Origin of the sequence: Nocardia neocaledoniensis (assembly GCF_029868625.1) — a bacterium.
Taxonomy (GTDB): Bacteria; Actinomycetota; Actinomycetes; order Mycobacteriales; family Mycobacteriaceae; genus Nocardia; species Nocardia neocaledoniensis_A.
This window is the reverse complement of sequence record NZ_JARWOJ010000055.1, coordinates 1-44,398: the sequence shown is the minus strand read 5'-3', so window position 1 is coordinate 44,398 and position 44,398 is coordinate 1. Positions and strand designations below refer to the sequence as shown.

At 68.6% G+C, this 44,398-nt stretch carries 44 protein-coding genes; 23 read left to right on the top strand and 21 right to left on the bottom strand.

The features are described from left to right. Positions 1–257: 257 nt before the first annotated feature. The 3 genes from QH270_RS03250 to QH270_RS03240 are packed head-to-tail and all read right to left on the bottom strand — an operon-like array spanning position 258 to position 1,450. A complete protein-coding gene (locus QH270_RS03250; protein WP_432420285.1) occupies positions 258–629 on the bottom strand; it encodes a type II toxin-antitoxin system death-on-curing family toxin in 372 nt (123 codons plus the stop codon). Beyond that, the gene (locus QH270_RS03245; RefSeq protein ID WP_280338823.1) at positions 626–823 is read right to left on the bottom strand and encodes a plasmid mobilization protein; all 198 of its coding nucleotides are present in this window, start codon (positions 821–823) and stop codon (positions 626–628) included. Before QH270_RS03245 ends, QH270_RS03250 begins: the two co-directional genes overlap by 4 nt. Positions 824–865: 42 nt before the next feature. Further along, positions 866–1,450: a TetR/AcrR family transcriptional regulator gene (locus QH270_RS03240; RefSeq protein ID WP_280338822.1), complete on the bottom strand. Its 585-nt coding sequence runs from the start codon at positions 1,448–1,450 to the stop codon at positions 866–868. A 100-nt stretch (positions 1,451–1,550) separates the two neighbouring features. On the opposite strand from QH270_RS03240, the gene QH270_RS03235 reads away from it, so the two are divergent. Beyond that, complete coding sequence (locus tag QH270_RS03235; RefSeq protein WP_280338821.1) at positions 1,551–2,729, top strand: FAD-dependent oxidoreductase; 1,179 nt, start codon at positions 1,551–1,553, stop codon at positions 2,727–2,729. Between the two features lie 51 nt (positions 2,730–2,780). Here QH270_RS03235 and QH270_RS03230 read toward each other — a convergent pair whose 3' ends face one another. Then, positions 2,781–3,596, bottom strand: coding sequence for an acyl-CoA thioesterase domain-containing protein (locus QH270_RS03230; protein ID WP_280338820.1), 816 nt, complete (start codon positions 3,594–3,596; stop codon positions 2,781–2,783). A gap of 190 nt (positions 3,597–3,786) precedes the next feature. On the opposite strand from QH270_RS03230, the gene QH270_RS03225 reads away from it, so the two are divergent. Then, positions 3,787–4,611: a class II aldolase/adducin family protein gene (locus QH270_RS03225; RefSeq protein WP_280338819.1), complete on the top strand. Its 825-nt coding sequence runs from the start codon at positions 3,787–3,789 to the stop codon at positions 4,609–4,611. A 46-nt stretch (positions 4,612–4,657) separates the two neighbouring features. Here QH270_RS03225 and QH270_RS03220 read toward each other — a convergent pair whose 3' ends face one another. Then, complete coding sequence (locus QH270_RS03220) at positions 4,658–5,611, bottom strand: aldo/keto reductase (RefSeq protein WP_280338826.1); 954 nt, start codon at positions 5,609–5,611, stop codon at positions 4,658–4,660. A 214-nt stretch (positions 5,612–5,825) separates the two neighbouring features. Between QH270_RS03220 and QH270_RS03215 the strand changes: the two genes are divergently transcribed. Further along, positions 5,826–6,218: a nuclear transport factor 2 family protein gene (locus QH270_RS03215; protein WP_280338818.1), complete on the top strand. Its 393-nt coding sequence runs from the start codon at positions 5,826–5,828 to the stop codon at positions 6,216–6,218. Positions 6,219–6,275: 57 nt separating this feature from the next. On the opposite strand, the gene QH270_RS03210 is transcribed toward QH270_RS03215, so the two are convergent. Then, entirely contained in the window at positions 6,276–7,925 is a 1,650-nt protein-coding gene (locus QH270_RS03210; RefSeq protein ID WP_280338817.1) for an acyl-CoA synthetase, read from the bottom strand. 60 nt (positions 7,926–7,985) lie between these two features. Between QH270_RS03210 and QH270_RS03205 the strand changes: the two genes are divergently transcribed. Further along, positions 7,986–8,768: a crotonase/enoyl-CoA hydratase family protein gene (locus QH270_RS03205; RefSeq protein WP_280338816.1), complete on the top strand. Its 783-nt coding sequence runs from the start codon at positions 7,986–7,988 to the stop codon at positions 8,766–8,768. A gap of 52 nt (positions 8,769–8,820) precedes the next feature. Here QH270_RS03205 and QH270_RS03200 read toward each other — a convergent pair whose 3' ends face one another. Further along, positions 8,821–9,237, bottom strand: a complete 417-nt coding sequence (locus QH270_RS03200) for a VOC family protein (RefSeq protein ID WP_280338815.1) — start codon at positions 9,235–9,237, stop codon at positions 8,821–8,823. A 152-nt stretch (positions 9,238–9,389) separates the two neighbouring features. On the opposite strand from QH270_RS03200, the gene QH270_RS03195 reads away from it, so the two are divergent. Then, positions 9,390–10,388: a sigma-70 family RNA polymerase sigma factor gene (locus QH270_RS03195; RefSeq protein ID WP_280338814.1), complete on the top strand. Its 999-nt coding sequence runs from the start codon at positions 9,390–9,392 to the stop codon at positions 10,386–10,388. A 13-nt stretch (positions 10,389–10,401) separates the two neighbouring features. Here the strand turns inward: QH270_RS03195 and QH270_RS03190 are convergent, their stop codons facing one another. Further along, a complete protein-coding gene (locus tag QH270_RS03190; RefSeq protein WP_280338813.1) occupies positions 10,402–11,937 on the bottom strand; it encodes an acyl-CoA synthetase in 1,536 nt (511 codons plus the stop codon). Between the two features lie 22 nt (positions 11,938–11,959). Beyond that, a complete protein-coding gene (locus QH270_RS03185) occupies positions 11,960–12,997 on the bottom strand; it encodes an LLM class F420-dependent oxidoreductase (protein WP_280338812.1) in 1,038 nt (345 codons plus the stop codon). Between the two features lie 61 nt (positions 12,998–13,058). Between QH270_RS03185 and QH270_RS03180 the strand changes: the two genes are divergently transcribed. The 5 genes from QH270_RS03180 to QH270_RS03160 are packed head-to-tail and all read left to right on the top strand — an operon-like array spanning position 13,059 to position 17,531. Continuing rightward, the gene (locus QH270_RS03180) at positions 13,059–14,030 is read left to right on the top strand and encodes a Zn-ribbon domain-containing OB-fold protein (RefSeq protein ID WP_280338811.1); all 972 of its coding nucleotides are present in this window, start codon (positions 13,059–13,061) and stop codon (positions 14,028–14,030) included. Positions 14,031–14,039: 9 nt separating this feature from the next. Then, positions 14,040–15,059: a thiolase domain-containing protein gene (locus QH270_RS03175; protein WP_280338810.1), complete on the top strand. Its 1,020-nt coding sequence runs from the start codon at positions 14,040–14,042 to the stop codon at positions 15,057–15,059. After that, positions 15,056–16,225, top strand: coding sequence for a thiolase domain-containing protein (locus QH270_RS03170; protein ID WP_280338809.1), 1,170 nt, complete (start codon positions 15,056–15,058; stop codon positions 16,223–16,225). The genes QH270_RS03175 and QH270_RS03170 overlap by 4 nt, the downstream gene beginning before the upstream one ends. Beyond that, on the top strand, positions 16,222–17,112 hold the full coding sequence (locus tag QH270_RS03165) for a TIGR03619 family F420-dependent LLM class oxidoreductase (protein ID WP_280338808.1): 891 nt from the start codon (positions 16,222–16,224) through the stop codon (positions 17,110–17,112). The genes QH270_RS03170 and QH270_RS03165 overlap by 4 nt, the downstream gene beginning before the upstream one ends. Then, a complete protein-coding gene (locus QH270_RS03160) occupies positions 17,109–17,531 on the top strand; it encodes a nuclear transport factor 2 family protein (RefSeq protein WP_280338807.1) in 423 nt (140 codons plus the stop codon). Before QH270_RS03165 ends, QH270_RS03160 begins: the two co-directional genes overlap by 4 nt. A gap of 59 nt (positions 17,532–17,590) precedes the next feature. On the opposite strand, the gene QH270_RS03155 is transcribed toward QH270_RS03160, so the two are convergent. Further along, a complete protein-coding gene (locus QH270_RS03155; protein ID WP_280338806.1) occupies positions 17,591–18,886 on the bottom strand; it encodes a cytochrome P450 in 1,296 nt (431 codons plus the stop codon). A 132-nt stretch (positions 18,887–19,018) separates the two neighbouring features. On the opposite strand from QH270_RS03155, the gene QH270_RS03150 reads away from it, so the two are divergent. Both QH270_RS03150 and QH270_RS03145 read left to right on the top strand, forming a co-directional pair. Beyond that, positions 19,019–20,182 carry a steroid 3-ketoacyl-CoA thiolase gene (locus QH270_RS03150; RefSeq protein ID WP_280338805.1) on the top strand — a complete coding sequence of 388 codons (1,164 nt, stop codon included), beginning with the start codon at positions 19,019–19,021 and terminating at the stop codon, positions 20,180–20,182. Between the two features lie 365 nt (positions 20,183–20,547). Continuing rightward, the gene (locus QH270_RS03145) at positions 20,548–20,964 is read left to right on the top strand and encodes a helix-turn-helix domain-containing protein (RefSeq protein WP_019044759.1); all 417 of its coding nucleotides are present in this window, start codon (positions 20,548–20,550) and stop codon (positions 20,962–20,964) included. A gap of 89 nt (positions 20,965–21,053) precedes the next feature. Here QH270_RS03145 and QH270_RS03140 read toward each other — a convergent pair whose 3' ends face one another. The 5 genes from QH270_RS03140 to QH270_RS03120 form a co-directional block, all read right to left on the bottom strand. Continuing rightward, a complete protein-coding gene (locus tag QH270_RS03140; RefSeq protein WP_280338804.1) occupies positions 21,054–22,079 on the bottom strand; it encodes a hypothetical protein in 1,026 nt (341 codons plus the stop codon). Next, entirely contained in the window at positions 22,076–22,591 is a 516-nt protein-coding gene (locus QH270_RS03135) for an ImmA/IrrE family metallo-endopeptidase (RefSeq protein WP_110037467.1), read from the bottom strand. Before QH270_RS03135 ends, QH270_RS03140 begins: the two co-directional genes overlap by 4 nt. 11 nt (positions 22,592–22,602) lie before the next feature. Further along, complete coding sequence (locus tag QH270_RS03130; protein ID WP_280338803.1) at positions 22,603–23,877, bottom strand: hypothetical protein; 1,275 nt, start codon at positions 23,875–23,877, stop codon at positions 22,603–22,605. 200 nt (positions 23,878–24,077) lie between these two features. Continuing rightward, the gene (locus QH270_RS03125) at positions 24,078–24,992 is read right to left on the bottom strand and encodes an SDR family oxidoreductase (protein WP_280338802.1); all 915 of its coding nucleotides are present in this window, start codon (positions 24,990–24,992) and stop codon (positions 24,078–24,080) included. A gap of 95 nt (positions 24,993–25,087) precedes the next feature. Continuing rightward, positions 25,088–25,864 carry an SDR family oxidoreductase gene (locus QH270_RS03120; protein WP_280338801.1) on the bottom strand — a complete coding sequence of 259 codons (777 nt, stop codon included), beginning with the start codon at positions 25,862–25,864 and terminating at the stop codon, positions 25,088–25,090. 69 nt (positions 25,865–25,933) lie between these two features. On the opposite strand from QH270_RS03120, the gene QH270_RS03115 reads away from it, so the two are divergent. The 6 genes from QH270_RS03115 to QH270_RS03090 all read left to right on the top strand — a co-directional run bounded on the left by QH270_RS03115 (position 25,934) and on the right by QH270_RS03090 (position 32,496). Then, the gene (locus QH270_RS03115) at positions 25,934–26,698 is read left to right on the top strand and encodes an enoyl-CoA hydratase family protein (protein ID WP_280338800.1); all 765 of its coding nucleotides are present in this window, start codon (positions 25,934–25,936) and stop codon (positions 26,696–26,698) included. Between the two features lie 6 nt (positions 26,699–26,704). After that, positions 26,705–27,583: a CoA transferase subunit A gene (locus tag QH270_RS03110; RefSeq protein ID WP_280338799.1), complete on the top strand. Its 879-nt coding sequence runs from the start codon at positions 26,705–26,707 to the stop codon at positions 27,581–27,583. Continuing rightward, positions 27,580–28,329: a CoA-transferase subunit beta gene (locus QH270_RS03105; RefSeq protein ID WP_280338798.1), complete on the top strand. Its 750-nt coding sequence runs from the start codon at positions 27,580–27,582 to the stop codon at positions 28,327–28,329. The genes QH270_RS03110 and QH270_RS03105 overlap by 4 nt, the downstream gene beginning before the upstream one ends. Further along, the gene (locus QH270_RS03100) at positions 28,326–29,408 is read left to right on the top strand and encodes an NAD(P)H-dependent flavin oxidoreductase (protein WP_280338797.1); all 1,083 of its coding nucleotides are present in this window, start codon (positions 28,326–28,328) and stop codon (positions 29,406–29,408) included. The genes QH270_RS03105 and QH270_RS03100 overlap by 4 nt, the downstream gene beginning before the upstream one ends. A gap of 370 nt (positions 29,409–29,778) precedes the next feature. After that, positions 29,779–31,218: a basic amino acid/polyamine antiporter gene (locus QH270_RS03095; RefSeq protein ID WP_280338796.1), complete on the top strand. Its 1,440-nt coding sequence runs from the start codon at positions 29,779–29,781 to the stop codon at positions 31,216–31,218. A gap of 27 nt (positions 31,219–31,245) precedes the next feature. Further along, on the top strand, positions 31,246–32,496 hold the full coding sequence (locus tag QH270_RS03090; RefSeq protein ID WP_280338795.1) for an arginine deiminase: 1,251 nt from the start codon (positions 31,246–31,248) through the stop codon (positions 32,494–32,496). A gap of 9 nt (positions 32,497–32,505) precedes the next feature. Here the strand turns inward: QH270_RS03090 and QH270_RS03085 are convergent, their stop codons facing one another. Next, a complete protein-coding gene (locus tag QH270_RS03085; RefSeq protein WP_280338794.1) occupies positions 32,506–34,476 on the bottom strand; it encodes a molybdopterin-containing oxidoreductase family protein in 1,971 nt (656 codons plus the stop codon). A 181-nt stretch (positions 34,477–34,657) separates the two neighbouring features. Between QH270_RS03085 and QH270_RS03080 the strand changes: the two genes are divergently transcribed. Then, entirely contained in the window at positions 34,658–34,987 is a 330-nt protein-coding gene (locus QH270_RS03080; protein ID WP_280338793.1) for a hypothetical protein, read from the top strand. A gap of 40 nt (positions 34,988–35,027) precedes the next feature. Here the strand turns inward: QH270_RS03080 and QH270_RS03075 are convergent, their stop codons facing one another. From QH270_RS03075 to QH270_RS03055, 5 genes are all read right to left on the bottom strand, one after another. Then, positions 35,028–35,699, bottom strand: a complete 672-nt coding sequence (locus tag QH270_RS03075) for an Rv0361 family membrane protein (RefSeq protein ID WP_280338792.1) — start codon at positions 35,697–35,699, stop codon at positions 35,028–35,030. 224 nt (positions 35,700–35,923) lie between these two features. Next, positions 35,924–37,084 (bottom strand): acetyl-CoA C-acetyltransferase, encoded by a 1,161-nt coding sequence (locus tag QH270_RS03070; protein ID WP_280338825.1) that lies wholly within the window; start codon positions 37,082–37,084, stop codon positions 35,924–35,926. Positions 37,085–37,119: 35 nt separating this feature from the next. Continuing rightward, entirely contained in the window at positions 37,120–37,731 is a 612-nt protein-coding gene (locus QH270_RS03065; protein ID WP_280338791.1) for a TetR/AcrR family transcriptional regulator, read from the bottom strand. A gap of 33 nt (positions 37,732–37,764) precedes the next feature. After that, complete coding sequence (locus tag QH270_RS03060; protein ID WP_019044742.1) at positions 37,765–38,562, bottom strand: SDR family oxidoreductase; 798 nt, start codon at positions 38,560–38,562, stop codon at positions 37,765–37,767. Continuing rightward, complete coding sequence (locus tag QH270_RS03055; protein WP_280338790.1) at positions 38,559–39,746, bottom strand: acyl-CoA dehydrogenase family protein; 1,188 nt, start codon at positions 39,744–39,746, stop codon at positions 38,559–38,561. Before QH270_RS03055 ends, QH270_RS03060 begins: the two co-directional genes overlap by 4 nt. Positions 39,747–39,801: 55 nt before the next feature. On the opposite strand from QH270_RS03055, the gene QH270_RS03050 reads away from it, so the two are divergent. From QH270_RS03050 to QH270_RS03035, 4 genes are all read left to right on the top strand, one after another. Beyond that, positions 39,802–41,349: a FadD3 family acyl-CoA ligase gene (locus tag QH270_RS03050; protein ID WP_280338789.1), complete on the top strand. Its 1,548-nt coding sequence runs from the start codon at positions 39,802–39,804 to the stop codon at positions 41,347–41,349. Further along, positions 41,346–42,215 carry an enoyl-CoA hydratase gene (locus QH270_RS03045; protein WP_280338788.1) on the top strand — a complete coding sequence of 290 codons (870 nt, stop codon included), beginning with the start codon at positions 41,346–41,348 and terminating at the stop codon, positions 42,213–42,215. Before QH270_RS03050 ends, QH270_RS03045 begins: the two co-directional genes overlap by 4 nt. After that, entirely contained in the window at positions 42,216–43,358 is a 1,143-nt protein-coding gene (locus QH270_RS03040; protein WP_280338787.1) for an acyl-CoA dehydrogenase family protein, read from the top strand. It abuts the gene before it with no gap. Positions 43,359–43,386: 28 nt separating this feature from the next. Continuing rightward, positions 43,387–44,398: acyl-CoA dehydrogenase family protein (locus QH270_RS03035; RefSeq protein WP_280338786.1), on the top strand; the 1,012-nt coding region annotated here is incomplete at its 3' end.

The following is a 44,398-nucleotide window of genomic DNA, read 5'->3' as shown; positions in this document are numbered from 1 at the left end:
CGGTCCGGATCGGCGTCGAAGCGGGTGACCATGCGTGGCGACAGCGGCCGGCTGTCGTGTAACACGAAATTCGTGTAGCCGCGGCCGGTGTGGGTCGCCGCGCGGGCGTCGTTGGCGGGCAGGGCGTCGGCGGCCCCCATCGGCGCTCCCCCCCCCGGCCTGCCCGCCCGGGGGGGGCGGGTCTTTACCCACCCCCCCGCCCCACCGTTTGTGTACCCAGGATGAGTCGTGGGACTCCGGTGCCCCCGCCCCACGATCTACCGCGCGAACCGGACGAGTTCCTTCGCGATGGCGGGCACGTCGAGCTGCCCCTGACAGACCGCGAGTACGAATGCCTCGGCCCGGTCCACGTCGAACGTCTCGTCCAACGGACAACCGTTGAGGTGCAAGAACACCCACGTCGCATACCAGGCGATCCGCTTGTTCCCGTCGACCAGTCCGTGATTGCGGGCCAGCGACTCCATCAGGGCGGCGGCCTTCTGCCACAGATCCGGATAGGCGTCCTGGCCGAACACGCTCGACTGTGGCCGTGCGAGCGCGGAATCGAGCAGTCCGTAGTCACGGACATCCGGCGTGCCGAGCCGAGCCGCCAATGCCAAAAGCTCGGGCAGGGCCAGATACTGCATCACGCGAGCCTGCGGTTCAGTTCTTCGCTCACTCGCAGGACATGGTCGGCGGCCTCGTTGAACAGCCGCGAACGCTCGTTGATCGCCGCGATGACGGCATCGTGGGCGAACTGCTGCATGCTCCGCCCTTCGGCTTCCGCGCGCTGACGAAGCGCGTCCAGCTCTTCCTCGGTGAATCGCACATTCAGTCCGGCCATATCCCGGATGGTACCGCGCGGTACCGCGCACAACCAGCGTTATCAGTCGCCGGGAGCCGAGGTGAGGTAGCCCTGGATGACCGGGGCGACGTCGGTGACGATGGCGTCGGGGCGCATCGCCACGACCGGGGGTAGGCGCAGGATGTAGCGGCACAGGGCGAGGCCGAGGAGCTGGGTGACCACCAGGCCACCGCGGCGGGGAGCGTCGGCGGGGTCGCCGAAGCGAAGGACTGCGGGCAGGACCTGTTCGGCGAAGATCGAGCGCACGCGGTCGGCGACCTTGTCGTCGGTGATCGCCGAACGCAACAGGATCAGCATGACCGCGTTGTCGTGGCCCTCCCAGATCGCCAGGAAGCGCCGCACCAGCAGCTCACCGAGGGAGTCGGGGTCGGCGGCGGCCAGGTCGGGCAGGTCGAGGTCGATCTGCACGGCCGCGGCGAAGAGTCCCTCTTTGTTGCCGAAATAGCGCATCACCATGGACGGGTCGATCTCGGCGTCGGCGGCGATGGCGCGGATGGTCGCCTTCGCGTACCCGTCGACGGCGAAGCGCGCGCGGGCGGCGTCGAGGATGACGGCCTTCGTGGCGTCGGAGCGGCGGACCGGGGAGTTCTGCTCGGCGGACTTCATGCCAACAAGTGTAGGCCAACAACTGTTGACATCGCGAGCACCTGCCGCTTATCGTTATGCCTACAAGCGTTGGCAAACAAGCGTTGACCAGGAGTCGCAGATGTCCGCCACCCAGCTCCCCGCAACCACTTCCGTCGTCATCGTCGGCGCGGGCCCCGCCGGCCTCACGGCCGCGATCACGCTCGCCGAGGCGGGTATCGACCATGTCCTCATCGATCGGCTGAGCGAAGGCGCCAATACCTCGCGCGCCGCGGTGATCCACGCCAGGACACTCGAGGTGCTGGCCGGCCTCGGCATCGCCGACGAGCTCGTCGCACGCGGCATCAAGGTGCCGACCTTCAAGGTGCACGACGGCGCGAAGACCCTGGCCACCATCGAATTCGGCGATCTGCCGACCGAATTCCCCTACACGCTGATGATTCCGCAGGACGTCACCGAGCAGATCCTGCTCGACCGGCTGCACCGCGCGGGCGGCAGCGTGCACCGGCCGCTCACCGTCACCAGCGTCGACGACGACAAGGCCGGCGTCACAGTCGAATACACCGATGCCGAGGGCACGCCGGGCACCATCACCGCCGACTACGTGATCGGCGCCGACGGCATGCACAGTGTGGTGCGCGAACAGGTGGGTATCGGTTTCACCGGCGACACCTACCCCGCGTCGTTCATCCTCGCCGATGTGCGGATGACCTGGCCGACGCCGCGAACCGAAGTGTCGCTGCACCTTTCGCCCGAGGGCGTCACCGTGGTCGCGCCGCTGCCGGACACGGCGCAGGAGCGCTACCGCGTGGTCGCCACCGTCGACGACGCACCGGAACACCCCACCCGCGCCGACATCCAGGCCCTTCTCGACGCGCGCGGCCCGGCAGGGGCCGTCCACGTCGACGAGGTGCTGTGGAGCTCACGGTTCCGCGTGCACCACCGCGTCGCCGACCACTACCGCGCGGGCCGCGTCCTGCTGGCGGGCGACGCGGCGCACGTGCACAGCCCGGCGGGCGGCCAGGGCATGAACACCGGTATCCAGGACGCCGCCATGCTGGCCGACCTCCTCACGAAAGTCCTCGCGGGTGCGCTGGATTCACTGCTCGACGACTACGAAACCGTCCGCCGTCCGATCGCACTCGAGGTCGTCTCCTTCACCGACCGGATGACCCGCATGGCCACCCTCCAGTCCACTCCCGCCCGCATCGCCCGCAACACCGCCATGCGCCTGCTCACCGGCATCCCCGCCGTCCGCGGCAAACTGGCCTACCAGCTGGCGGAGCTGGCCAACCGCTGAAGACCACGACGACCGGCCATCCTCGCGAGAGAGATGGCCGGTCACTGTTGGCTATACGCGCCCGGTGGACTGTGCCTGAGCGAACGCCTCGACGTCGACCTGCCTGCGTGCGTTCGACAACGCGGTGACGGTGCACGAACCGAGCACGCCGGAACGGTCGTACATGGTCGCGGAAGAGACGGCGATGCCGTTCGCGGCGACGTGGTCACGAGCCTGCAAACCCAGTTCTATCCCCGCAGGCAGCCGGGACAGGGTCATGGTGACGTCGGTATTGATGTAGCCGATGCCCGCAGTACCCCAGTTACAGATGATGTTGGTCAGATCGGCGGCCACGGCGGCGCGCTCGAAGGGCGTGATGGGCGCACCGGAGACCAGGGGCGGAATGTTGTTCCAGCTGGCCTTGCGATGCGCGTTCACGCCGGAGCCGAAATCAGGGGTCCAGTCTTGGGACCCCGACTTGAACAGCGGCATGGAGCCGTGCGGGCGGTCCAGGCGGGTCTCCGGGACGGGCAGGTGCTCGGTGGGCTGCCAGATCTCACCGGGCGGCTCGACAGAGCTCACCAGAAACTGCGCGGTGGCGCGAGCCCGAACCTGTTCGCGCTGTACGACTTCCACGTCGGCCACCCTGATCCGGTTTCCGTCCCGCACGATCGAGCTGCGCAGTTCGATCGGTTCGTTCCAGACCGGGCTGAAGAGGTCGGCCGTGAACCGCGCTGGTACGAACTCCGGTCCGGGGCTGTGGGTTTCGAGTCCGTGCGCGAGAAGACCGCAGATCGCCGTGCCCGCCAGCTGGCTCGACGACCAGGCGCTGACAGCCTTGCGTGCCGCGATGTAGCGACCGGCCTCGTAGGCGAAGAACGCGGGCATGATGTCTCCTCTGTTCAGCGAATCCCAACTAGTAGAACATGTTTCAACCACTCGAGCACTTCCGCGCGCGCACAGACACCAATCGATTTCGTCCAGGCATCGGATCTTGCACGAAATACGTTGTTTCCCAACACTTTACAAGTGATCATGATCACCATCCACACCTGTACGGCGGTGCCATACTTGCGACATGACAAGTGTTGCAACAAGTTCCAGTTCCCACGATGCAACTGCGGGGGCTGTCATGTACGCGGGCCGCGAAGTTCCGTTCGCGCTGCCACCCACCTTCGATTCGCCAGAGGACGAGCGGCAGTTCCGCAAGGAACAGCTGGCGGCCGGGTTCCGGATCTTCGATCGGCTCGGCTTCTCCGAGGGCGTGGCCGGGCACATCACCGTCCGCGACGCCGTGGAGCCGGACACCTTCTGGGTCAACCCGTTCGGCATGGCCTTCGGCCGGATCCGGGCGTCCGACCTGATCCGGTGCGACCACGACGGCAATGTCGTGGAGGGTCGCTTCCACGTGAACCGTCCCGCCTTCGTGATCCACGCCGAGGTGCATCGCGCGCGCCCCGACGCGGTCGCCTCCGCGCACGCGCACTCGCTGTACGGCAAGACTTTCTCGACGCTCGGCATCCCTCTCGACCCGCTCACGCCCGACGCGTGCGCGTTCTTCGAAGACCACGGGATGTACACGAACTTCGGCGGCGTCGCCAACGACGTCGAAGAGGGCAAGCGCATCGCCGAGGCGATCGGGCGGCACAAGGCCGCGATACTGCAGAACCACGGCCTGATCACCGTCGGGAAGTCGGTGGCCGAGGCAGTGTGGTGGTTCGTGACCATGGAGCGGTCGTGCCAGGCACAGCTGCTCGCGATGGCGGCCGGGACGCCGAAGCTGATCGACCGCGAATCCGCACTGAAGGTCCGCGAGCAGACCGGCGGCCACTTCTCCGGCTGGTTCCAGGCCCAGCCGCTGTGGACCCGGATCATGGCATCGGATCCGGATCTGGTCGGCTGACACAGCGCCCCGGGTGGCGGCTGTCCGCCGCCCGAGGCGCTACCAGCTACAGCCAGGGCGACGGCGTACCGCGCCCGCCATGCCCACCGGTGGGCGCGATAGCGGCGATGCGCGCCAGATCATCGGCTGTGAGGGTGACATCGCAGGCCGAGACATTGCGAGCGACGCGATCCGGATTGCGGGAGCCCGGAATCGGGACGACGAAGTCGTGGCGCGCCAGCGTCCAGGCCAGGGCCAGCTGCACGATGTCGATACCCTTGCCGGCGGCCAGTTCGGTGAGCTGATCGACGATGCGCGCATTGCTGTCGTAATTGTCGGAGTTCCACCATGGCATGAGGGTGCGGAAGTCGGACCGCTCATAGTCGCCGGCCGGTTTCGCCGTGCCGGTGAGGAATCCCCGCGCCAACGGCGAGTAGGCGACGAACCCGATACCGAGCTCGGCCAGCATCGGAAACAGCGGTTCGGCGTCCGGGGCGAAGATCGAGTACTCCGTTTGCAACACCGAGATCGGGTGTACGGCATGGGCCCTGCGAATGATCTCCGGGGGCGCCTCCGACAGGCCGAGATACTTCACCTTCCCGGCGTCCACAAATTCGGCCATTGTCGCGACGACGTCCTCGATCGGCACGGCGGGATCGACGCGATGCTGATAGAGGACGTCGATGCTGTCGACCCCCAGATTACGCAGGCTCGCATCGACCACCTCACGAATGTGTTCGGGGCGCGAATCGGTGCCGAACCGGGGAGTGAACCCGAACTTGGTCGCGATCACCACATCATCGCGAAATGGCGCCACCGCGCGCCCGAGCAGCTTTTCCCCCACCCCCCAGCCGTACATCTCGGCGGTGTCGAAATGGGTCACGCCGAGGTCGTAGGCGCGATGGATCGCCGCGATCGATTCGGCGTCGTCGGTGGCTCCGTATCCGACCGCGGTGCCCATCGAACCGTAACCGATCTCGGAGACCTCCAGCCCCTGTGTTCCCAAAGTCCTGTGCTGCATGATTCGTACCCCTCCTCGCATCGACCGAACTGTTCGGCTTTCGCCGCCGACCCCTGTGCGAAAGTCGGCGCACAGCCGAACCCGTACTCTCGATGGAACCACCAAACACGTTGCGCCAGAACATATTTGCGGCGATTGCACGCGCTCGGTGAGATAAGTCACCAAGCCTTGGACGCCCTTGTATTCCATCGATGAAACCGCCCATCATCCACCTATGAGCAAACCTGACGAAGCGGCTGTACACGCCTGGCTGGACGCTGTGAAAAGGCGCGACCTGGATGGGGCGTTGGCCTATTACGCCGATGATGTCGAGAACACCATGGCCCAGCGCGGTTACACCCTGCGCGGAAAAGACCAGCTGCGAAAAGTCCTGGAAACATTCTTCCAGGCGATACCGGACCGGACTGTGACCGTCCGCTCCCTGACACTCGGCGACAACGGCCGGTGCGTAATGGAATACGACCAGGACGGCACCGTCGGTCCGGGCGGAACAGCGGTCGGACTCGAACCGGGTACCCGTTATCACCGTGAATGGTGTGCGGTGGCCGTCTGGCGTGACGGCAGGATTGTCAGCGAACGGGTCTACAACGACTCACCGGACGCATAAGAATGCCGACAGCGGAATGGGCCGGTCGCACCGGACCGGCCCATTCCGTCGGAGTCGTCAGGACGAGCCCGCCTCGGCGTGCTCGTCGGCAGGACGGGAATCCGCGTGCTCCTTGGCCCACCGATAGTCCGGCTTGCCCGCGGGGGAACGCTTGATCTCGTCGACGAACCACAGGCTGCGCGGCTGCTTGTAGGAGGCGATCTCCTGGGCCAGCACCGGCTTCAACTCGGCGAGGGTGGGCCGCTTGCCGTCGCGGCAGTGCACCACCGCGGCGACCCGCTGACCCCACCGGGCGTCCTCCACGCCGATGACCAGCGCGTCGAAGACGTCCGGATGAGCCTTGAGCGCACCCTCGACCTCTTCTGGGTAGATCTTCTCGCCGCCGCTGTTGATGCTCACCGAACCGCGGCCGAGCATTGTGACGGTGCCGTCCTCCTCGACGCGCGCGAAGTCACCGGGAATCGAGTAGCGAACCCCGTTGAACTCCTTGAAGGTCGCCGCCGTTTTCACCGGGTCGTTGTAGTAGCCGAGCGGAATGTTGCCCTTGCGCGCGAGCAGGCCGATCTTCCCGGAACCCGCTTCGACCGGATTGCCCTGCTCGTCGATCACCGCCGTGGAGGCATCGATCTTGACCCGCGGACCGCCGGTGTGGGTGGCACCCTTGGCGACGACCGACAGGCCACCGAACCCGGTCTCCGAGGAACCGATCGAGTCGGTGATCAGCGTGGTCCCCAGCAGCTCGAGGAACTCGTCCTTGAGCGACGGCGAGAAGAGCGCGGCACTGCTGGCCATCGCCCACAGCGTCGAATGCTTGTACGGCTCACCGGTTTCCGGATTTCCGGCCTTCAGCGCGTCGAGCATCGGCCGCGCCATCGCGTCGCCGGTGATGAAGATGATGTTGACGCCGTGGCGGTCGATCGCCTGCCACGCGCCGTGCGGGTTGAACTCGGGCAGCATGACGGCCTTACCGCCGTCGAAGAGGCTGTGGAAGGTGGCGCTCTGCGAACCGCCGTGGATCATCGGTGGGATCGGGTAGCGCACCAGTTGGCCGTTGGCCGCGCCGGTCTTCGCCTGATGCCATTCGTCCTGCACGACGTCGCCGGTGACGAAGTTGACGCCGCCACCGAGCACCCGCCACCAGTCCTCGTGTCGCCACATCACGCCCTTCGGCATACCGGTGGTGCCGCCGGTGTAGAGCATGAAGATGTCGTCGGGTGACCGCTCACCGAAGTCCCGCGCGCCGGTGGCCGAGGCCAGCGCCGCCTCGTACTCCACCGAATCGGCGGCGGTGGGCGTCGCGTCCTCGGTTCCGTCGTTCACGACAAGGACCGTCTTCAGCTTCGGGGTGTTCGGCCGGACCGCGGCGACCTTGTCGGAGTACCGGCGCTCGTGGATCAGGGCGACGAGATCGGAGTTCTCGAAAATGTACTGCAACTCGTTCTCGACGTACCGGAAGTTGATGTTGATCATCACCGCCCGCGCCTTGAACACCGCGACCATCGCCTCGACGGCCTCGATGGTGTTGCGCGAGTAGATTCCGACCTTGTCGCCCGGCTGCACGCCTTGTTCCTGCAGGTAGTGCGCCAGGCGATTGGCTCGGTCCTCCAGCTCGGCGTACGTGACCGAGCGGACGTCGTCGGCCAGCGCGACTCGGTCCGGCACGAGATCGATGGTGTGTTCGACTAGGTCCGCTATGTTGTAGCTCACAAGGACAAAAATAGAACGTGTTACTGTTTCTGACAAGACTGAACGTCAGGAGACATCGAAATGGCCCACTGTCTGGTCGAGAAGCGAGACCACGTCCTCATCGTCACCATGAACCGCCCCGAGGCGCGCAACGCCCTCTCCGGCGAGATGATGGCGATCATGCGCGACGCCTGGGACCAGGTGGACAGCGATCCCGACATCCGCGTCGCGATCCTCACCGGCGCGGGCGGGGCCTTCTGCGCGGGGATGGACCTGAAGGCGATGAGCTCCCAGCATCCCGGGGACACCGCTTCCGCGGGCAGCTGGGACCCGGCTTACCTGCCCGCGCTGTTGAAGGGCAGGCGACTGGCCAAGCCGCTGATCGCGGCGGTCGAGGGCCCGGCCATCGCCGGCGGCACCGAGATCCTGCAGGGCACCGACCTGCGCGTGGCCGGCGAAAGCGCGAAATTCGGTGTCTCCGAAGCCCGTTGGGGCCTGTTCCCGCTGGGCGGTTCCGCGGTGCGGCTGGCCAGGCAGATCCCGTACACCGTCGCCGCCGATCTGCTGCTGACCGGTCGGCACATCACCGCCGCCGAGGCCAAGGAGATCGGCCTGATCGGCCACGTGGTCCCCGACGGCACCGCACTCGACAAGGCCTTGGCGCTGGCGGGCCAGATCGCCGACAACGGCCCGCTCGCCGTCCAGGCGATGCTGCGCACACTGCGCGAAACCGAGGCGATGCCGGAGAACGAGGCGTTCCCGATCGAGGCGAAGATCGGCATCGAGGTGTTCAAGTCCGCCGACGCCAAGGAAGGCCCGCGCGCCTTCGCCGAGAAGCGCAAGCCGAACTTCACCGGTTCCTGACACACCACAGGGCGCCGGCGCTTTGCGCCCGGCGCCCTGTTGGTAATGGGCCTTACTCCCCCGGGTAGTTCATGAAGAACGGCTCCCACTGGTGGCCGTCGGGGTCGATGAAGGTGCGGCCGTGCATGCCGACCTGGGCCTCCTGGGCGCGCTTGTCGTCGTTGGTCTCCTCGGTGCCGCCCGCGGCCAGCGCGGCCTCGGTGAGCGCGTCGACCTCCTCGGCGCTGGCCAGCGACAGCGCGTAGGCCGCGCCGATCGCGCCGGTGGTGTCGGCGATCGGCCGCTTGCTGAAGGTGGTGAAGAAGTCCTTGGTCAGCAGCATCAGGCAGATGTTGTCGTCGACGACGATGCAGGCCGCGTTCTGGTCGGTGAAATCCTCGTTGACCTTCCAGCCCAGCGCCTCGTAGAAGCCCTTCGACCGGGCCAGGTCGGCGACGGGAAGGTTGATGAAGATCATCTTGCTGCTCATGGTCTGAACCTTTCGGGAGCGTCTGTGCTGTCTCGTTCGTGTAGACGCTGCCGCGGCGTCCGATTCATCGGTCGCCGGCGAAGTTCGCGAAATTCATCCGATCGAAATCTTCCCCTGTCGGGTGTCGTACCCCTGTGGCATCGTGAGGAACTATGAGCGACGCCACAACCGCCACCACCGGCCCCGACCCCGAGGTCCTGGCCCAGTTCGAGACGCACCGGCGTGAGTTGTGTGCGTACGCCTACCGCATGCTCGGCTCCTCGTTCGAGGCCGAGGACGCGGTGCAGGAGACCTTCACCCGCGCCTGGCGTTCCTACGATTCGTTCGAGGGGCGGGCGAGTCTGCGTTCGTGGCTGTACAAGATCGCCACGAACATCTGTCTGGACATGCTGGACCGGCCGCAGAGCCGGGCCCGCCCGATGGATCTCAACGGCCCGGGCAGACCGGATTCGCCCCTGCCCGCGCCGCAGCCGGACTACGTGTGGATCGAGCCGATCCCGAACGGGCTGGCCTTCGGCGCCGACCCGGCCGAGCACGCCTCGACCAAGGACACCCTGCGCCTGGCCTTCGTCGCCGCCTGCCAGCACCTGCCCGCCACCCAGCGCGCGATCCTGATCATGCGCGAGGTGCTGCGGTTCTCCGCGAGCGAGACCGCCGAGGCGCTGATGATGTCGCCCGCGTCGGTGAACAGCGCCTTGCAGCGCGCGCGGGCCACCATGTCGAAGGTGCAGCCGACCGTCACCGACGGCTTCGACGAGTCGGATCCCGAGCAGCGCAAGCTCATCGACGATTTCGTGAAGGCCTTCGAGGCCTACGACATGGACGCGCTCACCACGCTGCTGAAAGCCGACGTGGCGCTGGCGATGCCGCCCTTCGAGCTCTGGATCTCCGGGCCGGAGAACGTGGCCGCGTTCATGCTCGGCACCGGTGCGGCCTGCCGCGATTCGCGGATGGTTCCGCTGGAAGGCGCCAACGGGCTGCCCGCCTTCGGCCACTACAAGCCGAGCGAGGAGCCGGGCGTCTGGGTGCCGTGGTCGATCACCGTGCTCGAGCTCGAGGGTGGCACCATCTCGGGCCTGAACTTCTTCCTCGATACGCAGAAGTTGTTCCCGCTCTTCGGGCTCGCGCCGGAGTGGCGCGAAGCCGTCTGAGCGGGAACCACTTTCACAGCAGGCGGCGCTTGTACAGCTTGCCGTTGGGATCGCGGGGCAGCTCCGCTCGGTATTCCACCGAGCGGGGCAGCTTGTACTTGGCGAGCTGACCGGCCGCGAACTCCAGGATCTCGGCGGTGAGCGCCTCGTCGCCCTCGGCGCCCTCGACCGGCTGGACGAACGCCTTGACCTGCTGGCCCCAATCCGGGTCCGGCACACCGAGAACCGCCACGTCGGCCACCTTCGGGTGGCTCATCAGCACGCCCTCGATCTCGGCCGGGTAGATGTTCACGCCGCCGGACAGGATCAGGTCGGAGCGGCGGTCGCAGAGGAACAGGTAGCCGTCCTCGTCGAGGTAGCCGATGTCGCCGACGGTGAACAGGTCACCGACGCGCGATTCCTCGGTCTTCTCCTTGGCGTGGTGGTATTCGAAGCTGGAGGCGCCCATCCTCATGTAGACCATGCCCTCTTTGCCCGCGGGCAGCTCGGTGCCGTCGGTCTCGTCGAGGATCTTGATGACCGACCACGGCCACGCCTTGCCGACCGAGCCGGGCTTGTTCAGCCACTCGGTCCCGTTGATCACCGTGCCGCCGCCCTCGGTGGCGGCGTAGTATTCGGTGACGACCGGGCCCCACCAGTCGAGCATCTGCCGCTTGGTCTGCTGCGGGCACGGCGCCGCGCCGTGCACCATGCTGCGCAGGGAGGACACGTCGTAGCGGGCGCGCACCTCCTCGGGCAGCGCGAGCAGGCGGTGGAACTGGGTAGGCACCATGTGGCTGTGGGTCACCTTGTGCCGCTCGATCAGCGCGAGCATGTCCTCGGGATCCCACTTGTCCATGAGGACCAGCTTGTGGCCCATCTGGATCGAGATGGTCGAGAAGTTCAGCACGGCCGTGTGGTAGAGCGGCGAGCCACAGATGTGCACGTGGTCGTCGTAGGGGGCGAGTTCGAACAGGGCGAAGAAGGCCTTGTTCGGTGCGGGGACCTGGTCGGGATCGGCGCCGGTCAGCGGGCGGCGAACGCCCTTGGGGCGGCCGGTCGTTCCGGACGTGTAGAGCATCGGCGCGCCGACCGAGCGCTCGTCGGGGCGGCCGGTGTCGGCGGCGCCGAGCCACGAGACGGGCCGGAAGCCCTCGATGGTGCCCGCCGAGAAGCGGGCGTCGGCGGGCAGTTCGGCGAGCTCGGCGGCCTCGGCGGCGGTGGCGGCGAACCGCTCACTGGCCAGGAAGGCCGATGCCTCACTGTCACCGAGGATGTAGGCGATCTCGGGCGCGGTCAGATGCCAGTTGACCGCGACGATGTACAGGCCCGCCTGGTAGGCGGCGAAGTACGCGGCGATCGCCTCGACACCGTTGTGCAGCATGCTGACGACCACGTCGCCGGTGCGCAATCCGATGCCGCGTAGCCCGTTGGCGTAGCGGTTGGCGAGGGTGGCCAATTCTCGATAGCTGATCTCCCTGCCGTCCGGGTCGACGACGGCGATCCGCTCGGGATCGGCCGCGGCGATATTCCACAGTCCGAGGACTTCCGTTGTCTGCTGGCTGCTCACCCTATCGAATTTAGAACGTGTTCTAAGTCGATACAAGGGTTTGGAGACGACGCATCTGATCGACATCCGAAACCGAGATCAGCATCATCGTCACCCCGGCGTCCTCCCATTCCTTCAGCCGCGACCGCACATGCGCCTCGTCGCCGAAGATCGCGGTGTCGGTGATCAGCTCGTCGGGGACCGCCGCGGCCGCCTCGGCCTTGCGGCCCGCCTGGAACAGCGCCGAGATCTCGTCGACCTCCGCGACGTAGCCCATCCGCTTGTAGACCTGGGCGTGGAAGTTCAGCTCGGGCGCGCCCATGCCGCCGATGTAGAGCGAGGTCACCCAGCGCATCCGCTCGATCTCGCCCGCCGGGTCGTCGGTGAGGACCACCTGGGCGCTGGCCGCGATCTCGAAATCGGCCCTGCTCCGCCGGGCGCCCGCCCGGGCGAAGCCCTCGTCGAGCCATTCGTTGTACATGCCGGCCAGGCGCGGGGCGTAGTAGATCGCGAGCCAGCCGTCGGCGATCTCGGCGGTCTGCGCGACGTTCTTCGGGCCCTCCGCACCGAGCCAGATCGGCAGGTCGGCGCGCAGCGGATGCACGATCGGCTTGAGCGGCTTGCCGAGTCCGGTCGCGCCGGGACCGGTGTAGGGCAGGCCGTAGTGCTTGCCGTCGGAGGTCACCGGCGCCTCGCGGGCCAGCACCTTGCGCACGATGTCGACGTATTCGCGCGTGCGCCGCAGCGGCTGGGCGAACGGCTGGCCGTACCAGCCCTCCACCACCTGCGGCCCGGAGACGCCGAGGCCGAGGATGGCCCGGCCGCCGCTGAGGTGATCGAGAGTGAGGGCGTGCATCGCGGCCGCGGCGGGCGTGCGCGCCGACAGCTGCGCGACGGAGGTGCCGAGGCGTACCCGCTCGGTCTTCGAGCCCCACCACGCCAGCGGCGTGAACGCGTCCGAGCCCCAGGACTCGGCCGCGAACACCGCGTCGAACCCGGTTTCCTCGGCCGCGACGACGAGCTCACCGGCGTTCGCCGGGGGCTGCGCGCCCCAGTATCCGAGTTGCAGTCCGAATTTCATGACCGACGCCCTTTCCGGCGAATCCTTGCCAGCAGAATAAGAACCTGTTCTACTCGATATCGTGACCCAGGGGAATACCGCAGTGGAAGTATTGAGTGCACCCCTACGGGTGCAGTTCGACTACACCAGGTCCGTCGGACCTGTCATCGGCGCCTTTCTGACCGGACTGCGCGAACGCCGGATACTCGGCGTGCGTGGCAGCGACGGCCGGATTCTGGTGCCCGCGCAGGAATACGACCCGATCACCTCGGCCCCGCTGGCCGAGCTGGTCCAGGTCGAGCCGACCGGCACGGTGAAGTCGTGGACATGGGTGGCCGAGACGCTACCGGGGCAGCCGTTCGATCGGCCGTTCGCCTGGGCTCTGGTCCAGCTGGACGGCGCCGACACGGCCATGTTGCACGCGCTGGACGTGACCGACCCGAGCCAGGTGAGCACCGGCATGCGGGTGCGCGTGCGCTGGGCCGACGAGCGCGGCGGCACGATCCAGGACATCGCCTGCTTCGAGCCGGGCGAGGCCGCCGAGGCCGCCGCGCCTGCCGAGGACACCGCCGAGCCGGTGACGATTCTGACCACGCCCGTCGACATGAGCTACAAGCACACCGCCTCTCCGCAGGAGAGCGCCTACCTGCGCGGACTGGCCGAGGGCAAACTGATCGGCGGACGTTCCGAAGCGGGCGGCCGGGTGTACTTCCCGCCGCGCGGCGCCAATCCGACCGACGGCACGCCGACCGACGACCTGGTCGAACTGCCCGACAAGGGCACGGTGACCACCTTCTGCATCGTGAACGTGCCGTTCCTCGGCCAGCGGATCAAGCCGCCGTACGTCGCCGCCTACGTGCTGCTCGACGGCGCCGACATCCCGTTCCTGCACCTGGTCCTCGGCTGCGAGGCCTCGGAGGTGCGGATGGGCATGCGGGTCGAGGCCGTGTGGAAACCGCGCGAAGAGTGGGGCCACGCCCTGGCCAATATCGACCACTTCCGGCCGAGCGGCGAGCCCGATGCCCCGTACGAGTCCTACCAGCACCACCTCTGAGAGGCGACGTTGAGTACACCAGAAATCGCGGTGGTCGGGTTCGCCCACGCACCGCACGTGCCGGAGACCTTCGGCACCACCAACGGCGTCGAGATGCTCGTGCCGTGCTTCCAGCAGCTCTACGCCGATCTCGGCATCACCAAGTCCGACATCGACTTCTGGTGCTCGGGCTCCTCGGATTACCTGGCGGGCCGGGCGTTCTCGTTCATCTCCGCGGTCGACGCGATCGGCGCGGTGCCGCCGATCAACGAGTCGCACGTGGAGATGGACGCCGCGTGGGCGCTCTACGAGGCGTGGGTGAAGCTGGTCTCCGGCCAGGCGCAGACCGCGCTCGTCTACGGCTTCGGCAAGTCGTCGGCGGGCACCCTGCGTCAGGTCCTGACCAGGCAGCTCGACCCGTATCTGGTCGGCCCGCTGTGGCCCGACGCGGTCTCGGTCGCGGGCCTACAGGCACGCGCCGGGCTGGACGCGGGTCGCTGGACCGAACGGGAGATGGCCGCCGTCGCCGGCGGTGACATCGAATCCCTGCTCGCCACACCGTATGTCGCCGACCCGCTGCGCGCGCACGACATCGCGCCGATCACCGACGGCGCCGCCGCGGTCGTGCTGGCGGTCGGCGATCGGGCCAGGGAGCTGTGTGAGCGTCCCGCGTGGATCACCGGAATCGCGCACAACATCGACGCGCAGGCACTCGGTGGCCGCGATCTGACCCGCTCCCCCTCCACCACCAGGGCCGCCGCGGCGGCGACCGGCGGTGACACCACCTTCGACCTGGCCGAACTGCACGCGCCGTTCAGCCATCAGCAGCTGATCCTGGCCGAGGCGATCGGGCTTTCTCCCGAGACTCCGGTCAACCCCTCCGGCGGCGCGCTCGCGGGCAACCCGATGTTCGCGGCGGGCCTGGAGCGCATCGGCAACGCCGCCAAGGCCATCTTCTCCGGCACCGCCAACCGGACCCTCGCTCATGCGACCAGCGGCCCCGCGCTGCAGCAGAACCTGGTCGCCGTTCTGGAATCGGAGGCACGATGAGCTTCCCCGCCGCGGTGCTCGGCACCGGCCAAACTCATCACGTGACGAAGCGCACGGACGTGTCCATGGCGGGCATGTGCCGTGAAGCGATCGATCGCGCGCTCGAAGACTCGGGCCTGACCATCGACGACATCGACGCCGTCGTCGTCGGCAAGGCGCCGGACTTCTTCGAGGGCGTGATGATGCCCGAGCTCTATCTCGCCGAAGCTCTCGGCGCCATCGGCAAACCGCTGCTGCGCGTGCACACCGCGGGCTCGGTCGGCGGGTCGACCGGCGTCGTCGCCGCCAATCTGGTGCAGGCGGGCGTGCACGGCAAGGTCCTCGCCATCGCGTGGGAGAAGCAGTCGGAGTCGAATGCCATGTGGGCGTTGTCGATTCCGGTGCCGTTCACCATGCCGGTCGGCGCGGGCGCGGGTGGCTACTTCGCCCCGCACGTGCGCTCCTACATCCGCCGCTCCAACGCCCCGACGCACATCGGCGCCATGGTCGCGGTGAAGGATCGCCGCAACGGCGCGAAGAACCCGCTCGCGCATCTGCACCAGCCCGACATCACCCTGGAATCGGTGCTCGCCTCCCAGATGTTGTGGGACCCCATCCGTTTCGACGAGACCTGCCCCTCCTCCGACGGCGCCTGCGCCCTGGTGATCGGCAATGCCGAGGCCGCCGCGGCGGTCGAGGCCCAGGGCAAGAAGGTCGCCTGGGTGCACGGCACCGCGATGCGCACCGAGCCGACCACCTTCTCCGGTCGCGACCAGGTCAATCCGCAGGCGGGTCGCGACGCGGCCGCCGCGCTGTGGAAGTCGGCCGGGATCACCGACCCGCTCGACGAGATCGACGTCGCCGAGATCTACGTGCCGTTCTCCTGGTTCGAGCCGATGTGGCTGGAGAACCTCGGTTTCGCCGCGGAGGGCGACGGCTGGAAGCTCACCGACAAGGGCGAGACCGAGATCGGCGGCCGCATCCCGGTGAATCCGTCCGGCGGCGTGCTCTCCTCCAACCCGATCGGCGCCTCCGGCCTCATCCGCTTCGCCGAGGCGGCCAAGCAGGTGATGGGCCGGGCGGGCGACTACCAGGTGGCCGACGCGCGCAAGGCCCTCGGCCACGCGTACGGCGGTGGCTCCCAGTACTTCTCGATGTGGGTCGTGGGAAGCGAGCGCCCGGAATGAAGTTCACCCTCGGGGTCGCGCTGAGCCCGCTCGACCAGCTCACCGAGCTGGCCAAGACGGCGGAGGAATGCGGCTTCGCCTCCATCGGCCTGCCGGATTCGCTGTTCTATATGAAGTCGCAGTCGGCCGACTATCCGTACACCCCGGACGGCAGCCGCTTCTGGGGCCCGGACACGCCCTGGGTCGATCCGCTGATCGCGGCCGCGTCCATGGCCGCGGTGACCACCGACCTGCGGTTCTACACCAATGTCCTCAAGCTGGGCTCGCGCAATCCCCTGCTGCTGGCCAGGCAGGTCGGCTCGATCGCAAACATGTCCGGCAACCGCTTCGGGTTCGGCATCGGGATCGGGTGGGCGCCTGAGGAATTCGAGTGGTGCGGGGTTCCGTACGCCCGCCGCGGCGCCAGGGTCGACGAGATGATCGAGGTCATCCGGCTGGTCCTGGACGGCGGCATGGTCGAATTCCACGGCGAATTCTTCGATTTCGACGAGCTGCAGATGAGCCCGGCGCCGAGCGAGCGGGTGCCGTTCTACATCGGCGGGCACACCGGTCCGGCGCTGCGCCGGGCCGCCCGCATCGGCGACGGCTGGACCTCGGCGATGATGAAGTTCGACGACCTGGTCGCCACCATCGGCACCCTGCGCGACCTGCGCGCCGAGTACGGCCGGTCCGAGGAACCGTTCGAGATCCAGTCGGTCTGCATCGACAAGTTCGGCCGCGACGGCTACCAGGATCTGGCCGACGCCGGCGTCACCGACAACATCGTGGTGCCCTGGTTGTCCGACGGCATCGGGTTCGACGGCGAGCTCGAGGCCAAGCAGGACTCGCTGCGCAAGTTCGCCGAGAAGTACATCGCCGATCCCATCGTCGCGAGGACCGCCGCATGAGTGAAATCACGGTCGACAAGTCGGCGCGCGCCGCCGGGCTGGCCTCGCAGGCCGCGGTGCGGGCCAAGGACAAGGCGGCCTGGGTCGCCCTGTTCGCCGCCGACGGCATCGTCGAAGATCCGGTCGGCCCTTCGGGTTTCGATCCCGAGGGTGTCGGCCATCGCGGTCACGAGGCCATCGGCGCGTTCTGGGACAAGGCGATCGGGATGACCGATTCGATCGAGTTCCTCTTCGAGGACTCGTTCGCCTGCGGCAACGAGATCGCCTTCACCGGCATGATCCGCACGACCATGGCGGGCCACGTGATCGACGCCGAGGGCGTGTTCACCTACCGGGTCGACGCCGAGGGCAAGATCGCCGCGCTGCGTGCGTTCTGGGAGGTCGACCGTGCGATGGCGACCACTCGCAAGGTTGCCTGAACGACGAAAAGACGTCAGCCCCCGTTCCGTTCGGTACCGGGGCTGACGTCTTTCGGTACTCAGTGGGCGACCGGGCAGCCCTGGGTCTTGTAGTCGACCGGGAGCTCCTTGATGCCGTTGAGCCAGCCCGAGTGCAGCCGCTTCGGCTTGCCGATCTTGGTGATGTCGGGCAGGTGGTCGGCGATCGCGTTGAAGATCAGGTCGATCTCGAGCCGGGCCAGGTTCGCGCCGACACAGAAGTGCGCACCGGTGCCGCCGAAGGACAGGTGCTGGTTGTCCTGGCGCATGATGTCGAACTTCTCCGGGTTCTCGAAGACGTCCTCGTCGAAGTTGGCCGACCGGTACAGCATCACCAGACGCTGCCCCTTCTTGATCTGCACGCCGTTGAGCTCGGTGTCCTCCAGCGCGGTGCGCTGGAACGAGGTGACCGGGGTGGCCCAGCGGATGATCTCGTCCACCGCGCTGGCGGGCCGCTCCTTCTTGAACAGCTCCCACTGGTCGGGGTTCTCCATGAACGCGATCATGCCGTGGCTGATGGCGTTGCGGGTCGTCTCGTTGCCCGCGACCGCGAGCACGATGACGAAGAAGCCGAACTCCTCCGGCGTGAGCGCCTCACCGTCGACATCGGCCTCGATCAGCGTGGTGACCAGGTCGTCGGCCGGGCAGGCCTTGCGCGCTTCGGCCATCTGGTAGGAGTAGCCGAGCAGTTCCATCGACGCCTTGACCGGGTCGACGTCCACATTGTCGGGGTCGTCGTAGCCGGTCATGTCGTTGGACCATTCGAAGACCTTCATCCGGTCCTCCTGCGGCACGCCGATCAGCTCGGCGATGGCCTGCAGCGGCAACTCGCAGGCGACCTGGGTGACGAAGTCGCCCGAGCCGGACTCGGCGGCGGCCTTCACGATCTTCTCGGCGCGCGCCGACAGTTCGGCGCGCAGCCCGTTGACCGCGCGCGGGGTGAAGCCCTTGGCGATCAGCTTGCGGAGCTTGGTGTGCTCCGGCGCGTCCTTGTTCAGGATGACGAAGCGCTGCAGTTCGATCTGCTCGCGCTGGATGTCGTCGTTGAAGCGCGGGATCGCGGTGTTCTCGTAGGTGGAGAAGACGTCGCTGCGACGCGACACCTCCTTCACGTCGGCGTGCTTGCTCACCACCCAGAAGCCGTCATCGTGGAATCCGCCGACGTCGGGCGACTTGGGGTTCCACCAGATCGGGGCCGCCCGCCGCAACTCGGCGAACTCCTCCGTCGGAACACGCTCGGCGTAGATAGCGGGGTCGGTAACGTCGAACCCGTCCGGCAGGTTCGGCCGGCCCGTGGCTTGCCCAGGGGCGGCTTGTGCGGTGCTCGGATCTACCACCAGATGTCTCCTTCGACAAACTGAAACACGTTCTACAATCATTCAAGCACAGCGGCTGCCGTGACGAAAGAACCTCGCGGTTTTACCCTGGGCTAGAGACCAGAACTTGTTGCAGTTACGAGGGAGAATCAGATGGGAACACCCGTCATCGTCGAGGCCGTGCGGACGCCGATCGGCAAGCGGCGCGGGCAACTTTCGGGACTGCACGCCGCCGAGCTGCTCGGCCTGGCCCAGCGCGGCCTGCTCGACCGGGCCGGGATCGACCCGGCCGAGGTCGAACAGGTGATCGGCGGCTGCGTCACCCAGGCAGGCGAGCAGTCCAACAACGTCACCCGCGTCGCGTGGCTGCACGCGGGCCTGCCCTGGCAGACCGGCGCCACCACCATCGACGCCCAGTGCGGCTCGGCCCAGCAGGCCAACCACCTCATCGCCGGCCTCATCGCGACCGGCGCGATCGATATCGGCATGGCGTGTGGTGTCGAGGCGATGAGCCGCGTGCCGCTCGGCGCGAATGTCGGCACCGACGCGGGCCCGCGCAGGCCCGCTTCGTGGTCGATCGATTTGCCCGACCAATTCGGCGCTGCCGAACGAATTGCGCGCAGGCGCGGCATCACTCGTTCGGATATCGATGAATTCGGCCTCCGTTCACAACAATTGGCGGCGCAGGCGTGGGCCGAAGGGCGTTTCGATCGCGAGGTTCTCCCGGTGTCGGCGCCGGTGCTCGACAGCGAGGGAAATGCCACCGGCGAGAAGCTCGAGGTGACCAGGGACCAGGGCCTGCGCGCCACCACGCTCGAGGGCCTGGCCGCGCTCAAGCCGGTGGTCGCCGACGGCATCCACACCGCGGGGACCTCCTCGCAGATCTCCGACGGCTCGGCCGCGGTGCTGCTCATGGACGAAACCGTCGCCCGCGACAAGGGTTTGCGGCCGCGGGCGCGCATCCGCACCCAGGTCCTCGTCGGCGCCGAGCCGGAGTTCCACCTCGACGGTCCGGTGCAGGCGTGCACCCGGCTGCTCGAGCGCTCCGGAATGAAGATTTCGGATATCGACCTTTTCGAGATCAATGAAGCATTCGCGTCCGTCGCACTTTCTTGGGCTGCTGTACACCAGCCGGACATGGACCGGGTAAATGTCAACGGCGGCGCGATCGCAATCGGGCATCCGGTCGGCTCCACCGGCTCTCGGCTCATCACCACCGCTTTGCACGAGCTCGAACGCACGGGCAAGGGCACGGCGATGGTGCTCATGTGCGCCGGTGGCGCACTCGCGACCGGAACGATCATCGAGCGCCTGTAGACTGGTCGTCACTGAAACCGGGCGCCCAGGTTGAACATTCATCCCCGGGCGCCCGGAACGTGTCGTACGCCACACAATCCAGGGGACGCGGGGGAACATGAAACATCAGCTAACATTGAGCTACTATCGAGCTATGCTTGAAGAACCCCGCGACGGGCACGAACCCCGGGACCCCTGCGCTCCACAAGAGTCGTTGGCGTGACCCGCAAACGCGACCGCCGCGGCCCCTGCACGCAGGTGAGCTTCGGAAACCGAAGAGAAATCCTGAATCAGGCGTAGGTTTTCAGTTACTGAGCCGCTAATATCAATGATACGTATCCGAGATAACGACTGTTAGTACAGTGAAGGGAATTGGGCGGCTCACAATGGCTGATTTCGCGGCGCGGCTGAACAAGCTGTTCGAAACCGTGCATCCCCCGGGGCGCAAGCCGCACACCAACGCAGAGGTTGCGGCTGCGCTGACTGCCTCCGGGCATCCGATCTCGAAGCCGTATCTCTCGCAGCTGCGGTCGGGACAACGAACGAACCCGTCCGACGAGACGGTGGCCGCCCTGGCGAAGTTCTTCAAGGTCAAGCCTGACTACTTCTTCAACGACATCTACGCGGCCAAGATCGATCACGACCTGGAGCTGCTCGCGCAGCTGCAGGGCTACGGGCTGCGTCGACTGTCCAGCAGGGCATTCGACCTCTCGGAAGAATCACAGAATCTGCTCACCTCGATGGCGGAGAAGTTGCGGGCCAGCGAAGGCTTGCCCGAAATTCCTCCGGACGGAACAGAATAGGAACACGAAGCAAGGCCGGATACGTGCACAGCGAACGGGCCTGAGCCGGTGGAAATCCACCTCTCAGGCCCGTTCGCTGTCTGGTCAGGTCAGGCGGCGGCGTTCTGCGGCGCGCCCTCGGTCGCCACGGCGGTCTGATACTTGTTCGCGATGGCCAGCACCCAGCCACGGGGGCTCACCCCGGGCGGCGGCGCGATCCAGCGAGCGTCGACGAACAAGTCGCCCAACGGATTTCGGGCCCACTCGGCCACCACGGCCGCGCGCTCGGGGATCGAGGCGGGCGGCTCACCCGCGGCGGGGATGACGATGCCGCTGCCGGAGAGCAGGTACAGCGCGTCCATCACCTGGGCCACGTGGTCGGAGGCCTTCAACTGCGTGGAAGTGGCGTTCTGCTCGGGGGCGACGACCTCGGGGAAACGTCCGACCATCAACTTGTGCAGCGGCCGGATCCGGCGCAGCAGGATCCTGGCGCGCCACCACAGCTCGATCACGATCGACACCGCGCCGAGCGCGATCAACAGGCTCGCGATCTCCCACGCCTGCCAGCCCCACAGCGGCTGACCCGGCGGGGTCGGCTCGGCGTCCTGGAGTGCGCGGCCCGCGTTGGCGACCGCGAGCACCGCGACCAGCGCCGTGCCCGCGGTGTAGATCGCGATGCCGCGACCGAGCGTCGTCCAGTCCAGATTGCGCAGACCGGTGGTGACGATGAAGACCGCGCCGAGCGCGACGACGATCCAGCCGAAGGTGAACGACCAGGCCAGCGTGATGACGATGGCGAGCGCGCCGATGCCGTACACCACCATCGCGATCTGGCGCAGATTCCGGCGCGAGACCACCGGCCACGCGGCCGAGGCCACCACCGAGGTGGCGGTCGTGAACAGGATCCAGGCCGAGTCGACGATGCCGGTGGACAACCACCCGCTGCGCACCCCGCCGGGGAGCAGGTTGTCGATGGCCACCGCGATATCCGGGATGGCGACGGTCGACGCGAGCGCCACGGCGGACACCGCGACGACGATCGCCACGCGAGCGGTCGTCGCCGGCTTGACCAGCACGCGGCCCACTCGCGCACCCGCGGCAACCCAGACCAGCAGGGCTGTCAACCAGAGTGTCATCCGAGTGCCTCATCGAATCGAAGGACCGAGACGCCTGCGCCCCGGTTGTTGAAGACGCGCAGCCGGGTCATGAGCATGGCAGCGAAGGTCTCGGCCTCCCACTCCGCGAGGTCGTCGGCGCCGTCGTCGACGATCTGCGCGTGCGCGCGCTGACTGAGCATGTAGGCGATCAGGTCGTCGCTGACCTCGAGCGTGGTCTCCACCGCGGGCGCGCCCTCGTGGTCGAACACGATGTGGCCGAGTTCGTGCGCGAGGGTGTGATCGCGGCTGGGCAGGGCATCGGCGAGGACGATGATGTCGCGTTCGGGGTAGAAGCGGCGCTGACCGCACACGCCGGGGCCCAACTGCGCGCTGGTGATCTCGATCTCGCGCTGCCGCTCCTGGGAGATCGCCGCGACCACCTCGTCGAGGGTGGTCGCGTCGGAGTCGGCGGCGACCGCGCACACCGCGTCGACCGCGGCCGCGACGCGTCGATAGGACCTGGAGGTGCTCTGGGTCTTGCTCTTACTCATCGAAGATCCCCTCACGACCTCGGTCCGAAGAACTCGGCACGCGCCGCGTTCACCCGCGCTTGGGCTGCCGCGGCACCTTGGAAACTCACTGCGCCCGAACCGGTTCCGGCCAGCGCGAGCGCGATCAGGCCGCCGATCACCGACAGCAGCTCCGGCTCGGGCAAGCCGCCGTTGTCACTGGTCGGCTTGACCTCGTGGTTCGGCTTCGCCGCCCGGGCCGGTGCGGCCGCGGCGGGCGGCGCCGGGGGTGCCGCGGCGGCGGGCGGTGCGGCGGCCGGGACAGGCGCCGCCACAACGATATTGGGCACCGAGGGTGCCGAAGGCGCGGCGGGCGACGGCGGAATCGCGATCGACGGCAGAGCGGGCGCGGCGGGCGGGGTGGGCACCTGCAGGAGCAGCAGGAGCAGCAGCGGCGAGGCCGAGCCCACCGCCGCTGAACCGACAGCGGCCGAACCGACAGCGGCCGAACCCACTGCGGCGGAACCGGTTCCGGCCAGCGCGGAGCCGAGGCCGAGCAGCGCCGAGCCGGTGCCGACACCGGCCGAGCCGACGGCCGCGGAGCCGGTACCGAGCAGGGCCGCCCCGGCGGCGGAGCCGGTACCGAGCACAGCGGCGCCGGCGGCCGAACCCGTGCCGAGAACAGCGGCGCCGGCGGCCGAACCGGTACCCAGGACAGCGGCGCCTGCGGCCGAACCGGTCGCCAGGACTCCGGCCGCGCCGGCCGAACCCGTGCCGAGGACAGCGGCGACACCGGCCGAACCGGTACCGAGGATGGCGCCGACACCGGCCGAGCCGGAACCGAGCAGCAGCCCGAGGCCCGCAGAGCCGGTTCCGAGGACAGCGGCACTGGCCGCGGACCCGGCACCGGCCGCGGCCGAACCGGCGGCCGCGGAGCCGGAGCCCGCGACCTCCTTCTTCGGAATCTCCTGGCTGGACTGACCGGGGATCGTCAGCGGCTGCCACTCGCCGGGGCCGGCGACCTCGGCTCCGGCCTGCGGTTCGGCGGGTTGTTCGCTCTGCTGCGGGGCGTTGTCGACCTGGCCGCCCGCGGAGCCGCTGGGCAGCCTCAGTTCGCCGGGCTTCACCGGGTCCTGGCCACCGGCACCACCCTGACCGTTGCCGCCCTTGCCGTCGTCACCGAACCCACTGCTGCCGCTGCCCGGCGCCTGAGCGGCGGGAGTCGGCGGCTTCTCCGGCGCCGCGAGGGCGACAGCCGGCCCGAGTAGAGCGGATCCGGCCAGCACGCTCGCAGCGGCAAGTACGCGCAACATGCGACCAACGGCCATGCGCTTGTCATCCCCTTAGTAATTCAGCGCAGCATTACCCCCGGTCGCGACACATTCCGGGATCGACGAACAGTAGCCCATAGTAAACCCACGGCCCCAACGGCGCAGAGGCGATCAGCAGCCGTCCAGCCCCCTGAACACCGTTGACATGACAAAAGCGCAGGCCGAGAGCTTCCCCCGGCCTGCGCTCAATATGTTTGCTATGCGCCGTAGACCGGCTCCGGCGGAGTGCTCTTCTCGATCAGCTCGGCGACGACGGGACCCAGCTCGGCCGGATTCCACCTGGCGCCGCGATCGACCGGGGCGCCATGGCGCCAGCCCTGCGCCAGGGCCACCTTGCCGCCCTCGACCTCGAACATCCGGCCGGTGACGCCCGCCGACTGGGTGCTGCCGAGCCAGACCACGATCGGCGAGACGTTCTCCGGCGCCATGGCGTCGAAGCCGGCCTCGGGCGCGGCCATCGTGTCGGCGAAGACCGTCTCGGTCATCCGGGTGCGGGCGGCGGGGGCGATCGCGTTGACGGTCACGCCGTAGCGGCCGAACTCGGCGGCGGCGGTGAGGGTGAGGCCGGCGATACCGGCCTTGGCCGCGCCGTAGTTGCCCTGGCCGACACTGCCCTGCAGCCCGGCCCCGGAGCTGGTGTTGATCACGCGGGCATCCACCGGACGGCCCGCCTTCGACTCGCCGCGCCAGTACTCGGCCGCGTGCCGCATGGTGGCGAAGTGACCCTTGAGGTGCACGCGGACCACCGCGTCCCACTCGTCCTCGCCGAGATTGACCAGCATGCGGTCGCGCACGAAACCGGCGTTGTTCACCAGCACGTCGAGGCCGCCGAAGGTGTCGACGGCCTGGCGGATCAGGCGGCGGGCGCCCTCCCAGTCGGCCACGTCGTCGTAGTTGGCCACGGCCTCGCCACCGGCGGCGACGATCTCGTCGACCACCTGCTGGGCGGGGGTCTCGGTGGTCGCGGCGCCGTCGAGCGCGGTGCCGACATCGTTGACCACCACACGCGCGCCGGCGGCGGCGAAGGCGATGGCGTGCGCACGGCCGATCCCCCGGCCCGCGCCGGTGACGATGACGGTGCGGCCCGCGCAGATCAACTGCTGGTCGTCCATGGTTGTAGCTCCTGTATCTCTGGCGGCTGGCGCCGCGGGTTTCGGCCTCGTGCCCTCGCGGCCGAAACCGTGGTGGTCGGGGTGTCGGTGTCGGGTCAGTGGTTCGCGTTGGCGGCGTCGAGGAAGGCCGGGCGTTCGCCGCCGCCGTGGACGAGCAGGGTGGCGCCGCTGATGTGCGCCGCCAGGGGCGAGGCGAGGAAGAGTGCGGCGTTGCCGACGTCGGCGGGGCTGGCCAGGCGGCCGAGCGGCACGGTCGCGGCCACCGCGGCCACCCCGTCGGCGTCGCCGTAGTGCAGGTGGCTGAGCTCGGTCTCCACCGGGCCGACGACCACGGAGTTCAGCCGCACCTTGGGCGCCCACTCGACGGCCAGTGAGCCGGCCAGGTTGTCCAGGCCGGCCTTGGCCGCGCCGTAGGCGGCCGTGCCCGGCGAGGGCCGGTGCCCACTGACGCTGGTGATCATCACGATCGACCCGCCCGTGTCCTGCTTCTGCATCGCCGCGTTGGCCTGCTGCGAGATCAGCAACGGCGCGAGCAGGTTCAGCTCGACGATCTTCTGGTGGAACTTCGGGCTGGCGGCGTCGGCCATGGCGAAGGGCGCGCCGCCCGCGTTGTTCACCACGTGGTCGATCCGGCCGTGCCGATCGAGGATCCGCTCGAACATCGCCGCGACGGCGTCGGGGTCGCGCACATCGCAGGTGAAGTGCTCGGTGGCGCGCCCGTCCACCGTGATCGGCTCGTCGGCCGGGCGGCGGGCACAGGTCAGCACGGTCGCGCCCGCGGCGAGGAAGGCCCTGCTGATGCCGGCGCCGACACCGCGGACGCCGCCGGTCACCAGAACGATCTGCGCGGAAAGGTCGATTTCTACAGCCACCGTGCTAACCTACCAAGCAATTGCTTGCTTTGTCTCGGGTATGCCGAGGCGCGCACGATGGGACTTGCGATGGGGATACACCGTCACACCGAAACCGAGGGCGTCGAAGTCGTCACCGTCGACTACCCGCCGGTCAACGCACTGCCGTCCGATGGCTGGTTCGCGCTGGCCGACGCGATCAGGGACGCGGGACGTGATCCGGGGACCCGGGTGGTGGTGCTGCGGGCCGAGGGTCGCGGCTTCAACGCCGGCGTCGACATCAAGGAGATGAACGCCGACAGCGGGCACACCGCGCTGATCCGCGCCAACCACGGCTGCTTCGAGGCGTTCGCCGCCGTCTACGACTGCCAGGTGCCGGTCGTCACCGCCGTCAACGGCTTCTGCCTCGGCGGCGGCATCGGCCTGGTCGGCAACTCCGATGTCATCGTCGCCTCCGACGACGCCACCTTCGGCCTGCCCGAGGTGGACCGTGGCGCACTCGGCGCGGCCACCCACCTGGCGCGCCTGGTTCCCCAGCATCTGATGCGGACCATGTTCTACACCGCGGGCAAGCTCACCGCCCAGCAGCTGCTCCACTACGGCTCGGTGTACAAGGTGGTCCCGCGCGCCGAGCTCGATGCCGCCGCGATGGAGGTCGCCGAGAACATCGCGAACAAGGACGGCCGCGTGATCCGGGCCGCCAAGCGCGCGCTCAACGGCATCGACGTGCAGGACGTGCACCGCTCCTACCGCTACGAGCAGGGCTTCACCATGGAGCTCAACCTCGCCGGCGTGGCCGACGAGATCCGGGCGCGTTTCGACGACGATCTCGCCGCGCAGAAGAAGGAGAACTAGAAAGCCATGCGCGACAAGCGAATGACGCTCGACGAGATCGTCGGCGAGCTGCGCAGCGGAATGACGATCGGCATCGGCGGCTGGGGCTCCCGGCGCAAGCCGATGGCGCTGGTGCGGGCGCTGCTGCGCTCCGACGTCACCGATCTCACCGTGGTCACCTACGGCGGTCCCGATCTGGGCCTGCTGTGCTCGGCGGGCAAGGTACGCAAGGCCTACTACGGCTTCGTGTCCCTGGACTCGGCCCCCTTCTACGATCCGTGGTTCGCCAAGGCGCGCACCGAGGGCGCCATCACCGTGCGCGAGATGGACGAGGGCATGGTCAAGTGCGGCCTGCAGGCCGCCGCAGCGCGCCTGCCGTTCCTGCCGATCCGGGCCGGGCTCGGCTCGGCGGTGCTCGACTTCTGGGAGGGCGAGCTGAAGACGGTCGCCTCGCCGTATCCGACCGACGGCAAGACCGAGACGCTCGTGGCGATGCCCGCGCTGAACCTCGACGCCGCGTTCGTGCACCTGGACCTGGCCGACAAGCACGGCAACGCCGCCTACACCGGCGTCGACCCGTACTTCGACGACCTGTACTGCCTGGCCGCCGAGCGCCGCTACGTCTCAGCCGATCGTCTCGTCGAGACCGAGGAGCTGGTGAAAGCCGTTCCGCAGCAGTCGATCATCCTCAACCGGATGATGGTCGACGGTGTCGTCGAGGCGCCGGGCGGCGCGCACTTCACCTTCTCCGGCAGCTACGGCCGCGACGAGAAGTTCCAGAAGCACTACGTGGAGGCCGCGAAGACGCCGGAGGCGTGGGCCGAGTTCAAGGCGCGGTATCTCGACGTGTCCGAGAACGAATACCAGGCCGCAGTCACCGCTTTCGCCGAGGAGCAGAAGCAATGAGCATTACTCGCGCTGAGGTTTGTGTCGTCGCGGCCGCGGAGATCTTCCGCGGCGCGGGCGAGATCATGGCGAGCCCGATGTCGACGGTCACCACCATCGGCGCACGGCTGGCCCGGCTCACCTTCGAACCCGACCTGCTGCTGTCCGACGGCGAGGCGCTGTTCTTCGCCGAGGTCCGGGCCATCGGCGCGATAGCGCGGGTGGAGGGCTGGATTCCGTTCTCCAAGGTGTTCGATGTGGTCGCCTCCGGGCGTCGGCACGTGGTGATGGGCGCCAACCAGCTCGACCGGTTCGGCAACCAGAACCTGTCGGCCTTCGGTCCGCTGCAGCAGCCGACCCGGCAGATGTTCGGTGTGCGCGGCGCGCCCGGCAACACCATCAACCACGCCACCAGCTACTTCGTGCCCCGGCACAACAAGCGCGTGTTCGTCGACCAGGTCGACATCATCTCCGGCATCGGCTACGACCGCATCGATCCCGAGAACCCGGCCTACCGCTTCCATCACCTGCACCGCGTGGTCACCAACCTGGGCGTGTTCGACTTCAACGGTCCCGACCACACGCTGCGCGCGCTGTCGCTGCACCCAGGCGTGAGCGCCGACGAGGTCGCCGAGAACACCTCCTTCGAGGTCGCCGAACTCGGCACTGCGGGCGAGACCAGGCTGCCCACCGAGGAAGAGCTGCGGATCATCCGGACCGTGCTCGACCCCAAGGGTTTCCGGGAGAAGGAAGTGGTGGCGGCATGAGCCGGCTGCGGACTCCGCTGACCGAGCTGGTCGGCATCGAGCATCCGGTCGTGCAGACCGGGATGGGCTGGGTCGCCGGTCCGCGCCTGGTCGCGGCCACCGCCAACGCGGGCGGACTCGGCATCCTGGCCTCGGCCACGATGACCTTCGAGGAGCTCGAGGCGGCGATCGCCAAGACCAAGTCGCTCACCGGCAAGCCCTTCGGCGTGAACATCCGCGCCGACGCGACCGACGCCACCGACCGCATCGACCTGCTCATCCGCGAGCAGGTCAAGGTCGCCTCGTTCGCGCTCGCGCCCAAGAAGGACCTCATCGCCAAGCTCAAGGACGCCGGCGTGGTGGTGGTTCCGTCGATCGGCGCGGCCAAGCACGCGGTGAAGGTGGCCTCCTGGGGCGCCGACGCGGTGATCGTGCAGGGCGGCGAGGGCGGCGGCCACACCGGCCCGGTCGCCACGACCCTGCTGCTGCCCTCGGTGCTCGACGCGGTCGACATCCCGGTGGTCGCCGCCGGCGGCTTCTTCGACGGTCGCGGCCTGGCCGCCGCGCTGTCCTACGGCGCGGCGGGTGTCGCGATGGGCACCCGTTTCCTGCTCACCCAGGAGAGCACCGTGCCCGAGGCCGTCAAGCAGGAGTACCTGGCGCGCGGCCTGCAGGACACGGTGGTGTCGGTGAAGGTCGACGGCATGCCGCACCGGATGCTGAACACCGAACTGGTCGAGCGGCTGGAGCATTCCGGCGGCTGGCGCGGCCTGTCGGCGGCGGTCGGCAACGCGGCCAAGTTCAAGTCCATGACCGGCATGAAGTGGTCGACGCTGATGCGCGACGGGCTGGCCATGCGCAAGACCAAGGACCTCAGCTGGTCGCAGGTCGTGATGGCGGCGAACTCGGCCATGCTCACCAAGGCCGGACTGGTCGAGGGCCGCACCGACGCGGGCGTGCTGCCCGCCGGGCAGGTCACCGGCATCATCGACAGCCTGCCGACCGTGGCCGAGCTGATCGAGGGCATCGTCGCCGACGCCCTCGCCCGGATCGAGGCCGTCTCGGCGCTGACCATCGAGCCGGCCGCCGAGGCCCACTGACCCGGAGCCGCACCCGGCTCCCACCCCGGACTCGCCCCGATCGACGGCCCAGAGCCAACCGTCGGTCCCACGGGGCGATCGAAACACCGGACCCGATGCCGCACTCACGAGGTGCGCATCGGGTCCGGTGCTGTTGCGGCCCTCGGCTACAGCGTGGTCACGACTCGCGCTCGAAGCCGCTCCATCGACCCTGGGTCGCCTAGTATTTGCCAGACATCGACACCGTCGCGGGATGTCACGTCGCCCCGGGGATCGGGCGCAGTTCCCAGCGTCGACGATGCCGGTATGCGCGATGATTGCCCCGCACTCGCCGCCGCTCCTTCGGCCCGTGCCCGGCCCATCGCCAGCACCGATCCGGAGGAGTAGCGCGATGACAGCCTCGGAACAGACGGCGACGAAGACGATGCCGCTGCTGACCCTGTCGGCGATGGTGGTCGGCTCCATGGTCGGCGCGGGCGTGTTCTCGCTACCGCGCAATTTCGGGCAGGCCACCGGCGGCTTCGGCGCGATCATCGCGTGGGCCATCGCCGGCACCGGCATGCTGATGCTGGCGTTCGTCTTCCAGACGCTGGCGGTGCGCAAGCCCGACCTCGACGCCGGTGTCTACGCCTACGCCAAGGCCGGCTTCGGTGAGTACCTCGGCTTCTTCTCCGCCTTCGGCTACTGGGCCAGCGCCTGTGTCGGCAATGTCAGCTACTGGGTCCTGATCAAGTCCACGCTCGGGCAGGTGCTGCCCCTGTTCGGCGAGGGCAACACCGTGCCGGCGGTGCTGCTGTCGACGGTGTGCATCTGGGCGTTCCATTTCATGGTGCTGCGCGGTGTCCAGGAGGCCGCCACGATCAACCAGATCGTCACCGTGGCCAAGCTGGTGCCGATCCTGGTGTTCATCGTGGTGCTGCTGTTCTACTTCGACCCCGGTGTCTTCGCCGACAACTTCTGGGGCGGCGACGCGTATTCCGAATCGCTGGTCGAGCAGGTGCGCTCGACGATGCTGGTGACGGTGTTCGTGTTCCTCGGCATCGAGGGCGCGAGCGTGTACTCGAGGTACGCGCGCAAGCGCGAGGACATCGGCCGCGCCACGGTGCTCGGCTTCCTCAGTGTGCTGGCCATCTTCGCGTCGGTGACGATGGTGGCCTTCGGCATCATGCCGCGTGACGAACTCGCCGTGGCGCAGCAGCCGTCGATGTCGCCGGTCTTCGAATCCGCCGTCGGCACCTGGGGTGCCTGGTTCATCAGCATCGGGCTGATCATCTCGGTCCTCGGCGCCTACCTGGCCTGGACCCTGATGGCCGCGGAGGTGTTGTTCGTGGCGGCGAAGGACCGGGACATGCCCTCGTTCCTGGCCCGGGTCAACGCCGCGAACGTGCCGGTGGTGGCGCTGATCTTCACCACCGTGCTGATCCAGATCGTGCTGATCACCACCCTGTTCTCCGACGACGCGTTCACCTTCACCCTGAAGCTGTGCAGTTCGCTGTCGCTGGTGCCGTACCTGCTGGCCGCGGCCTACGCGCTCAAACTCGCCTACACCAGGGAGACCTATGCGCGGATCCGGCCGGGCGACCGCACCAAAGAGCTGGTCATCGCCTTCGTCGCCACCTTCTACACCGCGTTCATGCTGGTCGCGGCCGGTCTCGAATTCCTGCTGCTGTCGTGCATCATCTACGCGCCGGGCACCATCCTGTTCGCCCTGACCCGTCGCGAGGCGGGCAGGCGGGTCTTCTCGCCCTGGGAGGCGACCCTGTTCGCCGCCGTCGCTCTCGGCGCTGTCATCGGCATCGCCGGCCTGGCGACCGGCGCCATCTCGATCTGAGTCCGCCCCGATCTCCGAGGAGCAGAAATGACGGAACCCCTCGCCACCGCGTTCGGCGTGCATTCCGAAGTCGGCACACTGCGCAAGGTGCTGGTCTGCGCGCCCGGCCTGGCCCACGAGCGACTCACCCCGACCAATTGCGATGACCTGCTCTTCGACGACGTGCTGTGGGTGCAGAACGCCAAGCGCGACCACTTCGACTTCATGACCAAGATGCGCGACCGCGGCATCGAAGTGGTCGAGCTGCACAATCTGCTCGCCGAAACCCTCGCCGTGGCCGGCGCGAAGGACTGGATTCTGGACCGCAAGATCGTCGCCAACGAGGTGGGGCTCGGACTGATCGACGACACCAGGGCCTACCTGGCCTCGATGGACGACCGCACCCTGGCGACCTACCTCATCGGCGGACTCGCGACCGCCGACCTCCCCGCCGAATTCCGTTCCGGCTACCTGGCACTCGCGCGCGAACAATCCGGAGTCCGCGAATATCTGATGCCGCCGCTCCCGAACACCCTCTACACCCGCGACACCACCTGCTGGCTCTACGGCGGCGTCACCCTCAACCCGCTGTACTGGCCGGCCCGGCACGACGAGACGCTGCTGATGGCCGCGATCTATGCCTTCCATCCCGACTTCACCGGCGCGAAGGTCTGGTGGGGCGATCCCGAACAGGATTGGGGGCTGGCGACCTTCGAGGGCGGGGATGTGATGCCGGTGGGCAACGGGGTGGTCCTGATCGGGATGAGCGAACGGACATCGCGGCAGGCGATCACCCAGGTCGCCGCAGCGCTGTTCGACGCCGGTGCGGCCGAGCGGGTGATCGTGGCCGGTATGCCGAAGCTGCGCTCGGCCATGCATCTCGACACGGTGCTCACCTTCGCCGACCGCGACCTGGTGACGGTGTACCCCGACATCGTCTACGGCATCCACCCGTTCTCCCTGCGGCCCACCGACCGGGCGCCCGGCATCGAGGTGGTCGAGGAGACCGCGCCGTTCCTCGAGGTGGTCGCCGCAGCGCTGAACCTGCCGAAACTGCGGGTGGTCGAGACCGGCGGCGGCTACTACGCCAACGAACGCCAGCAGTGGGACAGCGGCAACAACCTGTTCGCCGCCGAACCCGGCGTGGTGTTCGCCTACGACCGCAACACCCACACCAACGCGGCCCTGCGCAAGGAAGGCGTCGAGGTGATCACCATCGTCGGCGCCGAACTGGGCCGGGGCCGGGGCGGCGGCCACTGCATGACCTGCCCGCTGATCCGCGACGCCGTCGAGTTCTGAGCGGTTCGGTCAGCGTGGCCGCACCTCGACGCGGTTGTCGTGGAACACCGCGCCGCCACCGTAGTCCGCGTCGCGTTCGGCGATCGTCGCGTTGACCGTGGCGCCGTTGGTGAACTTGGCCCAGCGGCCCTTGGTCGTGGCCGCGACGCCGGGACGCACCCGATCGGACAGCTCGGCCACGGCCTCGAACTCGCCACGCGAGTTGGCCACCAGCACCGCGGCCCCCTCGGCGATGCCACGCGCTGCGGCGTCGTCGGGATGCAGCGTGATCGTGGATTCGCCCGCGCGGCGGCGCAATTCGGGGTTGGCGCCGAAGGTGGTGTTCAGGAAGTAGTGCGAGGCGGCCGAGATCAGCACGAGTCCGTCGCCGGGGTCGGCGGGCGGGGTGTAGGCCGGGAACGGATCATGTCCGGCCAGTTCGGCTCTGGCGGAGACGAACTGGAGTTTGCCCGCGGGCACCGGCCCCGCCTGCACCTTGAGGAAACCGTCGGCGCGCAGGCGATCGAGGTCGTGACCCCGCAGCAGTTGCTTCGCCAGCTCCTCGTCGGAATCGTAGAGGGCCGGTTCGGTGAGCCCGAGCCGGCGCGCGAGCCTGCGGAAGGTCTCGGTGGTGGACAGGCATTCGCCCGGCGGCTCGACGGCGGGTTCGTTCCACACCAGGTAGAGGTGTCCGTACCCGGCGATCACGTCGAGGTGTTCGGGCTGCATGGTGGCGGGCAGCACGATGTCGGCGTAGTCGACGGTGTCGGTGGCGAAGTGCTCGAGCACCACCGTGAACAGATCCTCACGCGACAGACCCTCGATCACCCTGCGCTGGTCGGGATTCGAGCCGACCGGGTTGGCGGCGATCACGAACAGCGCCTTGACCGGTGGGTCCTCGGTGTCGAGCAGAGCCTCGCCGAGCCTGGTCATCGACAGGGTGCGCACCGGGCGCGGCAGCAGATCGTCGCGGATCAGCGCGCCGACGTCGAGCCGGAAGTGGCCGCTGGTCGAATAGTGCAGTCCCCCACCGCGAATGGCCCAGTCTCCGGTGACACCGGGCAGGCAGGCCAGCACGCGCAGCGCCATCCCGCCGCCCGCGTGGCGCTGCATGCCCTGGGAGGCGCGGATGGCGGTCGGCCTGGTGCGCGCGATCCGCTCGCCGAGCGCGACGATCTGTTCGCGCGGCACCCCGGTGATCGCCGCGGTGCGTTCGGGGGTGAATTCGGCGATCCGGTCTCGGAATTCGGGCCAGCCCTCGGTGTGCTCGGCGATGAACGCGTCGTCCTGCGCGCCGAGGGAGACGATCACGTGCAGCAGGCCGAAGGCCAGCGCGGCGTCGGTGCCTGGCAGCGGCGCGAGGTGCTCGTCGCAGCGCTCGGAGGTCTTGGTGCGCACCGGATCGATCGACACCAGGTAGGCGCCGCTGTCCTGCACGAACTTCCAGACGTGATGGCCCGAGGTGAGCGGATTGGTGCCCCACAGCAGGATCAGTCGCGCGTGCGCGAGGTCCTCGGGATCCATGCCGCCCGCGGTGCCGAGGGTGTAGCTCAGACCGGCGCTGCCCGCGACCGAGCAGATCGTCGGCCGGTGGTGGGAGGCGCCGAGCACATTGAACAGGCGGCGCCCGGGAAATCCCTCCATGCCCTGGAGGTAGCCGAGGCTGCCGGTGCCGTGGAACGGCCAGATCGCCTCGGCGCCGAACTCGTCGATGATGCCGGTGAGCCTGGTGGCGATCTCGTCGAGCGCCTCGTCCCAGGTGATCCGCTCGAATCGGCCCGAGCCCTTGGGCCCGACCCGGCGCAGCGGATAGCGCAGCCGGTCCGGCGCACCGAGCTGCTCGAGGTAGCGGTTCACCTTCACACACAGGGCGCCGCGCGTCACCGGGTGATCCTTGTTCCCGCGCAGGCCGGTGGCGACCCCGTCCTCGACGGAGACCACCCACGAGCACGCGTCGGGGCAATCGAGTGGGCACGCTCCGAGCACCTTCACCCGATCCATCGTAAGGGGGAGCACCGACAGCCCGCCGAACACGCCCGGCAGTAACACTCACCGCCGGAATTGTGATGTAAGTCACGTAAGAGTGGTTTCGCGGACGCGTGGCACCACAAAGGATCGATTTGCGCGGAGGCCCTGTCACAGGTCGGGGCATCGTGCCCCCACGCTTGGTGGGAGGTAGGAGATGATCGGCAAGAAATTGATGGTGAGCGCGTCGGCGGCAATGCTGCTCGGCGCGGGGGTGGTGATGGGCGCGGCGCCGGTTCAGGCGCAGCCATGGCAGCCGGGATGCTCGGCACATCCGGTCAACAACAGCGCGGCGTATTCGCAGTGCTATTGGCCGGTGCGGCATCAGGTGCGCATCGAGTGCAGGCACTGGTGGGGATGGTTCGGCAGCAGCTGGGCCACCTACGAGCGCCGCGGCAACATGGCGTGGAACGGGCAGCAGTCTTGGGCCCACTGCGACACCCCTGGCACTCTCCAGCGCTGGGATGTCGTGACCTATTGGTGGTGAACGAGAACCGGGTCGGCCGAAAGGGGCCGACCCGTAACCCTCATTCGGTCTCGATGACCGGGTTGAGAATGCCGCACACCTTCCAGCCACCGTCTTCCTCGACCAGCTTGTAGGTCGCCTTGGTGGTGGTCTTCTGGCCGAGGATCTCCATGGACATGGCCGTGGTGAAGGTCCCGGAATCGCTGCCGGACGGGACGTCCACACTCTGCAGCGTCGTTGTCGTCTTCGGCAGCCCGGTGCCCGAGGGCGCCGCGGTCGGCGTCGACTTGTTCTTGTACTTCGCGATCTCGTCCCGATCCGAGGAGCACACCAGATCTTCGAGGTCACCCTTCTGATCGACCCACGCCTGCGCCGCCTCGCGCGGGGTGTCGTAACCACCGCCACCGATCGAGCCACCGCCGGGGCCGAGGAGGAGGAAGCCGCCGACCGCCGCCGCGATCAGGACGACCGCGCCACCGACGAGGAGCGCGACCTTGCCGCCACCGCCGGACCGGCGCGGCGGCTGACCGTACCCACCCGGCGCGCCGTACTGCGGCCCGCCGTGCTGGTAGGGCTGACCCTGCGGATAGGGCTGGCCCTGCGGCGGATAGGGCTGACCGGGCATCGGCCGCCCCTGCGGGTAGGGCTGACCCGGCATCGGCGGGCCCTGCGGGTACGGCTGACCCTGATACGGCTGACCTTGATACGGGTAGGGCGGTTGTGGGTGACCCATTCGGAATTCCTGCTCCTGCTCTCACGAGTGACACCCAGATCCGGCACCACTTCAGCTCATGGCTTACCCACTGCGCCAACGTGTTATCGCGGCGGCCCAGGGATGAGCAACGTTCCAGTGTCGGTGACCGATCGAGCGCTCGCAAGTGCGGAAACCGCCGTATACAGCACTACGGCCCGGTGCCGGAAACTCCAGCACCGGGCCGTCATCGGCTGCGCGGCGAATTACTCGGCGGCGCCGAGCCGTTCGATGATGGTGACGTTCGCCGTGCCGCCACCCTCACAGATGGTGAGCAGACCGTACCGGCCGTTCACCCGCTCCAGCTCGTTGAGCAGGGTCGCGAACAGCTTGGCGCCGGTCGCGCCAAGCGGGTGGCCGAGCGCGATCGCGCCGCCGTTGACATTGACCTTCGCCGGATCGGCGCCGATCTCCTTGATCCAGGCCAGCACCACCGGCGCGAAGGCCTCGTTGATCTCGATGACGTCGATGTCGTCGATGGTGAGCCCGGTCTTCTCCAGCGCCCACTGGGTCGCCGGAATCGGCGCGCTCAGCATGAAGATCGGGTCGGCGCCACGCGCGCTGACGTGATGGATGCGGGCCCGCGGGGTGAGCCCGTACTCCTTGACGGCCCAGTCCGAGGCGAGCAGCGTCGCGCTCGCGCCGTCGGAGATCTGGCTGGCCACCGCGGCGGTGAGCGGGCTGCCCTCGCCGAGCGGCTGCAGGCTCGCCATCTTCTCCAGGCTGGTCTCGCGCGGCCCCTGGTCGACGGTGAAGTCGCCGACCGGCACGATCTCGTTGTCGAAGCGGCCCGCGGCGATGGCGGCGCGGGCGCGCTCGTGGCTGCGCAGCGCCCACTGCTCCATGTCCTCGCGGGTGATGCCCCACTTCTCGGCGATCAGCTCGGCGCCGCGGAACTGCGAGACCTCGTCGGTGCCGTAGCGCTCGTCCCAGCCGGTCGCGCCGACGAACGGCGACTCGAAGCCGTACTCCTTGCCCGCCAGCATGGCGGCCGAGATCGGGATGGCGCTCATGTTCTGCACACCGCCGGCCACGATCACCTCGGCGGTGCCGCTCATGATGGCCTGGGCGCCGAAGTTGATGGCCTGCTGGCTGGAACCGCACTGGCGGTCGACGGTGACACCGGGCACCGACTCGGGGTAACCGGCGGTCAGCCACATGGTGCGGCCGATATTGCCCGCCTGCGGGCCGATGTTGTCGACGCAGCCGACGATCACGTCGTCGACGACGGCGGGATCGATGCCGGTGCGCTCGATCAGTCCGCGCACGGCGGCGGCGCCCAGGTCGGCCGGGTGCACGCCGGCCAGCGCGCCACCGCGCTTGCCGACCGCGGTGCGGACCGCGTCGACTACATAGGCTTCCCGCAGCGGGGTGTACGGGCGGCGCTCGGTCATGGGAACTCCTACTTCGCTGTGCTCGCGGGCACGGTCAGCCCGTCGAGCACGATGGTCAGATACTGCTGGGCAAGGCTTTTCACGGCGATCTGGCCGCCGGGGGTGTACCAGCGCACCGCGACCCACACGGTGTCGCGCAGGAAGCGGAACGCCAGTTCCACGTCGAGTTCGGGCCGGAAGCTGCCGTCGGCGACACCGGCGGTGAGCACCTTGTGCCACAGCTCGCGGAACTCGGTGTTGAAGTCGCGGATGTAGGCGAAGCGCTCCACATCGCGCAGGTTCTTGGCCTCGGCCTGGTAGATGGCGACGGCGGCGTGGTGCCGGTCGAAGGATTCGTAGGAGGCGATCACCAAGGCCTCCAACGTCTCCCGCGAGCTCAGGCCCGCCGCCGCGATCTCGCGGTAGCGGCCGAACAGGTCGTCGAGGAAGCCGCGCAGGATCTCGTCGACCATCGACTCCTTGGAGTCGAAATGGTGATAGAGGCTGCCCGAGAGGATCCCCGCCGAGTCGGCGATGTCGCGCACGGTGGTGGCACGCAGGCCACGCTCGGCGAACAGGTCGGCGGCCAGGCCGAGCAGTTCCTCGCGGCGGGTGCGTTTCACGGTGTCGGGTGCGGTCACGGTGTCATTCCTCCATACTCGGGCGCCCGCTCATCATGCGCGTTGACTGCTCACCGAGACCACCTCGCCGGTCAGGTACGAGGTGTAGTCGCTGGCCAGCATGGCGATCGTCGCGGCGACTTCCCACGGCTCGGCCGCGCGGCCGAAGGCCTCGCGCTCGCTGAGCGCGTCGAGCAGTTCGGTCGAGCTCACCTTGTCCAGGAACGGGTGCCGGGCGATGCTCGGCGCGACGGCGTTGATCCGGACCCCGAACTCCGCGGCTTCGACGGCGCTGCACCTGGTCAGCGCCATCACGCCGGCCTTGGCGGCGGCGTAGTGCGCCTGGCCGTGCTGGGCACGCCAGCCGAGCACGCTGGCGTTGTTGACGATCACGCCGCCGTGGCCGGCCGAGCGGAAGTAGCCGAGCGCGGCCCTGGTGCACCGGAAGGTACCGGTGAGCGTGATGTCGAGCACCTGGTCCCACTGCTCGTCGGTCATGTCGACGACCGGGGTCTCGCCCCCGAGACCGGCGTTGTTGACCATGATGTCGATCCGGCCGAGCTCGGCCGCGGCCGCGGTGAGCAGCTCGTTCACCTGCGCGGTATCGCGGACGTCGCAGACGACCGCGCCGACCTTGCGCTCGGGGAACTCCTTGGCCAGCAGCTCGGCGGTCTCGGTGAGCCTACGCTCGTGCCAGTCGGAGACGACGACGTCAGCGCCCTCTTCGAGCAGCCTGCGCGCGGTGGACGAGCCGATCCCGGTGCCCGCTGCGGCGGTGATGACGGCCTTGCGGCCGGTCAGCAGACCGTGGCCGGGGATGGACGGCGGCGGGACGGACAGTGGGCCGGTCACGGGCGAGCCTCTCGTGGCAGACCGAGCACTCGCTCGGCGATGATGTTGCGCTGCACTTCGTTCGAACCTCCGTAGATCGTGTCGGCGCGGCTGAACAGGTACAGCCGCTGCCATGCGGTCATGTCGTCGGGCCCGAGGACCAGCCCGGCGGCGCCCTGCACCGCCATGGCCAGTTCGCCGAGTCCGCGATGCCAGTTGCCCCACAGCAGCTTCGACACCGACGCGCCACCGGCGTCGTGGGTGTCCTCGCTCATGGTGCGCAGCGCGTGCGCGCGCAGCACCCGCAGGCCGACCCAGGCGTTGTCGATGCGGTCGGCGATCAACGGGTCGTCGGCCGCGCCGGTGCGCCGGGCCAGCGCCTCGATGTCGGCGAGTTCGCGGGCGAACCGGATCTGCTGGCCGAGCGTGGAGATGCCGCGCTCGAAGGTCAGGGTGCCCATGGCGACGCGCCAGCCGTCGCCCGACTCGCCGACGACCAGGCCCGCCTCGGTGACGGCGTCGTCGAAGAACACCTCGTTGAATTCGGACGTGCCGGTGAGCTGTTCGATCGGCCGCACCTCGATGCCCGGCTGGTCCATCGGAACCAGCAGGTAGGACAGGCCCTTGTGCCTGCTCGAGCCCTTCTCGGTGCGCGCGATGACGAAGCACCAGTCGGCGACGTGCGCGAGCGAGGTCCAGATCTTCTGGCCGTTGATCACCCACTTGTCGCCGTCGAGGCGCGCGGTCGTGCTCACCGCGGCCAGGTCGGAACCGGCGCCCGGTTCGGAGTAGCCCTGGCACCACAGCTCGCCGACCGAGCGCACGCCGGGCAGGAAACGCCGCTTCTGCTCCTCGGTGCCGAAGGCGAGCAGGGTCGGGCCGAGCAGTTCCTCGCCCACGTGGGAGACCCGCGCAGGCGCGTCGGCCTTGGCGTACTCCTCGTGGAAGATCACCTGCTGGCGCACGCTGGCACCGCGGCCGCCGTATTCGACCGGCCAGCCGAGGCAGGTCCAGCCCGCCGCGGCGAGGTGCCGGTCCCAGGCCAGCCGTTCCTCGAAGAACTCGTGCTCGCGCCCGGGGCCACCGGTGCCACGCAGGTCACGGAACTCTCCGGACAGGTTTTCGGCCAGCCAGTCGCGTATTTCCGCGCAAAACTCCGCGTCGGAGGTCGCGGTATCGGAATCTGAGGTCTGGATCACGCCCACGTCGGTAGGATAACCTACCAAGCACTTGCTTTGTTAGCCGATTGGTGAGGACCCCGTGACACCCCCTGCACAGACCACCCCGCAGGCACTGCGTGACGTCGCCGCGGCGTACCAGGACGAACCGGCCCTGATCGACGGCGCGACCCGCCTGACCTGGGGCCAACTGCTCGACCAGGTCCGGATCGCGGCGCGCGCGCTGATCGCCCGTGGCATCGATTCCGGCGACCGGGTCGCCATGTGGGCGCCCAACACCCATCACTGGGTCGTCGCCGCCCTGGCCGCGCACTCCGTCGGCGCCGCGCTCGTTCCGCTCAACACCCGCTACATGGCGGCCGAGGCGGCCGACGTGCTGCGCCGGGTCGACGCGAAGGCACTGTTCGTCGCCGGCCCGTTCCTGGGCAGGGACCGGGCCGCCGAACTGCTCGCCGAGGCGCCCGACCTCGCCATCGACACGGTCGTGGTGATTCCGGTGGAGGACGACTCCGCGCACGGCTCGACCCTCGCCTGGTCGGCTCTGCTCGAACTCGCCGAGACGGTGTCGGCGGAGACCGGCGAGGCACGCGCCGCCGCCGTCTCCCCCGACGACATCTCCGACATCCTGTTCACCTCCGGCACCACCGGCCGCAGCAAGGGCACGCTCGTCGCGCACCGGCAGGCGCTCGGCGTGGTGCGCGGCTGGGTCGAGTGCTCGACGCTGCGCGCGGGCGACCGGTACCTGATGATCCCGCCGTTCTTCCACAACTTCGGTTACAAGGCGGGCATCCTGGCGTGCCTGGTCACCGGCGCGACGATCGTGCCGCAGGCCACCTTCGACGTGCCGGCCACGCTGGCGATGATCGAGTCCGAGCGGATCACCGTGCTCACCGGTCCGCCGACGATCTACCAGACCATCCTCGAGCATCCCCGGCGCGGCGAGCACGACCTGAGCTCGTTGCGGGTGGCGGTGACCGGCGCGGCGACCGTGCCGGTGGTGCTGATCGAGCGGATGCGCGACGACCTCGAGTTCGAGGTGGTCATCACCGCCTACGGCCTGTCCGAGTCGGCCGGTTTCGGCACCATGTGCAGGCCCGAGGACGACGCGGCCACCATCGCCAACACCTGCGGCGGACCCATCGCCGACTTCGAACTGCGGCTGTCCGAGGCCGGCGAGGTGCTGCTGCGCGGGCCGAACGTCATGCTCGGCTACCTCGACGACCCCGAGGCCACCGCCGAGGCCATCGACGCCGACGGCTGGCTGCACACCGGCGACATCGGCATCGTCGACGAGCGCGGCTATCTCAAGATCACCGACCGGCTCAAGGACATGTACATCACCGGCGGCTTCAACGTGTACCCCGCCGAGATCGAACAGACCCTGGCCCGGCTCGACGGCGTCGCCGAATCGGCCGTCATCGGCGTGCCCGACGAGCGGATGGGCGAGGTCGGCAAGGCCGTCGTCGTCCGCAAGGCCGGCTCGACGCTGACCGCCGAGGAGGTGCTCGCCTTCGCGGCGAGCAAGCTGGCCAATTTCAAGGTGCCCCGGCTCGTGGAGTTCCGCGACCAGCTGCCCTACAGCGCGGCGGGCAAGGTGCTCAAGCGCGAGCTACGTGAGGAGAAATCGTGAGTCCCGAAACCGAGGCCGAGGTCGTCACCTACGAGGTGCGCGGCGCGGTCGCCGTCGTCACCATGAACCGGCCCGAGTTCCGCAACGCGCAGAACTCGAAGATGACCTACGCCCTCGACGCCGCCTTCGTGCGGGCCGTCGAGGATCCCGAGGTCAAGGTGATCGTGCTGGCGGGCAACGGGAAACACTTCAGCGCGGGCCACGACATCGGCACGCCGGGGCGCGATCATCATGTGCGCTACGAGAACACGGCCGCGCTGTGGTGGGATCACGTCGACCGCGAGGGCGGCGATCAGCGCTTCGCGCGCGAGTCCGAGGTGTACCTGGGCATGTGCCGTCGCTGGCGCGAGATCCCCAAGCCCATGGTGGCGATGGTGCAGGGCGCCTGCATCGCGGGCGGACTGATGCTGGCCTGGGTGTGCGACCTGATCGTCTGCTCCGAGGACGCGTTCTTCTCCGATCCCGTTGTCCGGATGGGCATCCCGGGTGTGGAGTACTTCGCCCATCCGTGGGTGATGGGGCCGCGCGCGGCCAAGGAGTTCCTTTACACCGGTGACCGGTTCGACGCCGCCCAGGCCAAGGAGTGGGGCATGGTGAACCGGGTCGTCCCGCGCGCGGAACTCGAGACCGAGACGATGGCGCTTGCCGAGAAGATCTCCGCCATGCCGCAATTCGGCCTCGCGCTCACCAAGAAGGCCGTCAACCAGGCCGAAGACCTGATGGGAATGCGCTCCGGAATGGACTCGGTCTTCGGACTGCACCATTTCGCGCACGCCCACAACGCCGAAGTCGGCGCCGATTCGCTCGGCGGGATGAACGCCCGCTCGATGAAGGGCGCCGCGACCGAACAGAACGGGACGAAGTAAGTGGATCTCGATATCGACCCGGCAGTCCGGGAGTTCCAGCTGGAGGTGCGCGAGTTCCTCGCCACCCATGTCCCGCGTGAGCCGCTGCCGTCGATGGACACCAAGGCGGGGTTCGAGGCGCACCGCGAGTGGGAGGCGAAGCTGGCCGACGCCCGGCTGTCGGCGGTGTCCTGGCCCGCCGAGTACGGCGGCCGGGACGCCTCCATTCTCGAATGGGTGCTGTTCGAGCAGGAGTACTACGCGGCGGGCGCGCCCGGCCGGGTGAGCCAGAACGGCATCTTCCTGCTGGCCCCGACCCTGTTCGAGCACGGCACCCCCGAACAGCTGGCCCGGTTCCTGCCGCGGATGGCCCGCGCCGACGACATCTGGGCGCAGGCCTGGTCGGAACCCGAGTCGGGCAGCGACCTGGCGAGCCTGCGCTCGACGGCCCGGCGCACCGAGGGCGGTTGGCTGCTCAACGGCCAGAAGACCTGGAGTTCGCGTGCGGCGTTCGCGGATTGGGGCTTCGGCCTGTTCCGCAGCGACCCGGAGGCGCAGCGCCACCACGGGCTGACCTACGTGATGTTCCCGCTCACCGCCGAGGGCGTGAGCGTGCGGCCGATCCCGCAGCTCGACGGGGAGCCCGGCTTCGCCGAGATCTTCTTCGACGACGTGTTCGTCCCCGACCAGGATGTGATCGGCGGGGTGAACGAGGGCTGGCGGGTGGCCATGGCCACCTCGAGCAACGAGCGCGGCCTCTCGCTGCGCAGCCCCGGCCGCTTCAGCGCCACCGCGCAGCGCCTGATCGATCTGTGGTCCGAGACCGCCGAGCCCACCGACACCGCCGCGCGCGATGCCGTGGTGGACGCGTGGATCGGCGCCGAGTCGTACCGGCTGCACACCTTCGGCACCGTCACCCGGCTCACCGACGGCGGCCAGCTCGGCGCGGAGTCCTCGATCACCAAGGTGTTCTGGTCCGAGCTCGACATCGCCATGCACGAGACGGCCCTCGATCTGCTCGGCCCCGCCGCCGAGCTCACGAGCAAGTGGACCGACGGCTACCTGTTCTCGCTGTCCGGCCCGATCTACGCCGGTACCAACGAGATCCAGCGCAACATCATCGCCGAGCGCATCCTCGGCCTGCCGCGGGAGAGCAAGCGATGAGCTCCCGCCCGATCACAGGAGGCTCGCGATGAGATTCGCGCTCAGCACCGAACAGCTCGACTTCGCGGCCGAGCTGCGCAAGATCCTCGACGCCGGGCAGGTGCCCGCCGCGGTGCGCGCCTGGTCCGCCGGTGACACCGACAAGGGTCGCGCCCTGCTGCGCCAGCTCGCCGAGATGGGCGTCTTCGGCCTGATCGTCGACGAGAAGTACGACGGCGCCGACGCCACCCCGGTCGACCTCGTCGTCGCCCTGATCGAAACGGGTCGCGCCGCGCTGCCCGGCCCGGTGATCGAGTCGGCCGCAGTGATTCCCGCACTGCTGCAACGACTTCCCGATGCCGGTCCGGCGCAGCGGTGGCTGCCCGGCCTGGCCGGCGGAGCGTCGCTCGGCACCATCACCTTCGACGTTCCCCAGCGCGCCGTCGCGCTCGACGCCGAGACCGCCGAGGTCGTCTTGACCGCCGCGGCGGGCGCTCTCGCGGTCGGCACGGTTGCGTCCGGGGAGTCCGGGGGTGCGACCGATCCGGCGGCGATCGGCCCGCGACAGTCGATCGACCCGGCGCGCAAGCTCTTCCGCGTCGGCACCGGGGAGACCGTGGCGGCGGAGGTCCAGGACGCGCTCGACTACGCCTTCGACATCGGCGTGCTCGCCTGCGCCGCCCAGCTGCTCGGCGCGGGCCGGGCGATCCTCGAGCAGACCACCACCTACGCCAAGCAGCGCAAGCAGTTCGGCCGCGTGATCGGCGAATTCCAGGCCGTGAAGCAGCAGCTCGCCGATGTGCTGATCGCGCTGGATCTGGCCGAGCCGCTGGTCTACCGCGCGGCGCTCACGCTCGATTCGGCCGACCGCGCCCGCGATGTGTCGGCGGCCTTGGTGGCCTGTGGCGACGCGGCTCACCGCGCCGCTCGCGTCGGCCTGCAGGTGCACGGCGCCATCGGCTACACCGCCGAATGCGACCTCTCGCTGTGGCTGACCAGAGTGACCGCGCTGCGCACCGCCTGGGGCACCGCCGATTTCCACCGCGGCCGCGTCGCGGCCG

Excerpts from the sequence above, each read along its gene's own strand:
- QH270_RS03205 (WP_280338816.1), top strand. The coding sequence starts at position 7,986 with ATGGCCCACTGTCTGGTCGAGAAGCGAGACCACGTCCTCATCGTCACC.
- QH270_RS03235 (WP_280338821.1), top strand. The coding sequence starts at position 1,551 with ATGTCCGCCACCCAGCTCCCCGCAACCACTTCCGTCGTCATCGTCGGC.
- QH270_RS03195 (WP_280338814.1), top strand. The coding sequence starts at position 9,390 with ATGAGCGACGCCACAACCGCCACCACCGGCCCCGACCCCGAGGTCCTG.
- QH270_RS03165 (WP_280338808.1), top strand. The coding sequence starts at position 16,222 with ATGAAGTTCACCCTCGGGGTCGCGCTGAGCCCGCTCGACCAGCTCACC.
- QH270_RS03095 (WP_280338796.1), top strand. The coding sequence starts at position 29,779 with ATGACAGCCTCGGAACAGACGGCGACGAAGACGATGCCGCTGCTGACC.
- QH270_RS03080 (WP_280338793.1), top strand. The coding sequence starts at position 34,658 with ATGATCGGCAAGAAATTGATGGTGAGCGCGTCGGCGGCAATGCTGCTC.
- QH270_RS03090 (WP_280338795.1), top strand. The coding sequence starts at position 31,246 with ATGACGGAACCCCTCGCCACCGCGTTCGGCGTGCATTCCGAAGTCGGC.
- QH270_RS03230 (WP_280338820.1), bottom strand. The coding sequence starts at position 3,596 with ATGCCCGCGTTCTTCGCCTACGAGGCCGGTCGCTACATCGCGGCACGC.
- QH270_RS03115 (WP_280338800.1), top strand. The coding sequence starts at position 25,934 with ATGGGGATACACCGTCACACCGAAACCGAGGGCGTCGAAGTCGTCACC.
- QH270_RS03075 (WP_280338792.1), bottom strand. The coding sequence starts at position 35,699 with ATGGGTCACCCACAACCGCCCTACCCGTATCAAGGTCAGCCGTATCAG.
- QH270_RS03135 (WP_110037467.1), bottom strand. The coding sequence starts at position 22,591 with ATGAGTAAGAGCAAGACCCAGAGCACCTCCAGGTCCTATCGACGCGTC.
- QH270_RS03150 (WP_280338805.1), top strand. The coding sequence starts at position 19,019 with ATGGGAACACCCGTCATCGTCGAGGCCGTGCGGACGCCGATCGGCAAG.
- QH270_RS03125 (WP_280338802.1), bottom strand. The coding sequence starts at position 24,992 with ATGGACGACCAGCAGTTGATCTGCGCGGGCCGCACCGTCATCGTCACC.
- QH270_RS03245 (WP_280338823.1), bottom strand. The coding sequence starts at position 823 with ATGGCCGGACTGAATGTGCGATTCACCGAGGAAGAGCTGGACGCGCTT.
- QH270_RS03110 (WP_280338799.1), top strand. The coding sequence starts at position 26,705 with ATGCGCGACAAGCGAATGACGCTCGACGAGATCGTCGGCGAGCTGCGC.
- QH270_RS03130 (WP_280338803.1), bottom strand. The coding sequence starts at position 23,877 with ATGGCCGTTGGTCGCATGTTGCGCGTACTTGCCGCTGCGAGCGTGCTG.
- QH270_RS03160 (WP_280338807.1), top strand. The coding sequence starts at position 17,109 with ATGAGTGAAATCACGGTCGACAAGTCGGCGCGCGCCGCCGGGCTGGCC.
- QH270_RS03220 (WP_280338826.1), bottom strand. The coding sequence starts at position 5,611 with ATGCAGCACAGGACTTTGGGAACACAGGGGCTGGAGGTCTCCGAGATC.
- QH270_RS03100 (WP_280338797.1), top strand. The coding sequence starts at position 28,326 with ATGAGCCGGCTGCGGACTCCGCTGACCGAGCTGGTCGGCATCGAGCAT.
- QH270_RS03215 (WP_280338818.1), top strand. The coding sequence starts at position 5,826 with ATGAGCAAACCTGACGAAGCGGCTGTACACGCCTGGCTGGACGCTGTG.
- QH270_RS03240 (WP_280338822.1), bottom strand. The coding sequence starts at position 1,450 with ATGAAGTCCGCCGAGCAGAACTCCCCGGTCCGCCGCTCCGACGCCACG.
- QH270_RS03145 (WP_019044759.1), top strand. The coding sequence starts at position 20,548 with ATGGCTGATTTCGCGGCGCGGCTGAACAAGCTGTTCGAAACCGTGCAT.
- QH270_RS03200 (WP_280338815.1), bottom strand. The coding sequence starts at position 9,237 with ATGAGCAGCAAGATGATCTTCATCAACCTTCCCGTCGCCGACCTGGCC.
- QH270_RS03140 (WP_280338804.1), bottom strand. The coding sequence starts at position 22,079 with ATGACACTCTGGTTGACAGCCCTGCTGGTCTGGGTTGCCGCGGGTGCG.
- QH270_RS03185 (WP_280338812.1), bottom strand. The coding sequence starts at position 12,997 with ATGAAATTCGGACTGCAACTCGGATACTGGGGCGCGCAGCCCCCGGCG.
- QH270_RS03085 (WP_280338794.1), bottom strand. The coding sequence starts at position 34,476 with ATGGATCGGGTGAAGGTGCTCGGAGCGTGCCCACTCGATTGCCCCGAC.
- QH270_RS03225 (WP_280338819.1), top strand. The coding sequence starts at position 3,787 with ATGACAAGTGTTGCAACAAGTTCCAGTTCCCACGATGCAACTGCGGGG.
- QH270_RS03105 (WP_280338798.1), top strand. The coding sequence starts at position 27,580 with ATGAGCATTACTCGCGCTGAGGTTTGTGTCGTCGCGGCCGCGGAGATC.
- QH270_RS03170 (WP_280338809.1), top strand. The coding sequence starts at position 15,056 with ATGAGCTTCCCCGCCGCGGTGCTCGGCACCGGCCAAACTCATCACGTG.